The organism is Variovorax paradoxus (assembly GCF_030815975.1).
Taxonomy (GTDB): Bacteria; Pseudomonadota; Gammaproteobacteria; order Burkholderiales; family Burkholderiaceae_C; genus Variovorax; species Variovorax paradoxus_N.
The window spans coordinates 557362-612633 of the sequence record NZ_JAUSXL010000001.1 but is presented as its reverse complement, the minus strand read 5'-3'; the positions used below and the strand labels follow the sequence as shown (position 1 = coordinate 612633).

At 67.1% G+C, this 55272-nt stretch carries 53 protein-coding genes and 2 pseudogenes (2 of these 55 cut by a window edge); 33 read left to right on the top strand and 22 right to left on the bottom strand.

Annotated features, from left to right (window positions below):
• The 12 genes and pseudogenes from QFZ47_RS02945 to QFZ47_RS02890 all read left to right on the top strand — a co-directional run.
• Positions 1-1602 carry the 3' portion of an ABC transporter substrate-binding protein gene (locus tag QFZ47_RS02945; protein WP_307654201.1) on the top strand. 21 nt of this gene lie to the left of the window's left edge, so only the last 1602 of its 1623 coding nucleotides appear in the window; its start codon lies beyond the left edge, outside the window; it ends in the stop codon at positions 1600-1602.
• A 37-nt stretch (positions 1603-1639) separates the two neighbouring features.
• Positions 1640-2596, top strand: a complete 957-nt coding sequence (locus tag QFZ47_RS02940; RefSeq protein WP_307654200.1) for an ABC transporter permease — start codon at positions 1640-1642, stop codon at positions 2594-2596.
• A 10-nt stretch (positions 2597-2606) separates the two neighbouring features.
• Positions 2607-3512 (top strand): ABC transporter permease, encoded by a 906-nt coding sequence (locus QFZ47_RS02935; RefSeq protein ID WP_307654199.1) that lies wholly within the window; start codon positions 2607-2609, stop codon positions 3510-3512.
• Entirely contained in the window at positions 3512-5152 is a 1641-nt protein-coding gene (locus QFZ47_RS02930; protein ID WP_307654198.1) for an ABC transporter ATP-binding protein, read from the top strand. Before QFZ47_RS02935 ends, QFZ47_RS02930 begins: the two co-directional genes overlap by 1 nt.
• A complete protein-coding gene (locus tag QFZ47_RS02925; RefSeq protein WP_307654197.1) occupies positions 5149-6234 on the top strand; it encodes a tartrate dehydrogenase in 1086 nt (361 codons plus the stop codon). Before QFZ47_RS02930 ends, QFZ47_RS02925 begins: the two co-directional genes overlap by 4 nt.
• Before the next feature lie 139 nt (positions 6235-6373).
• Entirely contained in the window at positions 6374-7852 is a 1479-nt protein-coding gene (locus QFZ47_RS02920; RefSeq protein ID WP_307654196.1) for an NAD-dependent succinate-semialdehyde dehydrogenase, read from the top strand.
• A gap of 89 nt (positions 7853-7941) precedes the next feature.
• Positions 7942-8972, top strand: a pseudogene (locus QFZ47_RS02915) (MerR family transcriptional regulator).
• Positions 8973-9195: 223 nt separating this feature from the next.
• Complete coding sequence (gene glnH, locus QFZ47_RS02910; protein WP_307654195.1) at positions 9196-9945, top strand: glutamine ABC transporter substrate-binding protein GlnH; 750 nt, start codon at positions 9196-9198, stop codon at positions 9943-9945.
• 22 nt (positions 9946-9967) lie between these two features.
• Positions 9968-10624 (top strand): glutamine ABC transporter permease GlnP, encoded by a 657-nt coding sequence (gene glnP / locus QFZ47_RS02905; protein WP_307654194.1) that lies wholly within the window; start codon positions 9968-9970, stop codon positions 10622-10624.
• Complete coding sequence (gene glnQ, locus QFZ47_RS02900; RefSeq protein ID WP_307654193.1) at positions 10621-11349, top strand: glutamine ABC transporter ATP-binding protein GlnQ; 729 nt, start codon at positions 10621-10623, stop codon at positions 11347-11349. The genes glnP and glnQ overlap by 4 nt, the downstream gene beginning before the upstream one ends.
• Before the next feature lies 1 nt (position 11350).
• Positions 11351-12409 carry a C45 family autoproteolytic acyltransferase/hydrolase gene (locus QFZ47_RS02895; RefSeq protein WP_307654192.1) on the top strand — a complete coding sequence of 353 codons (1059 nt, stop codon included), beginning with the start codon at positions 11351-11353 and terminating at the stop codon, positions 12407-12409.
• The gene (locus tag QFZ47_RS02890; protein WP_307654191.1) at positions 12369-13340 is read left to right on the top strand and encodes a MurR/RpiR family transcriptional regulator; all 972 of its coding nucleotides are present in this window, start codon (positions 12369-12371) and stop codon (positions 13338-13340) included. Before QFZ47_RS02895 ends, QFZ47_RS02890 begins: the two co-directional genes overlap by 41 nt.
• 9 nt (positions 13341-13349) lie before the next feature.
• Here the strand turns inward: QFZ47_RS02890 and pyrF are convergent, their stop codons facing one another.
• The 4 genes from pyrF to QFZ47_RS02870 all read right to left on the bottom strand — a co-directional run bounded on the left by pyrF (position 13350) and on the right by QFZ47_RS02870 (position 17743).
• Entirely contained in the window at positions 13350-14048 is a 699-nt protein-coding gene (gene pyrF, locus QFZ47_RS02885; protein WP_307654190.1) for an orotidine-5'-phosphate decarboxylase, read from the bottom strand.
• 95 nt (positions 14049-14143) lie between these two features.
• Entirely contained in the window at positions 14144-15595 is a 1452-nt protein-coding gene (locus tag QFZ47_RS02880) for an N-acyl-D-amino-acid deacylase family protein (RefSeq protein WP_307654189.1), read from the bottom strand.
• A 23-nt stretch (positions 15596-15618) separates the two neighbouring features.
• Positions 15619-16734 (bottom strand): DSD1 family PLP-dependent enzyme, encoded by a 1116-nt coding sequence (locus QFZ47_RS02875; RefSeq protein WP_307654188.1) that lies wholly within the window; start codon positions 16732-16734, stop codon positions 15619-15621.
• 37 nt (positions 16735-16771) lie between these two features.
• Positions 16772-17743, bottom strand: a complete 972-nt coding sequence (locus QFZ47_RS02870; RefSeq protein WP_307654187.1) for a Bug family tripartite tricarboxylate transporter substrate binding protein — start codon at positions 17741-17743, stop codon at positions 16772-16774.
• A 161-nt stretch (positions 17744-17904) separates the two neighbouring features.
• Between QFZ47_RS02870 and QFZ47_RS02865 the strand changes: the two genes are divergently transcribed.
• On the top strand, positions 17905-18801 hold the full coding sequence (locus tag QFZ47_RS02865) for a LysR substrate-binding domain-containing protein (RefSeq protein ID WP_307654186.1): 897 nt from the start codon (positions 17905-17907) through the stop codon (positions 18799-18801).
• Positions 18801-19241, top strand: coding sequence for an NUDIX hydrolase (locus tag QFZ47_RS02860; RefSeq protein WP_307654185.1), 441 nt, complete (start codon positions 18801-18803; stop codon positions 19239-19241). The genes QFZ47_RS02865 and QFZ47_RS02860 overlap by 1 nt, the downstream gene beginning before the upstream one ends.
• Before the next feature lie 26 nt (positions 19242-19267).
• On the opposite strand, the gene QFZ47_RS02855 is transcribed toward QFZ47_RS02860, so the two are convergent.
• Together QFZ47_RS02855 and QFZ47_RS02850 are read right to left on the bottom strand one after the other, a co-directional pair.
• Positions 19268-19807 carry a cupin domain-containing protein gene (locus tag QFZ47_RS02855; protein ID WP_307654184.1) on the bottom strand — a complete coding sequence of 180 codons (540 nt, stop codon included), beginning with the start codon at positions 19805-19807 and terminating at the stop codon, positions 19268-19270.
• Positions 19804-20547 (bottom strand): NAD-dependent epimerase/dehydratase family protein, encoded by a 744-nt coding sequence (locus tag QFZ47_RS02850; RefSeq protein WP_307654183.1) that lies wholly within the window; start codon positions 20545-20547, stop codon positions 19804-19806. Before QFZ47_RS02850 ends, QFZ47_RS02855 begins: the two co-directional genes overlap by 4 nt.
• A gap of 87 nt (positions 20548-20634) precedes the next feature.
• Here QFZ47_RS02850 and pdxR point away from each other — a divergent pair, with 87 nt between their 5' ends.
• The gene (gene pdxR, locus QFZ47_RS02845; RefSeq protein WP_307654182.1) at positions 20635-22080 is read left to right on the top strand and encodes a MocR-like pyridoxine biosynthesis transcription factor PdxR; all 1446 of its coding nucleotides are present in this window, start codon (positions 20635-20637) and stop codon (positions 22078-22080) included.
• A gap of 52 nt (positions 22081-22132) precedes the next feature.
• Here the strand turns inward: pdxR and QFZ47_RS02840 are convergent, their stop codons facing one another.
• Together QFZ47_RS02840 and QFZ47_RS02835 are read right to left on the bottom strand one after the other, a co-directional pair.
• Entirely contained in the window at positions 22133-23275 is a 1143-nt protein-coding gene (locus tag QFZ47_RS02840; RefSeq protein WP_307654181.1) for a hypothetical protein, read from the bottom strand.
• A 51-nt stretch (positions 23276-23326) separates the two neighbouring features.
• Positions 23327-24229, bottom strand: coding sequence for a LysR substrate-binding domain-containing protein (locus QFZ47_RS02835; protein WP_307654180.1), 903 nt, complete (start codon positions 24227-24229; stop codon positions 23327-23329).
• A gap of 123 nt (positions 24230-24352) precedes the next feature.
• On the opposite strand from QFZ47_RS02835, the gene QFZ47_RS02830 reads away from it, so the two are divergent.
• The 7 genes from QFZ47_RS02830 (at position 24353) to QFZ47_RS02800 (ending at position 30948) form a co-directional block, all read left to right on the top strand.
• The gene (locus tag QFZ47_RS02830; RefSeq protein WP_307654179.1) at positions 24353-25516 is read left to right on the top strand and encodes a CaiB/BaiF CoA transferase family protein; all 1164 of its coding nucleotides are present in this window, start codon (positions 24353-24355) and stop codon (positions 25514-25516) included.
• Between the two features lie 48 nt (positions 25517-25564).
• Entirely contained in the window at positions 25565-26485 is a 921-nt protein-coding gene (locus QFZ47_RS02825; protein WP_307654178.1) for a dioxygenase family protein, read from the top strand.
• Between the two features lie 12 nt (positions 26486-26497).
• Positions 26498-27304: a citryl-CoA lyase gene (locus QFZ47_RS02820; RefSeq protein ID WP_307654177.1), complete on the top strand. Its 807-nt coding sequence runs from the start codon at positions 26498-26500 to the stop codon at positions 27302-27304.
• On the top strand, positions 27301-28269 hold the full coding sequence (locus QFZ47_RS02815; protein WP_307654176.1) for a Bug family tripartite tricarboxylate transporter substrate binding protein: 969 nt from the start codon (positions 27301-27303) through the stop codon (positions 28267-28269). Before QFZ47_RS02820 ends, QFZ47_RS02815 begins: the two co-directional genes overlap by 4 nt.
• 50 nt (positions 28270-28319) lie before the next feature.
• A complete protein-coding gene (locus tag QFZ47_RS02810) occupies positions 28320-29306 on the top strand; it encodes a Bug family tripartite tricarboxylate transporter substrate binding protein (protein WP_307654175.1) in 987 nt (328 codons plus the stop codon).
• Positions 29307-29357: 51 nt separating this feature from the next.
• Complete coding sequence (locus QFZ47_RS02805) at positions 29358-29978, top strand: aminoglycoside adenylyltransferase family protein (RefSeq protein WP_307654174.1); 621 nt, start codon at positions 29358-29360, stop codon at positions 29976-29978.
• Positions 29979-30087: 109 nt separating this feature from the next.
• Positions 30088-30948, top strand: coding sequence for an NmrA family NAD(P)-binding protein (locus tag QFZ47_RS02800; protein WP_307654173.1), 861 nt, complete (start codon positions 30088-30090; stop codon positions 30946-30948).
• 20 nt (positions 30949-30968) lie between these two features.
• Here the strand turns inward: QFZ47_RS02800 and QFZ47_RS02795 are convergent, their stop codons facing one another.
• Positions 30969-32747 (bottom strand): alkaline phosphatase D family protein, encoded by a 1779-nt coding sequence (locus tag QFZ47_RS02795; protein WP_307654172.1) that lies wholly within the window; start codon positions 32745-32747, stop codon positions 30969-30971.
• A gap of 163 nt (positions 32748-32910) precedes the next feature.
• Positions 32911-33504 carry a hypothetical protein gene (locus tag QFZ47_RS02790; RefSeq protein ID WP_307654171.1) on the bottom strand — a complete coding sequence of 198 codons (594 nt, stop codon included), beginning with the start codon at positions 33502-33504 and terminating at the stop codon, positions 32911-32913.
• 232 nt (positions 33505-33736) lie between these two features.
• Between QFZ47_RS02790 and QFZ47_RS02785 the strand changes: the two genes are divergently transcribed.
• Positions 33737-34207, top strand: a complete 471-nt coding sequence (locus QFZ47_RS02785; protein ID WP_307654170.1) for a helix-turn-helix domain-containing protein — start codon at positions 33737-33739, stop codon at positions 34205-34207.
• Positions 34119-34595 (top strand): annotated as a pseudogene (locus QFZ47_RS02780) (nucleotidyl transferase AbiEii/AbiGii toxin family protein); the annotation flags it as partial. The gene QFZ47_RS02785 and the pseudogene QFZ47_RS02780, both read left to right, overlap by 89 nt.
• Before the next feature lie 219 nt (positions 34596-34814).
• On the opposite strand, the gene QFZ47_RS02775 reads toward QFZ47_RS02780, so the two are convergent.
• From QFZ47_RS02775 to QFZ47_RS02765, 3 genes are read right to left on the bottom strand one after another with little or no spacing between them, the layout of a single operon-like run.
• Positions 34815-35636: an ABC transporter permease gene (locus QFZ47_RS02775; protein ID WP_307654169.1), complete on the bottom strand. Its 822-nt coding sequence runs from the start codon at positions 35634-35636 to the stop codon at positions 34815-34817.
• A 1-nt stretch (position 35637) separates the two neighbouring features.
• The gene (locus QFZ47_RS02770) at positions 35638-36486 is read right to left on the bottom strand and encodes an ABC transporter permease (RefSeq protein ID WP_307654168.1); all 849 of its coding nucleotides are present in this window, start codon (positions 36484-36486) and stop codon (positions 35638-35640) included.
• A 31-nt stretch (positions 36487-36517) separates the two neighbouring features.
• Complete coding sequence (locus QFZ47_RS02765) at positions 36518-37546, bottom strand: ABC transporter substrate-binding protein (protein ID WP_307654167.1); 1029 nt, start codon at positions 37544-37546, stop codon at positions 36518-36520.
• 297 nt (positions 37547-37843) lie between these two features.
• Here QFZ47_RS02765 and QFZ47_RS02760 point away from each other — a divergent pair, with 297 nt between their 5' ends.
• From QFZ47_RS02760 to argE, 4 genes are all read left to right on the top strand, one after another.
• The gene (locus QFZ47_RS02760; protein ID WP_307654166.1) at positions 37844-38257 is read left to right on the top strand and encodes a RidA family protein; all 414 of its coding nucleotides are present in this window, start codon (positions 37844-37846) and stop codon (positions 38255-38257) included.
• 5 nt (positions 38258-38262) lie between these two features.
• Entirely contained in the window at positions 38263-38934 is a 672-nt protein-coding gene (locus tag QFZ47_RS02755) for a DUF1028 domain-containing protein (protein WP_307654165.1), read from the top strand.
• A 65-nt stretch (positions 38935-38999) separates the two neighbouring features.
• Positions 39000-39959: a LysR substrate-binding domain-containing protein gene (locus QFZ47_RS02750; protein ID WP_124960798.1), complete on the top strand. Its 960-nt coding sequence runs from the start codon at positions 39000-39002 to the stop codon at positions 39957-39959.
• Between the two features lie 42 nt (positions 39960-40001).
• Positions 40002-41159, top strand: coding sequence for an acetylornithine deacetylase (argE, locus tag QFZ47_RS02745; RefSeq protein ID WP_370880558.1), 1158 nt, complete (start codon positions 40002-40004; stop codon positions 41157-41159).
• 3 nt (positions 41160-41162) lie between these two features.
• On the opposite strand, the gene QFZ47_RS02740 is transcribed toward argE, so the two are convergent.
• The gene (locus QFZ47_RS02740) at positions 41163-42305 is read right to left on the bottom strand and encodes an alpha-hydroxy acid oxidase (RefSeq protein WP_307654163.1); all 1143 of its coding nucleotides are present in this window, start codon (positions 42303-42305) and stop codon (positions 41163-41165) included.
• 6 nt (positions 42306-42311) lie between these two features.
• On the bottom strand, positions 42312-43562 hold the full coding sequence (locus tag QFZ47_RS02735) for a flavin-containing monooxygenase (protein WP_307654162.1): 1251 nt from the start codon (positions 43560-43562) through the stop codon (positions 42312-42314).
• A 266-nt stretch (positions 43563-43828) separates the two neighbouring features.
• Here QFZ47_RS02735 and QFZ47_RS02730 point away from each other — a divergent pair, with 266 nt between their 5' ends.
• From QFZ47_RS02730 to QFZ47_RS02710, 5 genes are read left to right on the top strand one after another with little or no spacing between them, the layout of a single operon-like run.
• Positions 43829-44977, top strand: coding sequence for an ABC transporter ATP-binding protein (locus QFZ47_RS02730; protein WP_307654161.1), 1149 nt, complete (start codon positions 43829-43831; stop codon positions 44975-44977).
• 51 nt (positions 44978-45028) lie between these two features.
• Positions 45029-46006 (top strand): NAD(P)H-quinone oxidoreductase, encoded by a 978-nt coding sequence (locus QFZ47_RS02725; protein ID WP_307654160.1) that lies wholly within the window; start codon positions 45029-45031, stop codon positions 46004-46006.
• Positions 46007-46008: 2 nt separating this feature from the next.
• The gene (locus QFZ47_RS02720; RefSeq protein WP_307654368.1) at positions 46009-46626 is read left to right on the top strand and encodes a glutathione S-transferase family protein; all 618 of its coding nucleotides are present in this window, start codon (positions 46009-46011) and stop codon (positions 46624-46626) included.
• A 7-nt stretch (positions 46627-46633) separates the two neighbouring features.
• Entirely contained in the window at positions 46634-47107 is a 474-nt protein-coding gene (locus QFZ47_RS02715; RefSeq protein WP_307654159.1) for a type II 3-dehydroquinate dehydratase, read from the top strand.
• A gap of 2 nt (positions 47108-47109) precedes the next feature.
• Positions 47110-48066 (top strand): 2-hydroxyacid dehydrogenase, encoded by a 957-nt coding sequence (locus QFZ47_RS02710; RefSeq protein WP_307654158.1) that lies wholly within the window; start codon positions 47110-47112, stop codon positions 48064-48066.
• Positions 48067-48146: 80 nt separating this feature from the next.
• On the opposite strand, the gene QFZ47_RS02705 is transcribed toward QFZ47_RS02710, so the two are convergent.
• The 7 genes from QFZ47_RS02705 to QFZ47_RS02675 all read right to left on the bottom strand — a co-directional run.
• Positions 48147-50015, bottom strand: coding sequence for a TRAP transporter large permease (locus tag QFZ47_RS02705; protein ID WP_307654157.1), 1869 nt, complete (start codon positions 50013-50015; stop codon positions 48147-48149).
• Positions 50012-51025: a TRAP transporter substrate-binding protein gene (locus tag QFZ47_RS02700; protein WP_307654156.1), complete on the bottom strand. Its 1014-nt coding sequence runs from the start codon at positions 51023-51025 to the stop codon at positions 50012-50014. The genes QFZ47_RS02705 and QFZ47_RS02700 overlap by 4 nt, the downstream gene beginning before the upstream one ends.
• 61 nt (positions 51026-51086) lie before the next feature.
• Positions 51087-52703 (bottom strand): acyl-CoA synthetase, encoded by a 1617-nt coding sequence (locus QFZ47_RS02695; RefSeq protein WP_307654155.1) that lies wholly within the window; start codon positions 52701-52703, stop codon positions 51087-51089.
• Positions 52700-53869 (bottom strand): acetyl-CoA acetyltransferase, encoded by a 1170-nt coding sequence (locus QFZ47_RS02690; protein WP_307654154.1) that lies wholly within the window; start codon positions 53867-53869, stop codon positions 52700-52702. Before QFZ47_RS02690 ends, QFZ47_RS02695 begins: the two co-directional genes overlap by 4 nt.
• A 17-nt stretch (positions 53870-53886) precedes the next feature.
• Complete coding sequence (locus QFZ47_RS02685) at positions 53887-54723, bottom strand: SDR family NAD(P)-dependent oxidoreductase (RefSeq protein WP_307654153.1); 837 nt, start codon at positions 54721-54723, stop codon at positions 53887-53889.
• Between the two features lie 28 nt (positions 54724-54751).
• On the bottom strand, positions 54752-55153 hold the full coding sequence (locus tag QFZ47_RS02680) for a PPC domain-containing DNA-binding protein (RefSeq protein ID WP_307654152.1): 402 nt from the start codon (positions 55151-55153) through the stop codon (positions 54752-54754).
• Positions 55146-55272 carry the final stretch of a PPC domain-containing DNA-binding protein gene (locus QFZ47_RS02675; RefSeq protein ID WP_307654151.1) on the bottom strand. Its footprint extends 425 nt past the window's final position, so 127 of the gene's 552 nt are visible here — the last part of the coding sequence; its start codon lies off the right edge, out of view; its stop codon occupies positions 55146-55148. Before QFZ47_RS02675 ends, QFZ47_RS02680 begins: the two co-directional genes overlap by 8 nt.

Below are 55272 nucleotides of genomic sequence, written 5' to 3'. Positions count from 1 at the left end.
AGGTTCGAAAACCTCGTCGGTCCCGGCGAAAGCCTTCGTGTGATGGAGTCGCTCAAGCGCGGCGCCTCGCGCCGCGACATCCTGGCAATGCTGATGGCCGGCGGCATGCAGGCCACCCTCGCCGGCAGTCTCGCGGGCATGGCCGTGTCCGCCCATGCGCAGACGCCACGGCGTGGCGGGCGCATCCGGGTGGCGGGCGCCACGGCCGCGGCCACCGACACGCTCGATCCGGCCAAGCAGTCGAACCAGACCGACTACTCGCGCTGCAACATGATCTACAACGGCCTGACCACGCTGGACGGCACGCTCACGCCGCAGCCCGCGCTGGCCGAATCGTTCACCACCAAGGACGCCAAGACCTGGGTCTTCACCTTGCGCCGCGGCGTGACCTTCCACGACGGCAAGGCCCTCTCCCCCGCCGACGTGGTGTTCTCGATCCTGCGCCACAAGGATGCGGCCACCGCCTCCAAGGCCAAGATCCTTGCCGACCAGATCGAAAGCGCCAAGGCCACCGGCCCGAACGAGGTGACCTTCGTGCTCACCTCGCCGAACGCCGACCTGCCCGTGATCCTGGGCACCTTCCACTTTCACATCGTCAAGGAAGGCACCACCGACTTCAACGCCGGCATCGGCACCGGTCCCTACAAGCTCAAGGAGTTCAAGCCCGGCGTGCGCTCGCTGATGGTACGCAACGACGCCTACTGGAAGCCCGGCAAGCCCTACCTCGACGAAATCGAATTCATCGGCATCGGCGACGAGAGCGCGCGCGTCAACGCGCTGCTGTCGGGCGGCATGGACCTGGTGGGCTCGGTCAATCCGCGCTCGGTGGAACGCGTGAAGGGCACGCCGGGCTTCGGCATCTTCGTCACCCAGTCCGGCCAGTACTCCGACCTCGTGATGCGCAAGGACGTGGGTCCCGGTGCCAACCCGGACTTCGTGCTCGGCATGAAGCACCTGTTCGACCGCGAGCAGATGAAGAAGACCATCGCGCTCGACTATGCCGCGGTGGCCAACGACCAGCCGGTCGATCCGACCAACCGCTTCTACTTCGCCGGCCTGCCGCAGCGTCCCTTCGACCTCGACAAGGCGAAGTTCCACCTGCAGAAGTCCGGCATCACGGGCAAGGTGCCGATGGTGGCTTCGCCCGCGGCGCTCTACTCGGTGGAGATGGCGCTGCTGCTGCAGCAGACGGCGCAGCGCGCGGGGCTGGAGATCGACATCAAGCGCATGCCGGCCGACGGCTACTGGTCGAACCACTGGCTCAACAGCCATGTGGGCTTTGGCAACGTGAACCCGCGCCCGAGCGCCGACGTGCTGCTGACGCAGTTCTTCCAGTCGGGTGCGGCGTGGAACGAGTCGCGCTGGAAAAGCGAGAAGTTCGACCAGCTGCTGCTGGCTTCGCGCGCCGAGACCGACCTGGCCAAGCGCAAGCAGATGTACGCCGACATGCAGACCATGATCCACCAGGAGGCCGGCATCGGCATCCCGCTGTTCCTCTCGAGCATCGACGGCCACACCTCCAAGCTCAAGGGCCTGTCGCCCATTCCGCTGGGCGGCCTCATGGGCTACAACTTCGCCGAGAACGTATGGCTGGATGCATGACGCAGCGCCCACAGCGCGTCGCCACCGGAGCATTGCGATGAACCCCGTGATCCTCAGGCTCCTCGGCCAGCGGCTGGTGCTCGCGCTGCTGTCGCTGCTGGCGGTGTCGGTGGTCGTATTCGCGATCACCTCGGTGCTGCCCGGCGATGCCGCGCAGGAGCAGCTCGGCCAGGACGCGACACCCGAAGCGGTGGCTGCGTTGCGTGTCCAGATGGGCCTGGACGTGCCGGCGCCGCTGCGCTATGCGCGCTGGCTCGGCGGGTTGCTGAAGGGCGATCTCGGCACGTCGAGCACCACGCAGATGCCGGTCGGCGAGCTCGTTGCCAGCCGCCTGCCGAATTCGCTGCTGCTCGCCGCCGTCACGGCGCTGTTCTCGGTGCCGATCGCGTTGACGCTCGGCATCGCATCGGCGGTGTGGCGCGGCTCGTGGTTCGACCGCGCGGCTTCCACCGCCGCGGTGGGCGTGGTGTCGGTGCCGGAGTTCCTGGTCGCGACGCTCGCGGTGCTGGTGTTCGCGGTGCAGCTGCGCTGGCTGCCGGCGCTGTCCTTCGTCAACGACATCGAGTCGCTAGGCCAGATGCTGCGCGCCTTCGCGATGCCGGTGCTGGTGCTGTGCTGCGTGATCGTGGCGCAGATGATGCGCATGACCCGCGCGGCGGTGATCGACCAGCTGGAGGCGCCCTACATCGAGATGGTGCGCCTCAAGGGCGCCTCGCCGATGCGCATGGTGCTGGCGCATGCGCTGCCCAATGCGGTGGGGCCGATCGCCAACGCGGTGGCGCTGAGCCTGTCGTACCTGCTGGGCGGCGTGATCATCGTCGAGACCATCTTCAACTACCCCGGCATCGCCAAGCTGATGGTCGACGGCGTGTCGCAGCGCGACATGCCGCTGGTGCAGACCTGCGCCATGATCTTCTGCTGCGCCTATCTGATCCTGGTGACGACCGCCGACGTCTGCGGCATTCTCGCCAACCCGCGGCTGCGGCACCGTTGAGGCCAACTCCATGGAAACGACCACCTCCACCCTGGCCCCGGATGCCACGGCTTCCGCCGCCGCCGCGCCGCCCGCGCGGCGAAGCAACCTGCTGCGCCGGCTCGGCGGCTTCGGACCCTCCGGCCTGCTCGGCCTCGCGGTGCTGCTGTTCTGGGTGCTCGCGGCGCTGCTCGGGCCGTGGCTGCTGTCGCACAGCATGGCAGCCGCGGGCACCTCGAACGTCTTCGCGCCGATCAGCGCGGTGCACTGGCTGGGCACCGACTACCTCGGCCGCGACATGCTGGCGCGCGTCATCGAAGGGGCGCGCTACACGGTCGGCGTCGCACTGCTGGCCACACTGCTGGCAAGCGGCACCGGCACCGTGCTGGCGCTGCTGGCTGCCGCCAGCGGCCGCTGGATCGACGCGGTGCTCAGCCGCGGGCTGGACACGCTGACCGCGATCCCGAGCAAGATGTTCGCGCTCATCATGGTGGCGGGCTTCGGCTCCTCGGTGCCGATGCTGGTGGTCATGGCGGGCATCATCTATGTGCCGGGCGCCTACCGCATCGCGCGCTCGCTGGCCGTCAACATCAACGCACTCGACTACGTGACCGTGGCGCGCACGCGCGGCGAGGGCACGCTCTACATCATGCTGCGCGAGATCCTGCCCAACATCGCGGGCCCGATGCTGGCCGACCTGGGCCTGCGCTTCGTCTATGTCGTGCTGCTGCTGGCGAGCCTGAGCTTCCTCGGCCTGGGCATCCAGCCGCCGGTGGCCGACTGGGGTTCCCTGGTGCGCGAAAACATCGGTGCGCTGGCCATGGGCGGCGCCTCGGTGATCGTGCCTGCACTCGCCATCGCGAGCCTGACCATCGCGGTCAATCTCGTCATCGACAACCTGCCCGGCCGTGCCGCGCGCGAAAGAGGAGCACGTTGATGGGCGCACCACTCACTGTCCAGGGCCTCCGCATCTGCGCGGGCAGCAGCACGCTGGTCGACAACCTGAGCTTTTCGGTGCAGCCCGGCGAAGTGCTGGCGCTGATCGGCGAGTCGGGCTCCGGCAAGACCACCACCGCGCTGGCGCTGATGGGCTATGCACGCCACGGCTGCCGCATCTCGGCGGGCCGCGTGCAGATCGGCGACACCGACGTGCTGGCGCTCGATGCGGCGCAGCAGCGCTCGCTGCGCGGCCGCACGGTCTCCTACATTGCGCAGAGCGCGGCCGCCTCCTTCAATCCCTCGCGCACGATCATGGACCAGGTGGTCGAGCCGACCGTCATCCACGGCCTGTGCAAGCGGGCCGAGGCCGAGGCCAAGGCGGTGCAGCTGTTCCGGGAACTGGCGCTGCCCGATCCCGAAACCATCGGCGCGCGCTATCCGCACCAGGTCTCCGGCGGCCAGCTGCAGCGGCTGATGGCGGCGATGGCGCTGATCGGCGACCCCGAGCTGGTGATCCTCGACGAGCCGACCACCGCGCTCGACGTGACGACGCAGATCGAGGTGCTGCGCGCCTTTCGCCGCGTGGTGCGCGAGCGCCGCGCCACCGCGGTGTACGTGAGCCACGACCTGGCCGTGGTCGCGCAGATGGCCGACCACATCCTGGTGCTGCGCAACGGCAAGATGAGCGAGCTCAACGCGACCGGCCAGATCCTCGCTGCCCCGGCCGACGACTACACGAAGTGCCTGCTGGCAGCGGCGCGGCCCGCGGTGCGCGCGTCGGGCCAGGCCTCGGGCGATTCCGCGCTGCTGCTCGACGTGCAGGAGCTTTCGTGCGGCTATGGCGCGGTGGACGCCAAGGGCCAGCCGGCCAAGATCATCCTCGAGGACATCAACCTCAAGCTCTACCGCGGGCAGGCCATTGGCGTGATCGGCGAATCGGGCTCCGGCAAGACCACGCTGGCGCGGGCCGTCGCCGGCCTGCTCAAGCCCTGCCACGGGACCGTCATGTTCGACGGGCACGCGCTCGAGCCCACGCTGCAGCAGCGCGAGCGCGAGCAGCTGCGCCGCATCCAGATCGTGTTCCAGATGGCCGACACGGCGCTGAACCCGTCGCAGACCATCTGGCGCATCCTGGCGCGGCCGCTGCAGTTCTACAAGGGCTTGCGCGGCGAACCGCTCAAGCGGCGCATCCATGAACTGCTCGACCTCGTGAAGCTGCCGCACACGGTGGCCGACCGTTTGCCGGGCGGACTTTCGGGCGGACAGAAGCAGCGCGTCAACCTGGCGCGCGCGCTGGCGGCCGAGCCCGACCTGATCCTGTGCGACGAGGTGACTTCCGCGCTCGACACCGTCGTGGCCGCGGCGGTGCTCGACCTCATGGCCGAGCTGCGGCGCGAGCTCGGCGTGTCCTACCTGTTCATCAGCCACGATCTGCACACGGTGCGCTCGGTGTGCGACGAGATCGTGGTGATGCAGCATGGCCGCAAGCTCTCGCAGGTGGCGCGCGCCGACTACGAGCGCGGGCCTCACCACCCCTACTACCAGCTGCTCGCGCGCTCGGTGCCCGAGCTGCGCCAGGGCTGGCTCGACGACATGGACCGCGCGGCAGTCACATCCACCCGGGAGGCACTCGCATGATTCCCACATTCCGCATTGCGCTGATCGCCGGCGACGGCATCGGCAAGGAAGTGATGCCCGAAGGCCTGCGCGTGGTGCAGGCCGCCGCGGAGCGCTTCGGCTTCGAGCTCGACTGCCGCACCATGGCCTGGGCCAGCTGCGACTACCACGCCGAGCACGGCCAGATGATGCCGGACGACTGGAAGGAACAGCTCCAGGGCGTCGACGCGCTGTACTTCGGCGCCGTCGGCTGGCCCGCCACCGTGCCGGACCATGTGTCGCTCTGGGGATCGCTCCTGAAGTTCCGCCGCGAGTTCGACCAGTACATCAACCTGCGCCCGGTGCGCCTGTTCGAAGGCGTGCCCTGCCCGCTGGCCGGCCGCAAGCCCGGCGACATCGACTACCTCGTGGTGCGCGAGAACACCGAAGGCGAGTACACCTCGCTCGGCGGCGTGATGTACGAGGGCACCGAGCGCGAGATCGTGATCCAGGAGTCGGTGTTCTCGCGCCACGGCACCGACCGCGTGCTGCGCTATGCCTGCGAGCTCGCCCAGTCGCGCAAGAGGAAGCACCTCACGGTGGCCACCAAGAGCAACGGCATTGCGATCAGCATGCCCTGGTGGGACGGCCGCGCCGATGCTATCGGCCGCGACTATCCCGAGGTGACGATCGACAAGCAGCACATCGACATTCTCTCGGCGCGCTTCGTGCTGCAGCCCACGCGCTTCGACGTGGTGGTGGCAAGCAACCTGTTCGGCGACATCCTCTCCGACCTGGGGCCGGCCACCACCGGCACCATCGGCCTTGCGCCTTCGGCCAACCTCAATCCCGAGCGCAGGTTTCCGTCGCTGTTCGAGCCGGTGCACGGCTCGGCCCCCGACATCTACGGCCAGAACATCGCCAACCCGATCGCCATGATCTGGTCGGGCGCGCTGATGCTGGACTTCCTCACGCAAGGCCAGGGCGCGGGCCGCGCCGCGCACGATGCGATCCTGGGCGCCATCGAGGCGGTGCTTCGCGACGGGCCGCGCACGCGCGACCTGGGCGGCACGGCCTCGACCACCGAGCTGGGCATGGCCATCGCCGAACGCGTGGCGAATTGACTCACCCCCAGGCTTCGCGCACTTCGTGTCGCTACGCCACCCCCCTCTCCGGGGGCAACACCAGCGGCCCGGCAAAGCCGGTTCCGCGGTGTTCCTGGAAGGGATCTCCTTGCCGAATTCAACGAACCCCGAATCGACCATGACACTGACCCTTGAACACCAGGACCTGCTGCCCGGCCAACAGCTCATCGGCGCCGATTGGCGCGAAGCCAGCGACGGCCGCCGCCTCGACGTGACCGACCCCGCCACCGATGGCGTCTTCTCGAGCGTGCCCGACGGCACCGCTGCCGACGCACGCGCCGCGGTCGACGCGGCGCATGCCGCCTTCCCCGCCTGGCGCGCCGTGCCGGCCAAGCAGCGCGCGCAGATCCTCAAGCGCTGGAACGACCTGATGCTCGCGCACCAGGAGGACCTGGGTCGCCTCATTTCGCGCGAACAAGGCAAGCCGCTGGCCGAAGGCCGCGGCGAAGTGGCCTATGCGGCCAGCTATGTCGAATGGTTCGGCGAAGAAGCCACGCGCGCCAATGGCGAAGTGATTCCCGCGCCGGTCACGGGTCGCCGCATGCTGGCGCTGAAGGAGCCCGTGGGCGTGGTCGCCGCGATCACCCCGTGGAACTTTCCGGCCGCGATGATCGCGCGCAAGATCGCGCCCGCGCTGGCCGCGGGCTGCACCGTGGTGTGCAAGCCGGCCGAGGACACGCCGCTGACCTCGCTCGCGCTCGTGAAGCTGGCCCAGGAAGCCGGCGTGCCGGCCGGCGTGCTCAACATCGTGACGGCCTCGCGCGAGCGCACGCCCGAGGTGGTGGACGTGTGGCTCGCCGATGCGCGCGTGCGCAAGATCAGCTTCACCGGCTCCACGCCGGTGGGCAAGCACCTGGCGCGCGCCTCGGCCGACACGCTCAAGAAGCTGTCGCTCGAGCTCGGCGGCAATGCGCCTTTCGTCGTGTTCGAAGACGCCGACGTCGATGCCGCGGTCGAAGGCCTCATGGCCGCCAAGTTCCGCAACGGCGGCCAGACCTGCGTGAGCCCGAACCGCGTGTTCGTGCAGGCCAAGGTGCACGACGCCTTCGTCGACAAGCTGGCCGCGCGGGTGGACGCGCTCAAGGTCGGCCCGGCCACCGAGCCCGATTCGCAGATCGGCCCGATGATCAACGCACGCGCGGTCGACAAGATCGAACGCCATGTGCGCGAAGCGGTGTCGAAGGGCGCGCGCATTGTGGTCGGCGGCAAGCGGCTGCGCTCCGCGCGCTGCGACGGCCCCAACTACTACGCGCCGACCGTGCTGGTGAATGCCGATTCAGGCATGGAATGCAGCTGCGAAGAGACCTTCGGGCCGGTGGTGCCGGTCACGCGCTTCGAGACCGAGGCCGAGGTGATCGCGGCCGCCAACGACACGCCCTTCGGACTTGCCGCCTACTTCTACTCGACCGACGTGCGCCGCATCTGGCGCGTGGCCGAGGCACTCGAATCGGGCATCGTCGGCATCAACGAAGGCGCGCTGGCCGCCGAAGCCGCGCCCTTCGGCGGCGTGAAGGAATCGGGCTACGGACGCGAAGGCTCGGTGCACGGGCTCGACGACTACATGCATACCAAGTACCTGTGCCAGGGCGGGCTTTGAGGCGGCGATCGCGCCTTTTCGGCGTTCCAGCTTGACCCGGCCCCAGGGGCACCCCCTAAAAGGGGAAGATCCATCGAAAGGAACATTTCATGCGATCTTCCGCCCCGTATTTGAGTCCATCCGAAGCGGCGAGACGGCTCGGCGTTTCGGCCAAGGCCTTGCGGCTCTACGAGCAGCGCGGCCTGGTTGAACCCGGCAGAACCACCGCGGGATGGCGAGCCTATGGCCCGGCGGAGATGGCCCGCGCAGGCGAGATCGTCGCGCTTCGCGCGCTCGGCTTCAGTCTTGCCCAGGTCGGGCGGGTGCTGGAGGGCAACTCCCAAGGCCTGGAGCAAGCATTGGCCGCGCACCAGACTGCGCTGGAGGCGCAGCTTCAGCAGCTTACGCACACCGTCGACAAGGTCCGCGGCTTGCGAAGCGGCGTTGCGCAGGGCCAGACACCGACCATCGGCGAACTGGCGGGCCTGCTGGCACCCGCCTGCGAAATGCGCCTTGCCTTCGACCTGCCTTGGCCCTGGGGCGGGGAGCGATTCGAGCTTCGCGACATCCGGCCGCTCAATTACATCGTCGGTCCGCTCGGCAGCGGCAAGACCCGGCTGGCGCAGCGCATTGCCGAAGCACTGCCCAACGCGGCCTGGCTGGGGCTGGACCGGCTGGCAGAGAGCGGCACCGCGGCAAGACCACGGATCGATGGCGCCTCTCTATTGAAGTCTCGGCTCGATCGCGCGCTGGCCTGGCTCGTGGAGGACGGCGCGACGCCCTCCGATGCCCTGCTTGCATTGCTGGCCGGGCTGGAAGCAGAAGGGCCGGTGCCGTGGTCGTGGACCTGATCGAGCACGGGTTGGACCAGCCCACCCAGGAGGCGCTGATCGCCCGGCTGCGCCGCCGCGGACCGCACGCGCGGCCGATCTTCATGCTCACCCGCTCCTGCGCGATCCTCGACCTGGCTGCCGTCGGTCCGGACGAGGCGATCATCCTGTGCCCCGCGAACCACAGTCCACCGACGCAGGTCGTCCCCTGTCCCGGCGCTCCAGGCTACGAGGCCGTCGCCACATGCCTGGCGTCGCCGGAAGTACGGGCGCGGACAGCAGGACTTGTCGCATGGCGGCAGGCGGCCTGAGCACGATGGACAGCGCGGTTTTCGCGCGGCGTCCGCAACTGGGCTGAACCCGCCTTCATCTTTTTTCTGCGCGGCGGTCGCGCCGAAGGCTGCCCCGGGCAAACCCGGGCTTGCGGCGAACGCCGGACATGGCACACATTATGCAAATGTATTTGCGTATTCTGCAAATACGCAAATACATTTGCACCAATTCGGTGAGTCTGTCACCTCCAGAAGGATTGTCATGAAGAAACTTGTTCTCAAGCTGCTCGCAGCCGCGACGCTCGCCACGTCGATCGCCGCCCCCGCCCTCGCGGCCGGCCCTTTGCTCGTCGCCGTCGATACAGCCTTTGTCCCCTTTGAATTCAAGGAGGGCGACAAATACGTGGGTTTCGACATCGACCTGTGGGACGCGGTTGCGAAGGAACTCAAGCTCGACTACAAGCTGCAACCGATGGACTTCAGCGGCATCCTGCCGGCACTGCAGACCCGGAATGTCGATGTCGCACTGGCGGGCATCACCATCAAGGACGAGCGCAAGAAGGTCATCGACTTCTCGGACGGCTACTACGACAGCGGCTTCATCCTCATGGTGCCCACCGCCAGCAAGATCACCGGCGTGGCGGACCTGAAGGGCAAGACCCTGGCCATCAAGACGGGCACCTCTGCCGCCGACTATGCGAAGGCCAACTTCGCCGGCACGGAGCTGCGCCAGTTCCCGAACATCGACAACGCCTACCTCGAGCTGATGACCGGCCGCGTGGAGGCCGCCATGCATGACACGCCCAATGTCCTCTACTACATCGCCACCGCAGGTGCAGGCAAGGCGAAGGCGGTCGGCCCGCAGATGATGGCGCAGCAGTACGGCATCGGCTTTCCGAAGGGCAGTCCGCTGGTGGCGCAGGTGAACGGCGCGCTGGCAAAGATCAAGGCGGATGGGCGCTACGCGGCAATCTACCGGAAGTGGTTCAAGACCGAGCCGCCGAAGTCCTGATCGAGCAGCAGCGGAGCAAATCATGGATTTCGACTGGTCAGTGATCGCGGGCGCACTGCCGGCCTTGCTGAAGGGAGCCCGGCTCACGGTGCTCATCACGGTGGCAGGACTGCTGGGCGGCACCTTGCTGGGCTTGCTGTTCGGCTTGATGCGCGCCTATGGCGGCAGATTCGTCAGCAGCATCGGCTTTGCCTACGTGGGACTGGTGCGCGGCACGCCCATCGTGGTGCAGGTCATGTTCATCTACTTCGCGCTGCCCGGGCTGCTGGGCGTGCGCGTCGACCCGATGACCGCGGCCATTGCCTCGATCATCATCAACTCCGGCGCCTACATCGCTGAGATCGTGCGCGGTGCCTTCCTTTCGGTGCCCAGGGGCCTGAGCGAAGCCGGGCTGGCGATGGGGCTGCCCCGGTGGCGCGTGCTGGCGTTCGTCGTCGGCCCGGTCGCCTTTCGGCGCATGACGCCGGCGCTGGGCAACCAGTTCATCGTGAGCCTGAAGGACACCTCGCTCTTCATCGTCATCGGCGTTGGCGAACTGACCCGCCAGGGGCAGGAGATCATGGCGGCCAATTTCCGCGCCATCGAGATCTGGAGCGCCGTCGCGGTGATCTATCTCATGCTGATCGGGGTGCTGACGCTGGGCCTGAGAACCGTCGAAAGAAGGATGCGCGTCCTGTGAACATCGTTGAATTCAAGAATGTCGAGAAGCACTTCGGTGCCAATGTGGTGCTCGACCGGGTGAACCTGCAGATCGGCCAGGGCGAGGTCGTCGTGCTGATCGGCCCCTCGGGTTCGGGCAAGTCGACGCTGCTGCGTTGCATCAACGCGCTGGAGCAGATCAACGGCGGCGACCTGCTGGTCGGCGGGCTGAGCGTGCGCGGCGGCAATGCCGTGACGCGCGAGATCCGCCAGGAGGCGGGCATGGTGTTCCAGCAGTTCAACCTGTTCCCGCAGATGACGGCACTGGAGAACGTGGCCTTCGGGCCGCGCCAGGTGCGTGGTGCCTCCAAGGCGCAGGCCCACGCCCAGGCGAAGGAACTGCTCGGCAAGGTCGGCCTGGCCGAACGCATGCACCACTACCCGAGCGAGCTTTCTGGCGGGCAGCAGCAGCGCGTGGCCATCGCCCGCGCGCTGGCCGTCAAGCCGAAGCTGATGCTTTTCGATGAACCGACCTCCGCGCTCGACCCCGAGTTGCGCCAGGAGGTCTTGCGCGTCATGCAGGCGTTGGCTGAAGAGGGCATGACGATGGTGGTCGTGACCCACGAGATGCAGTTCGCCCGCAAGGTCGGCACGCGGCTGATCTTCATGGAACACGGCCACATCACGGTCGACGGCCACCCCGCCGGACTTCTGGACAACCCACCGAACCAGCGCCTGCGCGATTTCCTGCAACACGTGGAGTGACATGCCGAGATTGATCTACCTTGAAGCCGGAGGCTCGCCCTTCGAAACCGGCCGCGCCCTGGGCCGTTTCGGCGCCGCGGCGATGCACGGCTACACGCAGCGATCCCCTGCCTGGGCCACAGTCGTGCATCACCGCGGTACGGCGATGTCCAAGGCCATGGCCGCCCAGGTACAGACAGGTTTTCCGCGCGTCTGGGACGAACTGCAGGGCCTGGCCGCCGGCCTGGAACTGCCGTTCGAAGACGTGTTCCTGTGGAACTGCCGCGGCGATCTGTGGGCCATGGCGCCCGACGGGTGCACCACCGTGCAAGAGGCCGGTACGCTGCGTCGCATCACGCACAACGAAGACGGCGATCCGGCCTTTGCCGGACATTGCGCAATTGCGGCCTGCGCGGTGGAGGGCGGCGCATCCTTCGCATCGTTCGTCTATCCCGGATCGCTGCCTGGGCACACCTTCGCGGTGACCGAAGGCGGCCTGGCCGTGACAGTCAACAACCTGCGATGCCTGGGGGTGCGCCCCGGCGTGCCGCGGATGGTGCTGGCGCGGGCACTGCTCGAGGCGGCGAACCTGGAACAGGCACTCGCGCTGCTTCGTTCAACCGAACGCGCGGGAGGCTTCCACCTCACCCTGGCGCACCGTGATGAGCCTCGACTGCTCAGCGTGGAGTTCAGCTCCGAAGCCTGCTCGGCCGTCGAGATCACGGGCCGCGCGTTGCATGCCAACCATGCGCTGCACGCGACGCTGCGCGATCTGCCGCAGATCGTCACTGGCTCGTCGCAGCACCGCCAGCATCGCGGCAACGCCCTGCTGGCGGGCGGCGATTCGAATGCAGCCGATCCCCTGCGCGTGCTTGCCGACCATGGCGATGCTGCGTTTCCGATCCTGCGCGCCGATCCGGCCGACAGCGATGGCGAGAACACGATGGCAACGGCAGACATCCGCATCGGTGCGTCGCGCATCGAATGGCAGGTGTACGAGCATCCAGCGCAGCCGCCACGATTCCATATGATCGACGGCCATGCAAGCACCGAAAAAAGCCAGCGCGCCCACTCCGCCTGACACCGGGTCCAACGCCTCGCCACCACGCACTGTCGAGGCGCTGCGCGCACTGACGGTGCGCGTGGGCCGGGGCGATGCGCTGATCTCGATGGGCGGCAAGGCGCACAGCGTGCTGGCACGCCTGGTCGAACGCCCGGAAGAGGTGGCGGTGCGCACGATCACCGAGTTGGCCGAATCGCTGGGTGTGAACGCATCGACGCTGACGCGCCTGGCGACCCGGCTCGGCTATGCGGGCTTCGTCGATTTCCAGACGGTGTTCCGCGACGGCCTGGCCTCGCATCACCGCCACTTCTACAGCGAGCAGGCCGGTCGATTGGTCGCGCATGCCTCCGAGCGCTCGCAATCGGGGCCTGGCAGCGAGCGTCCGGAAATCGCAACCATGGTGCAGATTGCCAAGGATTCGATCGCGAACATCGAGGGCTTCCTCGCGCAGCTCTCGGCCGACGAATTGAAGCAGGCAGCCCGGCTGCTTGCCACGGCGCCGCGAGTCCGCGTACACGGGCTTCGGCAATTCAGCGCGCTGGCGAGCTTCCTGAGCTACGGCCTCGCCATGGTGCGAGGCGATGTGGCACTGCTCGATCCGCACGGGCTCGGCGTTGCCGAAGGGCTGGCCCAGTTGCAGCCTGGCGACCTGGTGGTGGTGACGAGCGTCGAGCCCTACACGCGCAGCATCGCCGAGACGGCAGCGGCCGCGGCCGCCGCGGGAATGGTGGTCATCGCCATCACCGACAACCGGGCATCGCCGCTTGCGACCTTCGCGAAACATGCGTTCTTCGTGCCGCACGGCAGCGCCTTCTTCAGCAACTCGATGGGCGCCTACGTCATCTTCTGCGAGGGCCTGCTGAACCTGATCGCCACCGATCTAGGGAAGAAGGCACTGAAGGCGCTTGAACGGCGTGAACATTTCATTGCCGACCTGAAGATCGAATAGCGCTTGCTTTCACCGCGCTGCCGACAGCTCCGCGCGCAGTGCGGCAAAGGCATCTGCGGGATTCGAAGCGCGTGATATCGGACGGCCGACGACCACATGCGTCGCGCCAGCGCCGATGGCCTGCGCCGCCGTGGTGAAGCGCGCATGGTCGCCCTTCTTCGAATCACCGGCCAGCTGTATGCCGGGTGTGACGATCAGCGTGTCCGATGGGAGAGTCTCCCGGAGCATCCGCGCTTCGAGCGGCGAAGCGACGACGCCGTGGCATCCCGCGGCAACGGCAAGCCGTGCGAGGCGCAGAACCTGTTCGCGCACTGTCGAGCCCACACCCACTTCGCGCAGGTCTTCGTCGTCCATGCTGGTGATGACGGTGAGTGCGAGTACCTTCAATCGAGGAAAGTGGCGCGCGGCCTCGACCGCGGACCGAAGCACCGCCGAGCCGCCCGAGGCATGGACAGTCACCATCGAGGCGCCGATCTGCCCCACTGCGGTCACGGCCGCCGCAACCGAACTCGGAATCTCCAGCAGCTTGAGGTCCAGGAACACACGCTTGCCTCCGTCCACGAGCTCGCGCACGACCGAAGGCCCGGCTGCGGTCAGCAACTGCAAGCCGACCTTGTAGAACGTCGCTGCGGGGCCCAATTGCCGCACGAGGCCTGCTGCCGATGAAGCGGTGGCAAAGTCGAGCGACACGATGATGCGACTGTCCAAGCGGTTACCTCGTCTGCAAGGCCGGCGCTCCCTCACTGGAGACGTTGCCGAGTTGGCACAACTGCGCAGCCTATCACCTGGGGGGCACCCGGCTTTCACACCTCGCGCGCCAGCACCCGCCCCGGCCGCGCGCCCGTCGACCCGCCATTGCGCCACACGATCGCGCCGTTGACGATCACCGCCTCGATGCCACGGGCCGGCGCCATGGGTGTTTCGTAGGTGGCGGCCTCGTCCACGGTGTCCGCGTCGAACAGGGCCAGGTCGGCGTACGCGCCTTCCTTCAGCACGCCGCGGTCTTTCAGGCCGAAGTTCTTCGCCGTCAGTCCGGTCATCTTGTAGATGGCGGTTTCCAGCGGGAACAGACCGAGCAGGCGCCCGTAGTGCCCCAGCACGCGCGGAAAGCTGCCCCACAGCCGCGGATGCGGCGCCGCATCGTGCGGCAGGCCGTCGGAGCCGATCATGGTGTTGTCGAACTTCAGGATGCGCTGCACGTCGGCCTCGTCCAGCCTGAAGTAGATGCCGCCGGCCGGGCTGAGCCGGCGGATCGCTTCGTCCTGGCTGACGCCCAGCTTCTTCGCGATCGCGTCCAGGTCCTGGCCCGCATGCTCGGGCATGGGTTTCGACCAGCTCACGATCACGCGCGACGAAGTCGCGGCGCGGTCGGACGAGAGGATGGTCGAGCCGGCCGTGTAGGGGTAGCAGTCCAGGCAGATGGGCTGGGTGGCCATGTTCTTCTCGATGAAGGACAGCGCCTCTTGCGAGCGGCCATGGTTCGCCGGCCCCACCACCTTCATGTGCGAGATCACCACCTGCACGCCGACCTCTCGGCCGACGCGGAAGGTTTCCTCCAGCGAGTCGATCACCTGGTCCGCCTCGTTGCGCATGTGGGTGCAATACACGCCGTTGAATGCCTTCAGCGGGCGGCAGGTTTCGATCACTTCCTCGGTGGGCGCCGCGACCGCGGGTTCGTAATAGAGACCGGTGGAAACGCCGATGGCGCCGGCCTCGAGCGCTTCCTGCACCAGCGCGCGCATGCGGGCGATCTGTTCGTCGGTGGCCGGCAGGCCCAGATCGTCCAGCGTCGCAACGCGCAGGGTGGTGTGGCCGACGAGCAGCGCGCAATTGGTGGCCGCGGGCTTGGCGCGCAGTTCCTCGATGTACGAGGCGAAGGTGGGAAAGGAGAACCAGCCGCCTTCTTCGTCGAGCAGGTTCAATGGCGGCGTGACCGGCTGCGTGATGCCGCCCGGCATCGGAGCCAGCGAGATGCCGCAGTTGCCCGCGATCACGGTGGTGATGCCCTGGCTGACCTTGGGCGCCATGTCGGGAGCGGACAGCATGAGGCGGTCGTCATGGGTGTGCGCATCGATGAAGCCGGGCGCCGCAATGCGCCCTGCCCGGTCGATCTCCACCGCGCCGTGCGCTGCGGACAGATCGCCGATGCGGGCGATGCGGTCGCCGCGAATGCCGATGTCGCCCGTGAAGCGGGGCGCGCCGGTGCCATCGACGATGCTGGCGTTGCGGATCAGAAGGTCGAATTTTTCCTGCATCGGATACCTTGGGTAGAAAGGGGTTACAGCAGCGCGCCGCGCGCGGCGATCGGCCACAGGGCCTCCACCCGCTCGCCGCGCACGCAGACCAGGTCGTCGTAGAGGTTGACGGTCGGGTCGCAATGGCCGGGCACCAGCATCAGCGGGTCGCCCAGGGAAAGCGCGGCGGCATCGGCCGTGGCCAGCACGCCGTGCTCGTCGGAGGCTTTCAGGTAGCGCAGGTCGCTGCGCTGCCACACGGTGGGCATGCCCGAATCCACGCTGGAGGCCTTGAGGCCGGCGTCGACCACGGCGCGCTCGGGCGTGGCGCGGCTCATGACGGTGGTGCGCACGAACAGGGCATGCTCGAATGCGACGTCGTTCTCGCCGCGCTGGTTGTCGCCGTAGTCGCGGTCCATGAAGACGTAGGAGCCGGCCTGGATCTCGTTGAAGACGCCGGAGTCGCGCTCGTGCAGGAAGCTGCCGGTGCCCGCCCCCGTCACGCGCTCGACGGCGATGCCGCAGGTCTCGATGGCCGCGCGGGTCACGCGTGCGGCTTCTGCGGCACCGGCAATGGCCGCGGCGCGGTCCTGCGGTGCGCGCAGATGCTGGGCTGGCCCGTGGTAGCAGTGCAGGCCCATGAAGCGCAGCGGCGGGCTGGCCGCGACCCGCTGCGCAAGCCGCACGGCTTCTTCGCCGGGGGCCACGCCGCAGCGGTTGGCACCGACGTTGACCTCGACATAGACATCCAGCGTCACGCCCTCTGCCTGCGCCACGGCGGCCAGCGCCTGCACCTGTTGCGGGTGATCGACCAGCACGCCCATGCGCGCGCGGCGGGCCAGCGCGGCCAGGTGGCGCAGCTTGGTCTCGCCCATCACCTGGTTGGTGACCAGCACGTCGCCGACGCCGGCCGCCACGAACACCGCCGCCTCGCTGACCTTCTGGCAGCAGATGCCGACCGCTCCCAGGGCCACCTGGCGCAGCGCGATCTCCGGCGTCTTGTGGCACTTGGCATGGGCACGCAGGCACACGCCGCTGCCGCGCAGCGCCTCGGCCATGCGCGCGAGGTTGCGTTCGAATGCATCGAGGTCGAGCACGAGCGCGGGCGTATCGATGGCGTCGAGGCGGTCGCCAGGCCTTGCGGCTTTCCAGGGAGTCATGGGTCAGCGGGGTTCGTTGGAGGAATCGGTCGGGCCTTCAATCGATCTTCGCACCCGAGTCCTTGACGATCTTGGCCCACTTGACCGTTTCGCGGCGCGAGAGTGCGAGGAACTGCTCCGAGGTTCCGAAATCGGTCTCGGCACCCAGCAGCCTGAAGCGCTCGCGCAACGCCGGGTTGGCCAGCGCGGTACGGATCTCGGCATTGAGCCGCTCCACCACCTCCTTGGGCATGCGGGCCGGCCCGATGATGCCGCCCCAGGCCTCCACCTCGAAGCCCGGTACGCCGGCTTCGGCAATGGTGGGAATGTCCGGATAGGTGGGCGAGCGCTGGCGCGACGAGATGCCCAGCGCCCTCACTTTGCCCGCCTGGGCCTGCGGGCCGGACACCGGCGTGTTGACCATCATGAGTTGCACGCCGCCGCCGATCAGGTCGGTGATCGCCGCCGTCGCGGCCTTGTAGGGCACGTGCAGCATGTCGGTGCCGGTCATGGACTTGAAGAGCTCGACGCCCAGATGCGCGGTGGTGCCGTTGCCGTCGGATGCGAAGGCCAGCTTGCCCGGGTTCTTCTTAGCGTAGGCAATCAGCTCGGGCACGCTCTTCACCGGCAGGTCGTTGTTGACGATCAGCAGGTTGGACAGGCGCAGCGTGTTGGCGACCAGCGTCAGGTCTTTCTCGACGTCGTACGGCACGTTGGGCAGCAGCGACCGGTTGGTGGCCAGCGAGACGATGTTGCCGTAGGCCAGCGTGTAGCCGTCCGGCGCCGAGTGGACGAGGTCCATGGTGCCGATCGTGTAGGAGCCACCGGGCTTGTTGTCGATCACGATGGGCACGCCCATCTGTTGCGACAGCTGCGCGCCCAGTGCGCGCATCAGCGCGTCGGGCGCGCCGCCCGGGGCCGAGGGCACGATCAGGCGGATCGCCTTGTCGGGATAGGCCGCAAGGACCGGCATCGAGACCACCGCCACCGCGGCGAGGACGAGAGCACACAGCAAGGCACGTGGACGCATGGCAGAACTCCGGCAATGAAGAATCGGTGCCGCCATGATCCGTTTGCAAGCCGCCTTGGACAAGCCATGTTTTATGGGTTTAGCATGCGCTTTTCTCATGCACGCCACCGGTGCGCAGAGCCAATACCAGCGTGCGCACGCACCATACTTGTTCTTTTCTCATGAACCATCACGTCCGCGCTCCGTCGACGATGTCCCTGATGTGCCTGGAAGCCAGCGCGCGCCTGCGCTCCTTCACCGCCGCCGCGCAAGAGCTGCGCCTCACGCAGGGCGCGGTGAGCCGACAAGTCCAGACGCTGGAAGAGCGTCTTCGCGTCAAGCTCTTCACACGGCGGCGCGAGGCCCTGGCCTTGACGGACGCGGGCCGCTACTACCTGGGCGAAGTCGCGCCGCTGCTGCAGCGGCTGGAACGTGCCACGGCCAACGTCATGGCGCTCAAGGGCCGGGGAGGCGAGTTGTCGCTGTCGGTCGGTGCGTCGATCGGCAGCTACTGGCTGATTCCGCGCCTGCCTGCGTTCACGCGCGAGCATGGAGAAATCACGCTCAACCTGGGCACGCGCGTGGGGCCGGTGGATTTCAGCGCCACGCCGGTCGATGCATCGCTGGAGTTCGGCGATGGCCAGCGTCCGGGCCTGCACAGCGAGTTCGTGCTGCCGCTGATCCTCTCGCCTTACGCGGCCCCCGCATGGATCGCCGCCCACGGCGCGGCCGTCGATGCGAACACGCCGCGCTCGGCCTTGATCCACCATCAAACCCTGCCCGGCGCATGGGACGAATGGTTCGCGCGCGAGGGCATCGCGGCCGAAGCAGGACGCGAGGGGCCGCGCTACGACATCATGTCCATGGCCCTCAACGCCGCCGTTGCCGGCATGGGCGTGGCGCTGCTGCCGCCCTACATGAGCGACGACATGATGGCTTCGGGGCGCCTGCGGCGGCTGTCGCGCCGCAAATGGCGCTATGCCAAGGGCTACTACCTCGTCTACCCGGAAGAGTCCGCGCAGATGCAGTCGCTGCAGGTCTTCAGGGACTGGCTGCTGGCGCAGGCGAGCGACGTCTGATGAAAACCACTTCCTACGGCGTGCTCATCGTCAACGAGCAAGGCCAGCTTCTCATGGCGCATGCAACGGGCCAGAAGCACTGGGACATCCCCAAGGGCGGCGCAGAAGCAGGCGAGTCCGCGCGCGAGGCGGCCGTCCGTGAAGTCCGGGAAGAGACGGGCATCGAGCTGGCCCCGGATTCGATGGAGGAACTCGGGCGCATGCCTTACCGCCCAAGCAAGGACCTGCACCTGTTCCGCGTCTTCGTGCACACGCGCGACTGCGACATTGCGGCGTGCAAGTGCACGAGCTTCTTTCCTCACCATGCCTCAGGCGCGATGACGCCCGAGGTGGACCAGTTCAAGTGGGTGGACACCGCAGACGTACCGGCGCTGGCCGCAAAGTCGATGACGGCGCTGCTTCGGACGCTGTCCGGCTTTGGAACGACGAGGGACATCTGACGCCGTTTGCACCTCGATGAGCCCCCTCAATCGGCATCGGGCGGCAGCACCAGCGGGCCGCAGTTCTCGTCGGCAACGAACACCGCCACCAGTTTCGCAGGGCGCACGGGATCGGGGTTCTCCGCAAAGAGATGCAGCGTGCGCGGCGGCTCGAAGAAGGTCTCGCCGCTCTTGTAGGTGCCCACCGGTCCGCCGCCGAGCTGCGAGCGGATCGTGCCTTCGAGAATGATCGCGGTCACCGAGCCCGGATGCCGATGGGCCGGCGAATAGGCCAGCGGCGGAAAGTCGACGAGCACGGTGGTCACCGACTTGCCCGGCACGTTCGGCAATGCCTCGCACGAAAGCACCTTGACCGAGGTCGCGGGCCTCGCATCGGCGCCCGAGCCCGCGGGCGCCGGCACCGACGAGAACATCGGCCGGGCCACGCTGCTGCACACATCGGCGAACCATTGCGCCGCCTCCTGCCGGTTGCCGTGCGGCATCAGCGCCCAGCCTGCGGCCAGCACCAGGGAGAGCGCCGCGACGCCGGCGCCGAGCGGGCCGCGATGAAGCCGGGATGCCTTCACGATGCAACTCCATGCCGCAGCCGCAGCGATGCCTGCCAGCCCAGCTCGCGTTTCGCTTTCTCGCTGCTGACCTCGGGGTTGTCCTCGGCGATGTTGAAAACACCGCCGTGCGCATGCCGCAGCGCCAGCACTGCCGCCCAGGCCGCAGCTTCCACATGGACCGGACACGCGCCCCTGGGCTCGGCGGTCGACGTGCCCGGACCGTAGAACTGCCCGTAGCGCAGCACCGTGCCCGTGAGGCCTGCCGCGCCCAGCACGCTGCGCTCCAGCGCCGCCACGCCGCCCACACTGACGCCGCGCGTGCCTTCGGCCGCGAGATCGAGCGGATGTTCCTCGACATGCGGGGTCGCCCCGGGCGCATAGGCCCAGGCGATGCTCTGCGCCACCAGCCGGCGGCTGCCGGCGGCCAGCGCCGCGGCCACGAGGTTGCGCGTGCCCTCGGTGCGCACGCGTGCGTTGCGATGGGCGGCGTCGACCATCAGCTTCGGATCGAGGTCCGGCGGCAAGTCGGTGAGCTGGTGGATCACGATCGCCGGTGCAATGCGCATCAGCGCCGCGCGCAGCGCCTGCGCGTCGAACACATCGACCACGACCGGAATCGCACCGCGGGCCTCCAGCGCCTGCGCGCGCTCGGCACGCCGGGTGCCGCCGTACACGGTGTAGCCCGCGTCGACCAACAAGGGCACGAGCGCGCTACCGACGGCCCCGGTCGCACCCGCCACGAATATCGTCTCGCTCATCGCATGTCCTCTTTCTGCTGGATGTCCGAAGCTTAGGTTTTCGATGCCCTATTCCAAAGAGCCAAGATTCGTCAAAATGAATGGGCCATGATCCAAGAGAAGAAATCTTCCCAGGCCCTCCTGAAGATCGAACGCGCAACGTCCACGCCGCTGCACCGGCAGATCTACGAGCGTTTCCGCACGGCCATCGAGCAAGGTCTGCTTCGCCCGGGCGATCGCGTGGCCTCCGCACGCAGCCTGGCCAGCGAACTGGGCGTGGCGCGGGGCACCGTCGAGACGGCCTACAACCAGCTCGCGGGCGAAGGTTATTTCTCGCCACAGGGCCAGGCGGGCACGGTGGTCTCGCCCTCCCTCCCTTCACCGCGGTCGGTGCGCCGTCTGCCCCGGCAAGCCGAGGCGCGGGCTTTCGACCCGGTACTCGCCGAACCCGCGCCGCCGCCGCCCTTGCAGCTGGGCATTCCCGCACTCGATGCCTTCCCGCGCAAGCTCTGGGCGCGCCTGGTGTCGCGCCGCGCCAGGGCAACAACCGCAGCCGACATGTTCTATGGCGATCCCTCGGGCCACCTGCCGCTGCGCACGGCCATTGCCGCCTACCTGCGGGTGTCGCGTGGCGTCGCGTGCCACCCCTCGCAGGTCTTCGTGACCGGCGGCTACCGCGCATCGCTCGCGCTCATCTCGCACGCGCTGCTCGACAAGGACGACCGCGTGTGGGTGGAAGACCCCGGCTATCCGCCGACGCAGGAGGTGCTGCGCAGCGCCGGCCAGCGCACGGTGCCCGTCCCGGTGGACGAGGAAGGCCTGGTCGTTGCGCGCGGCATGCGCAAGGCAGCGAAGGCGAGGATGGCCGTCGTCACGCCTTCGCACCAGGCGCCGCTGGGTGTCTCGATGTCGCTCGCGCGTCGGCTGCAGCTGCTCGACTGGGCCTCGCAGGCGAAGGCCTGGATCGTCGAGGACGACTACGACGGCGAATACCGCTACGCCGGCCCACCGCTGCCCGCGCTCAAGAGCCTCGACCGCCACGACCGCGTGCTCTACGCCGGCAGCTTCTCGAAGGTGCTGTACCCCGGGTTGGCGCTGGGCTACGTGGTGGTGCCCGATGCACTGCGCGGCGCCTTCGGCGAGGCCGCGCGGACAGGGTCCAACGGATGTCCGCAGATCACGCAGGCGGTGGTGGCCGACTTCATTCGCGAAGGCCACTTCTCGCGCCACCTCAAGAAGATGCGGCTGCTCTATGCGCGCCGCCGCCAGATGCTCGCGGCCGCGCTGCTGAAGGCCTTCGGCAAGGATGTGCGCATCGACCTGCAGGGCGGCGGCATGCACCTGATCGCGCGCTTCGACCGTCAGCGCGAAGGCGACGAGGAGCTGGCCCGCCGAGCGCAACAAGCCGGGCTGAACTGCCAGCCGCTGTCCGCGCGGGGCACGGCGAGCTTCCGCGACGAAGGGCTGCTGATCGGCTTCACCAATGTCGGCTCCGCGCTGCATGCGCAGCAGCTTGCAGCGAAGCTGCGCATGGCCTTGGGCCGCGGGCCCTGAAGTATCCGTGCGGGGACGCAATCCACCGCGCCAGCCATCGTCGGACATCGTCTCAGCCGCGGCCCGGCCATCGTCGCTGCAGATCCATCCGCAGCCCCGCGACTGTGCCGTTCTCGACATGGAGCGCGAAGCGCATCGCCGGACCTTCGACAAGGATCTCGAGTTCCAGCTTCGCCGTCGTCCGGTCGAAGCCCATCTGCGCGCCCTGCCAGGCCGCTACGGCATCGCGAGCCGTCAGTGAAGCCATCTCGACCGTCAGGCCGCGGCCGACAAACTGGGAGCGCAGTCCTATTGCGTTGCGTCCCTCGAGGTGCACTTGCAAGCCCGGCACGGCAATGAGCCCCTCGCCAAGCTGCACCTCGCCCGAGAGCGACGTGCGCCCCAGCAGCAGGCGCGCCTGCTGCGTCAGCCCCTGGCCCGGGCCGCGGCGGCCCTGGCGCAGCATCGACTCCGCGAAGTCTCGCAGCTGCAACTTACCGCGCTCGGAAACCCAAGGGCCCAGCAGGGCCCCGCGGTGCTCGAACACCACGCCCGCGACCGGTGCGGCGGCGAACTGGTACAGGTAGCTGCGCCCGTTGGGCGCGTCGACATAAATGCCCATCCGGCTTACGCCCATGCGCGAGTCGGGGCCGACATGCTCGACGGCCGCATCATTGAAATCGATCTGGCCGTGGCGTATCGGCACCGTCACCTCGGCGTCGAACAGCAGGTGCGCGTCGGTGATCTGGCCGCGGATCGTGCCTTCGGCCTCGCCGAGGGGAGCAAGGCGCCACGCATCGGCCGCAGCCTGGCCGGCCGCCACGCCGGGCGTTGCTGCTGCTGTATCTGCGCCCTGGCTTGCCTCGCGGATCTTCTGGATCTGCGGCGGCAGCACCAACGGGCCATGCAGCTTCATTCCCGAGACCTCGGCCGCGCCCGCCTGGACCGACGCCAGGCGCGGCACGCCGGCCTCGGTGCGCAGCTGGGCCACCAGTTCATGCACGTCGATGCGGCCGATTTCGAGGACGAGCGGCCCCGACGCAAGCCGCAGCGCTGTCGCCTCGAATCGCCGGACCCGGAGTTCGACGGCGCCGTCCGGCATGGGGTGCCAGGTCACACCTTCGAGCGTGCAGCGGTTGCGCCCGGCATCGCCGGAAGCTCCGAGTTCCGATCCGAGTGCGAGTTCGAGGAGGGAAGCCGCGAGCGAGACGGTCATGGCCACTTTCTACCAGAGCGCCACGAATGCGCAGTTGTCCCCGTCAGGTCGTCAACGTACGGCACCCTGCAGGCTGCTGCGCAGCGCCAGCTTGCGCACGATGGTCGAGAACGCGCGCGTGGCCGCCGCGTCGCGCGCCACGGGCGACCACAGCATGCCGGGCGTGCGCACGGGCGTGGGGCTTTCCAGCCGGATGACCACGAGCCCCGAAAGCGGGTTCACCACGTTCGCGGCCACGATGGACGCGAGCTGCGTCTTGGCGACCAGGTCCATCATCGGCGCGAGCGTGTTGATCTCCGCCACCACGTGCGGCTGCGCGCCGCAGGAGCGAAAGCATTCGTCCAGCATCTGGCGCGTGGCAAAGCTGGCCGGCAGCAGCACCATCGGCAGGCGGTGCAGCTCCACCATGCGCACGCGCTTGCGCCGCGCGAGCGGATGTTTTTTGGCCACCACCAGCACCATCTCCTCGTTGTAGAGCGGCTCGAACTGCAGCGGCCCGGGCACGCTCGGCCGGTAGGCGATGCCCAGGTCCAGCGTGCCTTGCTGCAGGCGCGCGGCGATCTGGTCGGCCGACAGCTCCTCGACCACCACCTTCACGCGCGGGTGCCGCGCCTGGAAGCTCGCGATGCAATCAGGGATGAAGCCGAGGTTGAAGGTGTGCGTGGAGCCGACGCGCAATTCGCCGGTCACGTCGGAGCTGTCCCGGCGCAGCGCACCCAGGCCCAGGTCGATCTCGTGCAGGGCCTTGGTGCAGTAGTGCAGGAACTCGTCGCCGGCGTCGGTCAGGCTCACGCGCTTGCCGATGCGGTCGAACAGCGCAACGCCGATCTCCTCCTCGAGCTGCTTGATCTGGTGCGACAGCGTCGACTGCGTCACGTGCAGGCGCTCGGCAGCGCGCGTGAAGTTGAGCGAGCCCGACAGGGCGATGAAGTAGCGCAGGTGTCGGAGTTCCATGGCGTTCCTCGGAGCAATGATCGATGGCATCGATGCTAACGATGGAAAACAATCATTTTCCGAATTCATGGATGCAACCTAAAGTTTCTCCAGCCCCCGACAACAACGACAGGAGACCTCCCGGTGCAAAAAGTCCTCAGCGGCATCAAGGTGCTGGAACAAGGCACGTTCATCACCGGGCCGGCCGCCGGCATGTTCCTCGCGGACCTGGGCGCCGAGGTGGTCAAGATCGAGCAGCCCGGCGCGGGCGATCCGTTCCGCGCCTTCCGCGGCGGCCTCTACAGCCCGCACTTCCAGACCTACAACCGCAACAAGCGCAGCGTCACCCTCAACCCGAAGCTGCCCGAGGACGCGGCCGTGTTCGACGAGCTGGTCAAGGACGCGGACGTCTACATCCAGAATTTCCGCCCCGGTGCCGCCGAGCGGCTGGGCGCCGGCGAATCGAGGCTGCGGGCGCTCAATCCACGGCTCGTGTATTGCGCCATCAGCGGCTTCGGGCAGACCGGCCCCGCGGCCGGGCGCCCCGCCTACGACACGGTGGCGCAGGCCGCGAGCGCCTTCCTCAAGCTGCTGGTGAACCCGGCCAACCCGCGCGTGGTGGGCCCCGCGCTCGCCGACGCCATGACCGGCTTCTACGCCGCCTACGGCGTGCTCGGCGCGCTGGTCGAACGGGGCCGCACCGGCCGCGGGCGCGCGGTCGAGGTGTCGATGCTGGAAGCGATGTGCCACTTCAACCTCGACGCGTTCACGCACTTCTTTTCGGAGGGCGAGGTCATGGGTCCGTTCAGCCGTCCGAGCGTCTCGCAGTCCTATGTGCTGGAGTGCGCGGACGGCTTGTGGATCGCGCTGCACATGTCCTCGCCCGAGAAGTTCTGGCAGGGCCTGGCCAACGCCATCGAGCGCCCTCGCCTGTTCGCGGACCCGCGCTTTGCGTCACGCGAGTCGCGCATCGCGCACCAGGAAGACCTGATCGCATTGCTCGGCGACGTGTTCCGCCAGCAGGCCCGCGCGGCGTGGTGCGCCCGGCTCGAGGCCGAGGACGTGCCGCATGCGCCCATGTACGACACGCGCGAAGCCATGGAAGACCCGCAGGCGCGGCACCTGCAGCTGCAGGTGAGCGCGCCGCATCCCGAAGGCGGCGAGTGGCACACGATCCGCTCGCCGGTGAGCTTCGACGGCGAGCGCGCGCTCGAGGTGACGGCGCCGCCCATGCTCGGCGCCGACAACGCGGCCATCGTCGAGCCGATCCGCCAGCGCCTGGGGCAGCCACCCAACGCCGGGCGCTGACCCCGGCGCAGCCTTCCAAGACAAAACGAGCCAGGAGACAAGAGCACCATGACCACCCCATCGAGCGAAAGCGAGCTGACGCAGACCGTGCTGCAGAGCCTGGAGGGAACGCGCGATGCGCGCTTCCTGCAGCTCATGCAGTCGCTGATCACACACCTGCATGCCTTCATCCGCGAGGTGGACCTGAAGCCCGACGAATGGATGCAGGGCATCGAATTTTTGACGGCCACGGGCCAGACCTGCACCGACAAGCGCCAGGAGTTCATCCTGCTGTCGGACACGCTGGGCGCCTCGATGATGGTCGTGATCCTGGACCAGCTGCGCGCCGCCGCGGGCAAGCGCGGCCGGGCTGCGAACGCAGCGACCGAAGCCACCGAACTCACCGAGGCCACGCATGCCACCGTGCAGGGCCCCTTCTACTGGGAAGGCGCGCCCGATCTGCCGCTCGGCGCCGACGTGGCCCAGGGCGCCCGCGGCGAGCCGACCTTCTACAGCGGCCGCGTCACCGACACCCATGGCCAGCCGCTCGAAGGCGCGCTGCTCGACATCTGGTCGGGCGACGGCGAGGGCGTGTACGACATGCAGGTCGAGGGCGCCGCAATGCAGGCGCGCGCGCGCATCCGCACCGACCACGAAGGCCGCTACTGGTTCTGGTCAATCCGGCCGAGCTTCTACCCGATTCCGGTCGATGGCCCCGTGGGCCGCATGCTGGAGGCCATGGGCCGCCATCCGAACCGCCCCGGTCACATCCACATGATGGTCTCGGCGCCGGGCCATGTGCCCGTGACCACGCACCTGTTCGTGGCGGGCAGCCCGTACATCGAGTCCGATGCCGTGTTCGGCGTGCGGCCGCGGCTGATCGTGGACTTCGAGTCCCACCCGCCGGGCCGCGCGCCGGACGGCAGATCGCTCGAGACGCCCTACTGGTCCGCGCACTACGACTTCCGCCTCGAACCCCGCCACGCCTGAAAGACGACGCCCATGAAAATCGGAAAGTCCACCGTCCCGCGCACCGCCATCTGCACCTCGGATGAACACACCATCGTCGTGCGCGGCCAGGACCTGTGCCAGGAGCTGATCGGGCACCTGTCGTTCACCGACTATTTCTTCCTGCTTCTCACCGGGCGCCGCCCCGATGCCGCGTGCAGCGCCGTGCTCGATGCCACGCTGGTGGCGATTGCCGAGCACGGCCTCGTGCCGAGCGTGCAGGCCAGCCGCATGACCTTCGCGGCCGCGCCCGATGCGCTGCAGGGCGCGGTGGCGGCCGGCATCCTCGGCTGCGGCTCGGTCATCCTCGGCGCTTCGGAAACGGCCGGGCGCCTGTTCATGGATGTGGCGGCGCGCATGGATGCGGGCGCCACGCTGCAGCAGGCCGCCGCCGCGGCCATCACCGAACTCAAGGCCGCGCGCGCCGCGATCCCGGGCTACGGCCATCCGCTGCACAAGGAACGCGATCCGCGCGTCGACCGGCTGATCGAAGTGGCGACGCAAGCGGGCGCCGACCTGCGCTACGTGCGCATCGCCCAGGCGCTGGAAGAAGCGATCCCGGGCATCGTCGGCAAGGACCTGCGCATGAACGTCTCCGCGGCGATTCCGGCGGTGCTGCTGGGCGTGGGCTTTCCGGTGGCGTCGCTGCGGGGCGTGCCCATCCTCGCGCGCACCGCGGGGCTGATCGCGCACCTCGCGGAAGAAGCCGAGATGCCGAGCGGCTTTGCGCTGTCCCACCAGGCCACGCGCGAGCTGCAGTACAAAGGCACCGTGCCTGCGGGCTTCGGGAAGGCGCCATGAAACGCCGCGCGATCCTGGCCGCGGCGCTTGTGGCCGCAGCGATGCTTGCGCAGGGCAGCAGCGCATGGGCCCAGGCAGGCAACGCGCGCCCCCTCAAGCTGGTCGTGCCCTTCGCGGCCGGCACCACGACCGACATCGTGGGACGGGTGCTGGCCGACGCACTCGGGCGCCAGCTGTCGCAGGCGGTAATCGTCGACAACCGGCCCGGCGCGGGCGGGGCCATCGGCAGCGAGCTGGTGGCTCGCTCGGGGGCGGACGCACACACCGTTCTGCTGGGCACCGTGGGCACGCATGCCATCAACGCCTCGCTCTACAAGCGCCTGTCCTACCAGCCGCAGCGCGACTTCGTGCCCCTGGGCTTCGTCGGTGCCACGCCCACGCTGCTGGTCGTGCCCGCTGCGGCGCCGTGGAAAACGGTGGCGGACCTGCGCCAGGCCAGCGGCAAGTCGGTGAGTTTTGCCTCGGCCGGCAACGGCACCTCGGGGCATCTGGCGGGCGAGTTGCTCAACCTGCGGCTCGGCAAGGACTTCGTGCATGTGCCCTATCGCGACGGCGCCCAGGCGCTCACCGAGGTGAGGGCGGGGAACGTGCAATTCATGTTCTATCACCCGGCCGCCGTGCTGCCGCAGATCCGCGCCGGCAAGCTGCGCGCGCTGGGCGCATCGAGCGCCCGGCGAAGCATGGCCGCGCCCGATGTGCCCACGCTGGCCGAGCAGGGCATTCCGGACTTCGACCTGGTCGCGTGGTTCATGTTGTATGCGCCGGCCGACATGCCCGCCGCGCAGCGCGACCGCCTGCGCGACGCCACGCAGGCGGTGCTCGCCCAGCCCGGGGTGCGCGACAAGCTCGCGGCACAGGGCATCGAACCCATGGCGATGAACGCATCGGAAATGGCCGCCTTCGCCGCGGCGGAGATCGCGAAGTGGGGCGAGGCCGTGCGCCGCTCCGGCGCGCAGGTGGATTGAAGAAGACAGAACAACCCAAAACGGGCACCCATCAGCCCAAGGAGACAAGCATGCGTTCGACAACAACCCTCGTCAAGAAAATGCTCGGCCTGGTGCTGGGCCTCGCCGGCAGCCTGGCCACGGGCCATGCAGGTGCCCAGGCACCGGAATGGCCGAGCAAGCCGATCAGGATCGTCGTGGGGTTCGCCCCCGGCACGCCGCCCGACATCTTCGCGCGCATGTACGGCGACTATGCGAGCCGCAAGCTCGGCGTGCCCGTGCTCATCGACAACAAGCCCGGCACGGCCGGCAACCTTGCGTCGGACACCGTCGCCAAGGCGCCGGCGGACGGCTACACCTTCCTCTACAACCTGTCGACGGCGTTCACGATCAACCCGTACATCTACAGCAAGCTGCCGTTCGACCCGGAGAAGGACCTGGTCCCCGTCGCCACCACGACGCGCCAGGGCCTCGTGCTGATCGCCAACACCAAGTTCCCGGCCAAGACCCTCAAGGAGCTCGTGGCCGCGGCAAAGGAAAAGCCAGGCATCTACTCGCACGCCTCCTACGGTGCGGGAAGCCCGTCGCAGCTGATCGTCGAGTCCCTGAAGGACGAGGTGGGCATCACCATGCTGCATGTGCCTTACCGCGCCAGCCCCATCGCCGATCTCGTCGGCGGCCAGGTCGACACGCTGATGGAGCCCATCGCCACGGGCTATCCGCTGATCAGCAGCGGCCGCGTGCAGGCGCTGGCGTACTCGGGGCCCACGCGTCATCCCGCGCTGCCGGACGTGCCCACGCTCTCGGAGGTGATGCCGGGCTTCTCGATGATGTCGTGGCACGGCATCTGGGCGCCCGCGAACACGCCTGCCGCGGTGCTCAACCGGTTCAATGCGGTGTTCGTGGAAGCCAGCAAGGACCCGGACCTCGCCAAGCGCATCAAGGACCTCAACAGCGAGCCGCTGGGCGTCTCGCGCGCCGAGATGAGCGCGATGGTGCGCCGCGACGCGGAGATCTACAGCCGCGTCGTGAAGGCGCGCAACATCCGTGTGGATTGAACTGCGGCGTTCATCGCCTGCCCATTTCCACGGCCCTTAACATCGGCCGCGATGTCCGCTTCGCTTTCACTGCCCCCTGAAATCATCCCGCAGCTGTCGCAGGCGCGCGCCGTGCTCGAGCGCCACCTGGCGCTCGTGATGCTGGACGAAGTCGTGCCCTGGCGCTATCCGCCGCTGCGCGAACTGCAGTTCGGCGAATGGCTGCGCGAGGAGCTGCAGGCCGGCATCGTCGAGCCCGCCATGCCGGACCATGACCTTGCGATCCTGCTCAGCAAGCTCAGGCAGCACAGCGTCTGCGTGATGGGACCGCCCGCGGCCGAACTGTTCGACCCCGTGCCCCGCGCCGATTTCTCGCGGTCGCTGCTGGACACCGTTGCGCAGTGGAACGATGCGCCGGACTGGCAGGGCGACGAGCGCAATGTGGTGCTCGCGCTCGCGCGCATCTGGTTCAGTGCGAGCGCCGGCGAGATCGCGCCCAAGGATGCCGCCGCCGCATGGGCGCTCGAGCGTCTGCCAAGCGAGCACCGGCCCGTGCTGGCGAGCGCGCATGCGGCCTACCTGGGCCATACGCCGGACAACTTGGGCGATCGTCCTACCCAGGTCGCGGCGTTCGTGCGCTACACCAAAATGGTGATCGAGGGCGTCTGCGCAGGCCCTGCGCCCGCGCGGTGAGCCATTGCGCCGCGCCGTGGCGAAGGGTCGGTTCAAAAACCGAACGACATGCGCCGCAGTCGCGCTCCACCAGGCTTTCCTCCAGGCACAACGAACGGGAGAGACACGCATGTACGTCATCATGGGTGGCACAGGACATGTCGGCTCGGCGGTCGCGCAGGCGCTGCTCGGCCGCGGCGAACAAGTGACAATCGTCACGCGCGACGCGAACCGCGCCGGCGCGTGGCGCGCAAAAGGCGCCGCGATCGCCGAGGCAAACGTTGAAGACGTGGCGTCGCTGCGCGCGGCGTTGCAGCACGGCAGCCGCGCCTTCCTGCTCAATCCATCCGCGGACACGGCGGCGGACACCGACGCCATCGAGAGGCGCACGGTCGCCAACATCCTGTCTGCGCTGGAGGGCTCGGGGCTGCAGAAGGTCGTGGCGGAATCGACCGGCGGCGCGCAGCCCGGCGAGCGCATCGGCGATCTGAGCGTCCTGTGGGAACTCGAAGAGGGCCTGCGCCGCCAATCCATTCCGGCGGCCATCAACCGCGCGGCCTACTACATGAGCAACTGGGACGGACTGCTCGGCGCCGTGCGCAGCACGGGCAGGCTGCCCACGATGTACGACCCCGACCTCGCCATCCCCATGGCCGCGCCGCACGACCTCGGCGAGATGGCGGCCCGCAGGCTGGTGTCCTCCCTCGACGACATCGGCATCCGCTACGTGGAGGGTCCGAGGCGCTACTCCTCGGCCGACGTGGCGAAGGCGTTTTCGAAAGCACTCGGCCGGCCGGTCGAGCTCGACGTCACGCCGCGCAGCAAGTGGCAGGAGGCCTACCGCAGCCTCGGTTTTTCCGAAGCTGCGGCGGAGTCGTATGCGCGAATGACCGCGGTGAGCGTCGACGCCAGCTTCGACATGCCCGACGATGCGTTGCGGGGCTCGACCACGCTCGAGGCTTACATCCGCGGCCTGGTGGCGCACTCCTGACCGCGGAGCGCGGTGAACGCTCAGGCAGCGAGCACCTGCAGGTTGCCGACACCCGGCAGCGCGCGCAGCGTGGCGGCCAGCCTCACCGAATAGTCGCGGCTCAGCACCGTGCTGATCTCGATATAGTCGCAGCGCGCCTCGGCCGGCGTCAGCGTCAGCACCGCATAGCCGCGCTTGCTGGTCTCGGCGTAGCGCAGGTCGTCGACCATGCGCCGGAAGCCATCGGCCAGCAGGTCGTTGGCGATCAGCGGCAGCGCCCGCTCGAAGCCGGGAGAAGACACCGAGGAAGTGCCGAACTCCACGCCGAGCCGCTGCCCGGAGGCGTCGGTGAGGTTCCCGGCCCAGGCGTTGTGCGTGTCGCCGGCCAGCGAGATCAGGTTCTTGCCCTGGCTGCGCGCCATGGCAAGCACCGTGTCGCGCGCGGCCGGGTAGCCGTCCCAGGCGTCCAGGTTGTAGGGCACCTTCTGCTGGGTGACCAGGGCCCGCTGGCTGGCGCTGCGCGCGGAGTCCGGAAGCGCCAGCGCCGCCAGGTAGGCGGTCAGCGTCTCGAGGGAGAAGTCGGTCGCGATGCTCAACGGAATGAGCATGCGCATCATGAGCACCTGCTGGCCGAGCACCTGCCAGGTGCAGGGCGATGCGGCCATGCGCTCGGCGAGCCAATCCACCTGCGGCTGCCCCATCAGCTGCCGCGTGGCGGCCGAGGCCTCGCCGGCCAGGTACTGCGCCAGCGTGACCTGCTTGTCGCGGCCGATCAGCCGGGTGTCGAGCATGTGCATCGATGCCAGCGTGCCGAAGTCGAACGAACGGTAGATCCGCAGCGGGTTGGCCGGGTCGGGCAGCCGCGTCGGCAGCCACTCGTGGTAGGCCTGCACGGCCGCCGCGCGCCGTGCGGCAAAGCTGCCCTCGGTTGCTTCGTCGTGATTCTCGGCCCCGCCGGACCACGCGTCGTCCGCCACGTCGTGATCGTCCCACACCGCGATCATCGGCAGCCGCGCATGCAGGGCGCGCAGGTCGCTGTCGGTGCGGTACTGCGCATGGCGCAGGCGGTAGTCCGCGAGCGTCAGGATCTCGTGGTCGGGGTTCGACTCGCGGTCGATGGCAATGGCGAGCTGCGACGCATAGCCCACCCGGCCGTACTCGTAGATGTAGTCTCCCAGGTGCAGCACCACGTCGATGTCGGTGCGCCTGGCGATGTCGGCATAGACATTGAAGTAGCCGCTCGGGAAGTTGGAGCACGACACCACCGCCAGCCTGGCCTGCGACACGCCGCCCACGGGCAGCGTCTTGGTGCGGCCGATGGGCGAGTTCTCGTGGCCCATGGAGAAGCGATAGAAATAGGTGCTGGCCGGCTGGAGGCCCATGGCGTCCACCTTGACCGTGTAGTCGCGCTCGGGGCCGGTGCTCGCGATGCCGCGCGCGACGATGATGCCGAAGCGCTCGTCGCTGGCCACCTCCCAATCGATGTTCAGGGTACCCGGTGCGGGCGCCGTCACGCGGGTCCAGAGGATCACGCGGTCGGACAACGGATCGCCGCTCGCGATGCCGTGCTTGAACACCGAGCCCGCGCTGTCGGGCGGGCTGCCGCCGCCACCACCGATGCCGATGCCTCCTCCTCCGCCACCACCGCCACCACCACAGCCGGTCAAGCTGATGCCGCTGCCCGAGAACATCGCGAACAGCACGGCGCTGCGCAAGAGGGAGCGTCGCGTGGTGCCAGTCAGGGCTTGCGGGGGGTCGGTGTCTGCGTCGTGAATTGCATGGCTTGCCTCGTCGTTCTTCTTCTCATCGCGGGTGCGCATGGCTGTCTCCTGATCCGCCGACGGCAAGACGCACGGCACGCCTCGGTCCCCGTTCGACGTCGGCGCCATTGAATGTGAAGACCTTGGTTTTCAACGTAGGCTGCCGCCGATGCGCGCGTCAGCCGGGAGCGCGCGGCGTGCCGCTCGCGCAAGCACCGGACCATCAGCCCAAGGTATCGAAGAATCGAAAGATCCACGACAGCTGGTAGACCAGCGTGGCCGCCACGAAGACGGTGTGAAAGCGCTGGCTGGTACTCTTGGCTGCCACCATGCACAGCGTCACAAGCACGGGCGTGCGGATCAGGTACTCCAGCGCAAAGCGGGCGAAGTGCGCCTCTCCCTTGATCAGCGTGTCGACCACGTCGAGCAGATAGGTCGCGGCCAGCAAGCCGAAGAACCAGGCGCGGCGGGCATAGAAATAGTCTTCATAGCTCGCGTAATCGCGCATGCTGTCCGGAAAGAGCAGCGCGCACAGCAGGAACAGCACGATCGCGTAGCTGACGATGAAGGCATAGGTGCCGAAGGTCCAGCTCTCGATCTGGTAGAGGCCGAACTCCCACCACCAGAAATGCACCAGCGCCAGCAGCACCGAAGCCACCCAGGCAAGGTGCACCGCATAGAGCCGGTACTGCGCCGGGTGCTGCACGATGCGCGCCACGCCCGACAAAAGCCGCGTCACGCCAAGGCCGATCACCATGCCCATGACGATGCGGATGTGCGGAAAGATGTCGTGGGCGGAGATGGCTTGTTGCTGCATTCAAGGCTTCATGGTGTCGCGACCTCGGTGGCCGCGGGCATGCGCGGTACTGCGGTGCTGGCGGTGCGGTGCTGGCGGGCGACCATCGAGACGCTACAACACGTGAGGCGACGTGCGGCGGAAGGCCCTGTTTCCGATCGGGAATTTGTCGAATGCGGCAGGCATTCTTTCCTTGCTTGATGTCTCTCATTCTGGACAAATCTCCTGATTTTGTCTAATATGAGATACACATATGCCTTCTGCAGCCCCACTTCTCGTCCCCGCGGCCGATCGCCGCCTCACTGCATTCGGCCGGCGTATCCATGCTCGCCGCAAGGCCCTGAAGGTCAGCGCCACCACGGCGGCGGAAGCGGCAGGCGTGTCCCGCATGACACTGCACCGCATCGAACGCGGCGAGCCCTCGGTCACGATGGGTGCGTACATGAATGCCCTCGCGGCGCTGGGCCTGGATGTCGACGTGGTCCCGTCAACGCAATTCGCCCCCCCGGCGCCGGTTTCGGGCGGCGTGCGAATCGCCGACTACGCCCAACTGCGCCGGCTCGCCTGGCAGCTGGCACCGAGCACCGAACTCACGCCCGAAGAGGCATGGGCCACGTACGAACGCAATTGGCGCCATGTCGCCGCATCCGCGCTCGATGCGCGAGAGCGGCACCTGCTTGACGAACTGGCACGCACATTGGGCAGGAAGCCGCTGCATGTTTGAACGCCCGCACCACCGACGGGTCGCCGAGGCACTTGCAATGCTCGACGCCGAACTGCTCGCCGAGAACCACTGCCTGTTCGGCGGCGGCACGGCCATCGCGCTTCGCTATGGCGAGTACCGCGAGTCGGTGGACATCGACTTCCTCGTTTCCGATATCGATGGCTACCGGCAGCTGCGCCAGCTGCTAACCGGCGACCAAGGCCTGAACGCGCTCGCCCGCAAGGGCGCGAAGATCCAGCAGACCGGCGAACTTCGCGCCGATCAATATGGCATCCGATCGACGGTGCGTGTGGGCGACGTCGATATCAAGTTCGAGATCGTGCTCGAAGCACGCATCGGACTCGATGGGCCGGGCGAGCAAGACCGCATCGGCGACATCGCGACGCTCACCGTGCTGGACATGGCCGCAAGCAAGCTGCTCGCGAACTCGGATCGCTGGGCCGACGACAGCGTCTTCCAGGCGCCAGGGGCAAAGCCGCCAACTCCTCATAGCGGGTCCCGCCCCGTCAAAGAAACCCAATGGACAGCCAAGGAATCGCAGCCACCGCAATCGTCCCCACCAGCAGCGCACCATGTCCCGGGCGTGTCCCGCGCCCTCAGCGCTACGCTAATGGTTGTCCTCGATATTGAGGACTTTCCCCAAGCCCAGAAAATAGTTGGCAAACGCAAGCAGTGCCGCCGTCACCGCAATGTAGACAGCGGAGAGCGCCGCCAGGGTCGGGTCGGCAAACTCCCGAACATAGTTGTACATGGCCACCGGCAGCGTCTGCGTGTCCTGTGTCGTCACGAAAAGCGATGCAGTGAATTCGCTGAATGACATGATGGCAGCGAACAGCCATCCACCGAAGAGCCCCGGAGCCAAAAGAGGAACCGTGATGGTGAAAAGCACCTTCACCGGCGGCGCGCCCAGACTGCCCGCCGCCTGCTCGAGCCGTTCGTCCAGGTTCTCCATGGAAACATAGACGCTCCTGAGCACGAAGGGCAGCACCAGCATGACGTGGCACAGGATGACGATGCCGTATCCACGTTGCACCGAGGTCTGCGACACCAGAATGAGCAGGCCCAGCCCCAACGTGAAATGCGGCACCACCAGCGGCGAATGCAGGATCGCGAGAAGGAGCTGCTTGCCCCGGAACTCCAACCGCTTCACGGCGATGGATAGACACGTCCCGATCACCAAAGCAAGGAAAGAGGACCATCCGGTGACGACCATGCTTGAGCGAAATCCTTCCTGGAAATCCGGATAGCTGAACACCCGCGCAAACCACTTGAGTGAATACGATTCAGGCGGAAAAGCAAGGATCGCTTTTTCGTTGAATGCGGCGATCGTCACCACCACCACCGGCAACAATACGAATGCAAGCAGGATGGCGATCAGCAGCGGCCCGGCAACACGCAGCGGCAGAGGCAGGGAACTTCGGATTTTCATTTCAGTGTCCTCCAGCGGCCTTCAGGCGCTTCGTCAAGAGTCCCAAGGCAAAGAGCGCCGCGGTCGTCATCAGCAGCCCCATCACGCTCAGGCTGGCTGCCAGCGGAAAATTCATGGAGGAAAAGCCGAGTTGGTAGACCAGGGTCGACACCGTGGGCACGCGGCCTCCGCCAATCATCTGGGGCGTCGCAAAGGCACTGAAGGTCCAGGCAAAGGCGGTCGTGATGCTGGCCAGAATGCCCGGCATCGAAAGAGGCAGCGTGACCGTGACGAAAGTCTTGACGGGGCCCGCGCCCAGGCTTTGCGCGGCCTTTTCATAGTCGCGGTTGATGTGCGAGATCGCCGTGGCGAGCATCAGGACCACCACGGGAATCGTCACGTGCACCAGCGCGACGAGCACGCCCAAGTGGGTGAACATGAGTTCGAATGGCCATTCGATCAAGCCGAGCTTTCGCAAGGTGCCGTTGATGAAGCCGTTGCTGCCCAGCACGGCGATCCACGAGTAGGTCCGGACGATTTCACCCAGGAATAGCGGCGTGATCGAAACGATCAGGATGAAGGATTTGAGAGCCCGGTTCTTCACGCGAACCAGGGCGTAGGCCAGGGGATAGGCGGCGACAAGCGAGAACACCGTCGTCTCCACACTCAGCAACAAGGTATTGGCAAACGCATCGAGATAGATCGACTTACCCATGCCGGAGAAATTGGCGAAGGTCAGCCCGCCGACATCCAGTGAGCCGGGAACAAACGCCCGAAAGCTGAACTGGAACACCGCGGCCAGTGAGACGGCGATGCCCATCGCAACAATGACGGCTGGAGATACCAGCCAGGCCCGTAGATCGGAGCGCATTCCTGAACCTTGTTCCAGAGACCCAACGGGGTCAGTTCATGATGTTCTCGGTGAACCACTTGCGCCACTCGGCAGTCTTCTCGGCGCGCAGCTTGTTGTCGATGACGATGGTCTGGGTGTCCCACTGTGCCTTGGTGGTGAATACGCCCGGCAGCTTGGCGTCTTCGGCCGAAACCGTTGCGTTGTCGACGACCGGGCTGGCTTTCTTCGAAGCCACGATCCTTGACTGCACTTCGGGCGACAGCGCGATGTTCAGGAACTTGTGGGCCAGGTCGGCCTTGGTGCTTCCCTTCATGATGGCCATGGTGTCAACGCCGAGCACCGCACCTTCCTTGGGCATGACCACCTTGATCGGCACGCCCTGGCTGGCCATGTGGTACGCGTTCATCGAAAGAATGACTTCCACGGGCGTTTCCCCGGTGGCGATCAATTGCTGCGCATTGGCATCGTTGGTATAGAACGCCTTGAAGTTGGGCTTGAGCGCCTTGAGTTTGTCCTGGCCTTTTTCCCAGGACCTGGCATCTCCGCCCGACAGCATGGCGGCAACCGCAATCAAGTGGCTGGGGTCGAAGTCAGGGGCGCTGATCTTGCCTTTCAGGGCCGGATTCCACAGGTCATTCCAGCTTTCGAATTTGACGCTGGGCGGCAGCAGGTCGGCGCGATAGCCGATGGAATACACATAGGCCCAGCTGCCGATGTGGTACGGGCTGATCCTGGCGCGGTCGACCAGGCGGCTGGCGTTCGGGATCTTGCTGTTGTCGAGCTGCTCGAACAGGTCGCTGTTCACGTAGAGCCAGCCGACATGCGAGGTCGTGAACGTGATGTCGCTTTCGGGCTTGGAGGCGAGCTTGGCCTTGTTCAGGCGGTCGATGGTGCCGCCGGTCACGTACTTCACCGGCACGCCGGTCTGCTTCGTGAACTCCTTGCCGATGTTCTCGTCGATGAGGTCGCGGAAGCTGCCACCCCACGTGCTCACCACCAGGGCGTTGTCCTGCGAGTAGGCCGATGTGGCGGCCAGCGTGGCGGAAAGCACGCACAGTGTCAGAAGCTTGCGAATCATTGAAAACCCTCAGATCGAAAAGTTGAACGTTGGTCGGAGCTGGCAATCCGTCGGCGAGTTGCCTGAAGATGCAAGCGTTGCGCCAGCACCATGTCCACTCACCTCAGCGACCGGATGATGTGGAACTCGCGACCTGCGGCCAAGTCGCCTTTTACTTAGAGGTGCCTCAATTTTCCTGATGGGCGCGGGTCCGCGGGCAAAGCTCGGAAATTCCTAAACGGTCGCCCGGAAAATACAAATGGCACCGATGTCCGGCGCCGATGACCATTGCCGTTCCCGTCATCAGCCCTCAGCAACATGAAACACACCCGCATCCGGCCTTTCAATACCAAGGTCACGTACCCGGAACAGAAGCTCGACAACGACCTTTGCCAGGCCGTTGTCGCTCGAGGCAGCACCGTTTTCCTGCGCGGGCAGATCGGACAGGACCTTGAAACGTCCAAGAGCGTCTGTATCGGGGATGTCAGCGGTCAAGCAGAGCAGGCCATGGCGAACATAGCGATGCTGCTCAAGGAGGCCGGCGGCGAACTCCAGGACATCTGCAAGATCACGATCTACATCATCGATCCACGTTACCGCGAGGCCGTCTATCTCGTCGTGGGCCGCTGGCTGAAAGGGGTTTTCCCTGTATCGACAGGCATCGTGGTGTCTGCCCTGGCCCGTCCGGAATGGCTGGTGGAAATTGATGCCACGGCCATGATTCCCGACTGAGCCCCATGACGTTCTCCATCATCGCGCGCTGCCCCGCCACCGGGCAGTTCGGTGCCGCCGTTGCCTCGTCCTCCCCCGCAGTCGCCGCGCGTTGCATCCGCGGCCGCACGCACGTGGGCGCCGCCGCCAGCCAGAACATCACCGATCCGGACCTGGGCCCGCTCGCCCTGGACCTGCTCGCCAGCGGACTGACACCGGCGCAAGCGGTGGCCGAGTTGCAAAAGCGTCCCTTCATCGACTACCGCCAGGTGATGGCTATCGATGCGTCGAACCCGCCGGTGGTTTTCACCGGGGCCAAGGCGCTCGGCACCCTGGCCAGCGTGGTCGGCACGCATGCTGCCTGCGCCGGCAACATGCTGCTCACATGCGAGGTGCCCCAGGCGATGCTCTCGGCATTCGAGGGCGCCGAAGGCCCGCTGGCCGAACGCCTGATGCAGGCCATGCTCGCCGGCCAGGCGGCCGGTGGCGAGGAAGGCCCCGTGCATTCGGCCGGCCTGCTGGTCTACGGGGAGCAAAACTGGCCGATCGTGGATCTGCGGCTGGACTGGGTGGAGCTCGACCCGGTGCAGGCCCTCTACGCCACCTGGAAGGTGTACGAACCGCAGCTGCAGGCCTACATCACTCGGGCGCTCGACCCGCGCGCAGCCCCCAGCTTCGGGGTGCCTGGAAACCTCTGAAGGGCCGCCGGTACACTGGACTGTCAACGTCCCGCGCCGCTCCCCAGCCTCTTCTCTACCTCGACATGCTCAACCGCGTTTCCTTGCGCCAGATGGAGTACTTTGTCGCCACCGCGACGCACGGCAGCATCGCCGCTGCGTCGGCGCAGATCCATATCTCCTCGCCTTCGATCTCCGCGGCCATTGCGCATCTCGAGTCCGAACTCAACGTGCAGTTGTTCGTCCGCCATCCTTCCAAGGGACTGGGACTGACCGCCATCGGCACCCTGGTGCTGCGGCAGTGCGAAGACGTGCTCGACCAGTCCTCCCGCCTGTATGAGATCGCCTCGGATTCGAGCGATGTCATGCAAGGCGTTTTGCGGGTGGGCAGCTTCCAGTCGCTCACCGCCATGATTGCACCCGAGGTCATCTTCGGATTTTCTCGAGCGTTCGAGACGGTGGAAGTGGAGATGGTCGAAGGCGACCAGGTGGTCTTGATGAACAAGATCCGTGCGCTCGAGATCGATCTGGCGATCACCTACGACCTGCACCTGGGCGACGACATCGAGTTCGAAACCCTGGCGACGCTGCCGCCTTATGTGCTGGTGAGCGAACTGCATCCGTTGGCGCAGGAGAAGGCCGTCACGTTCGAGGAGCTGGCGGCCCAGCCCTACGTGCTGCTCGACCTGCCGATGAGCCGGGAGTATTTCACCTCGCTTTTCGCCAAGGCCGGCGTCACGCCGAACATCGTGGCGCGCTCGCGGTCCGAGGAAGTGGTGCGCTCCATGGTGGCCAACGGCATCGGGTATGCGCTGTTCAACGTGCGGCCCAAATCGAACCAGGCGCTCGACGGCAAACGCATGGTGCGTGTGCGCCTGGCCGGCACCAATCGCCCGATGCAGCTTGGCCTGGCCACGTACAAGCCGATGAAGCAGTCGCGGCTGACCCGTGTCTTCATGGAGCGCTGCCGCGCCTACATCTCCGACCAGTACATCCCCGGCATGAGCGCGGCGAGATTCTTCGACCCCCACATCGCAGCGCCCTGAAGCGCCCAACGCATCGCCATGGATCAAGAAAGTGCCGCAAGCATGTCCAGCATCTCGCTGCTGGAAACCCTGATTGCCTTCCCCTCGGTTTCCCTGAAACCGAATGTCGGGCTCATCCACAAGGTGCAAGAGATCCTGGCGAAAGCCGGCATCGAATCGACCCTTGCACCGGACCCACAGGACGCCACCAGGACCAACCTGTTCGCCACGGTGGGTCCGCAAGGCGTTCCGGGTGTCCTGCTCTCCGGACACACCGACGTGGTGCCCGTGGACGGTCAGCCCTGGACTTCGCCGCCCTTCGAGGCCACGCACAAGGATGGCCGCATCTACGGACGCGGCTCGGCCGACATGAAGGGCTTCGTCGCCTGCGCCGTCATCGCCATGGTGGCTGCGGCCCGCAGACCGCTGAGGCGACCTCTGCAACTGGCCCTGTCCTTCGACGAGGAGATCGGCTGCGTCGGCGTGCGTCACCTGCTGCGCCGGCTCGAGAACGACCTTCCCGCGCCCTACCTTTGCATCGTCGGCGAGCCCACCTTGATGCGTATCGGCACGGGTCACAAGGGCAAGTCCGCCTATCGGGCAGTCTGCTGTGGCCAGGCCGGCCATTCTGGCTTGGCGCCCAGATTCATCAACGCCGTCCACATGGCGAGCGACCTGGTCGCGTCGGTGCGCGAGGTACAGCGTGAACTGTCGGAGACCGGCCCTCGCGAGGAGGGCTACGGCGTGCCCTACTCCACGGTCCATGTCGGCGTGATCCACGGCGGACGGGCCCTGAACATCGTGCCCAGCGAATGCGAGGTCAGCTTTGAGATTCGCCATGTCTCGCAAGACCAGCCGGAGGAGATCCTGGCCCGCGTGCTGCAGCGCCTGGTCGACCGCGTGGCGGCCGATGCGGTGCATCCCGAGGCCTCCTTGCCGGACATCCAGCTGACCAACAGCTATCCCAGCCTGAGCACGCCCGAGGATTCGCCGGCCGTCGGCTTGCTCGGTTCCTTGCTGCCCCCCGGCACCCGCTGCACCAAGGTCGATTTCGGATCCGAGGGCGGCTTGTTCAAGCAGAGCTGGCGCGAAACCCCGGTGCTGATCTGCGGTCCCGGCAGCATCGAGGTGGCGCACAAGGCCGATGAATACGTGGAACTGTCGCAGATCGAAGCCTGCGACCGGATGATGGCCGCCCTCGTCGACTTCCTCTGCCAGTAGGCCTCAGCGCATGCGCAGGATTTCGCGGTCGACGCCGCGGACATCCGTCTTGCCGCAGAAGGCCATGGAGAGGTCGAGTTCGTTCTGAATGAGGTGCAAGGCCGTGGCAACGCCTTTCTCTCCCAGGGCGCCCAGGCCGTACATCATGGCGCGGCCGATGTAGGTGCCGCGCGCGCCGAGTGCGATCGCCTTCAGCACATCCTGCCCTGAGCGGATGCCGCCATCCATGTGCACCTCCACCTGTTGTCCGACGGCCTCCACGATGCGTGGCAGGGTGGAGATCGACGACGAGGCGCCATCGAGCTGCCGCCCGCCGTGGTTGGACACCACGATGGCATCGGCCCCGCTTTCCACCGCCAGCCGCGCGTCCTCGGGATCCTGGATGCCCTTGACGATCAGCTTGCCGTTCCAGCGCTTCTTGATCCATTCGATGTCTTGCCACGACAGGCGTGGATCGAACTGTTCCCGGGTCCACTCCACCAGCGAGCCGATGTTGTCCACGCCCTTCGCGTGCCCGACGATGTTGCCGAAACGGCGATGCCGGGTGCCCAGCATGTTCAAGCACCAGCGCGGCTTGCTCGCCAGGTTCACGAGGTTGCGCAGGGTCGGCCGAGGGGGAGTGGACAGCCCGTTCTTCTTGTCCTTGTGCCGCTGTCCGAATACCTGCAGGTCCATGGTGACCACGAGCGCGGAACAGTTGGCATTCCGGGCCCTCTCGATCAGGGCTTCCACGAACGTCCGGTCGCGCAGCACATAGAGCTGGAACCAGAACGGATGGCGGCCGGTCGCTTCGGCCACCGCCTCGATCGGGCAGATGCTCATGGTCGACAAAGTGAACGGTATGCCGAACTTCTGCGCCGCGCGCGCCGCCAGGATCTCGCCATCGGCATGCTGCATGCCGGCGAGACCCGTGGGCGCGATCGCCACCGGCATGCTGACCGCCTGGCCGACCATGGTGCTGGCGGTGCTGCGCTCGGTGATGTCCACCGCCACGCGCTGGCGAAACTCGATCTTGCCGAAGTCCTCTTCGTTGGCACGGTAGGTGTATTCGGTCCACGAGCCGCCATCCACGTAGTCGTAGAACATCCGGGGCACGCGTTTCTTCGCCAGGCGGCGCAGGTCTTCGATGCAGGTGATCTCGGCCATGCAGGCTCAGGTCTTGCCGTACGACATGTACGCGTCCTGGACCGCGATATGGTCGGCGATGTATTTCGCGTCGTGCCACACGCCGTAGATGAAGGACGAAGCGCGGTTGACCAGGTTCGGCAGTCCCAGGAAGTAGATGCCGCTCTCGGCGGAAATGCCCCGCTTGTGAAACGGCGCGCCCTTTTCATCGAAGGCATTGACCTTCAGCCAGCTGTAGTCGAAGGTGAATCCGGTGGCCCAGAGAATCGTCGTGATGCCGGCCTTGGCGAGATCCAGGCTCATGATCGGCTCCTTGAGGCAGTCCGGGTCCGGCAGCAGTTCCCAGGCTTCGGGCTCCGGCGCAAAGGGCAAGCCGTTCTGCTCAATGTAGGCATCCGCTTCGCGCAGCACGTCGAAGTACGCCTGGTCGCCTTCCGCAACATTCCTGGCCAGGCCTTCTTCGAACTCGATGACACCGTCCTTGTAGGTCTTGGTCAGGCCGACCAGCGTCACGCCCATGTGCGCAAGGCGACGGAAATCGACCGTCTTGCCCCCCTCGTAGCCACTGACGGCGAACGCGACGTGCTGCTTCTTGGGCTTGATCTTGACCTCGTCCCACAGGCCCAGGGCACCCAGCCACCAGCAGTAGTCGCGGCCGCGGTAGGAACGCGGCGGGCGGTAGTGCTCTCCCACCGAGAGATAGACCGTCTTGCCCGCCTTGCGCAACTCCTCGGCGATCTGCGAGCCGGAGGCACCCGCCCCCACGACCAGCACGGCGCCTTCCCGCAACTGACCCGGGTTCTTGTACACCGAGGAATGCAGCTGCTGGATGCTGTCGGTTTCGGGAACGATCTTCGGATAGGCCGGAATCTGGAAGGGACCGGTGGCCGCAACGACGTTGGTCGCTTCGATGACCCCCTCGGAGGTCGTGACCTTGAAGCCCGGGCGACCCACGTTGCGCTCCACCTGCTTGACGTCGACACCGGTGCGTACGGGCGCCTTCAGCATGGCGGCGTAGTCCTCGAAATACTGCGCCATGCGCTCTTTCGGTGGAAATGCCTCCGGCGAAACTCCTTCGAACTTCAACCCTGGAAAACGGTCATGCCAGGCGGGGCCATTTGCGACCAGGGAATCCCAACGCTCCGAGCGCCAACGTTCCGCGATCCGCTTGCGCTCCAGCACCACATGCGGCACACCCACGAGCGAAAGATGCTCGCTCATGGCGATGCCGGCCTGACCCGCGCCGACCACCAAGGTATTGATTTTTTCCACTGACATTTGTGTTTCCTAAAGAAGATCGCCACTGATGCAGGTCGCCAGGCAAGCCTGGAGACACCAGCCATCGATGCAGGCGAGTCTGAAGAAGCACACCGCATTTGAAAATCACGTTTTTCGGATTCAGGGCTTAGGAAAAAGCAAAGCGCTGCCCGCAAGGCCCTCGCTGGGACCTGTGCCCCGCGGCCATCGAGACCTTTCGTTTTTCCGAGGGGCCGCATCAAATTTGGCAAAGGACCGGACACGGACCCTTGGCTTATCGTTCGAGCATGAAAGTAGTCCACTCCGACCCTGCAGCGCAGCCCAGCCTTTCGCATCCGCAGGCCGACACAGCCGTCAGCCTGGAAGGCGTGGTCAAGAAGTACCACGACCAGACCGTGCTGCACGAGGTCTCGCTGAAGATCAAGCGTGGCGAATTCCTTACCCTGCTGGGTCCGTCGGGCTGCGGCAAGACGACGCTGCTCAACCTGATCGCGGGCTTTGCCGAGGCCGACAGCGGCGAGATCTTCATCGAGGGGCAGCCGGTGACCAGCGATCCGCCGCACAAGCGGCAGATCGGCATCGTCTTTCAGAACTACGCGCTCTTTCCGCACATGACCGTGGAGCGCAACATCGGCTATGGCCTGCGGATGCGGGGCGTACCCAAGGACGAGGTGGCCCAGCGCGTCAAGGAAGCGATGGCCATGGTCAAGCTCACCGGTCTGGGGCACCGCAAGCCGCGCGAACTCTCCGGTGGCCAGCAGCAGCGTGTGGCGCTGGCGCGCGCACTGATCATCCAGCCCAAGGTGCTGCTGCTCGACGAGCCCTTCTCTGCCCTGGACAAGAGCTTGCGCGGCTCGATGCAGGTCGAGATTCGCGAGATCCAGCGCCGCCTGGGCCTGACGACGGTCTTCGTCACCCACGATCAGGGCGAGGCGCTGGCGATGTCGGACCGCATCGCCGTGATGTCGGCCGGCGTCATCCGCCAGATCGCATCGCCGGCCGACCTGTACCGCAGTCCGCAGGATCCGTTCGTGGCGTCCTTTCTTGGCGACGTGAACATCCTGCCGGCCCACTACCACGGCAAGACCGCCCACGAGATCCAGCTGCGCCTGGGCTCCGGCTATCTCAGCCTTCCGCAGGCCCGACTGGTCGATGCATCGCACGAAGGCGAAAGGCTGGACGTCTACGTCCGGCCGGAACACATCCTGCTGGAGAACCTGCATGCCGGTTCGGTCCTGAGCGGCACCGTAATCCACCATGTCTTCCAGGGTGACCACATCAACACCTACGTGGATGTGGATGTTCCGAGGACGGCCCGGCAGGTGGTCACGGTGCGCAGTGCAGGCCTGGGCGCCATGCAGCATTGGCCCGTCGGCTCGGTCGTCGGACTGGCGCTTCTCGATGAGGGCATCAGCGTCTTCAGCTCCCGAAAGTAACAGCCCCCGGCAAACCCCATGACCGACATCAGAACCTCCCTTCCAAGTTCAATGCAAGCCATCGTCGCCCGGGAGCCCGGCGATGCCAGCGTGCTGGTGCTGGCCGAGCGCCCCATGCCCGTCCCCGGCGCCGGCGAAGTCCTGCTGCGCGTGCTGGCCGCCGGCATCAACCGGCCCGATGTCATGCAGCGCCAGGGCATCGCCAAGCCCGCGCCCGGCATCACCGATATCCTCGGACTGGAGGTGTGTGGCGAGGTGGTCGCCTGCGGCCCGGGTGCCGACAGCGCGCTGGTGGGCCAGCGGCTCATGAGCCTGGTGCCCGGTGGAGGCTATGCGCCGTGGTGCACGGCGTCGGTCGATCATTCCTTCGTCGTGCCGGCCCCTCTGTCCGACATCGAGGCCGCGGCCTTGCCCGAAGGACTCTTCACCGTCTGGCACAACCTGTTCGAACTCGGGCGTCTGGCGATGGGCGAGACGGTGCTCATCCACGGCGCCGCGGGCGGCATCGGCACCCTGGCGATCCAGATGGCCCATGTGGCCGGCTGCACGGTCATCGTGACCGACAGCGATGAAGCCCGGTTTCCCGAACTGAAGGCCCTCGGCGCCGATCTGGCGATCTGCTGGCCCACCACCGACTTCACCCAGGCCTGCCTGGACTACACCGCGGGGCGTGGAGTGGACGTGGTGCTCGACATCGTCGGCGGCGACTATGTGCGCCGCAATCTTCAAGCCATGGCTTTCGGCGGACGGCATGTCAGCCTGTCTTTCATGCAGGGCTCGGCGGTCAGCATCGAACTGCTGACACTGATGCAGCGCCAGCTGAGCCTGCACTCCTCCACCATGCGTCCGCAAAGCCACGCCGAAAAGGCCCGCATGGCCAAGCGCCTGGCCCACCACGTCATGCCGCTGCTGAGAAGCCGGTGGATCGCGCCGCGCATCCACGCCACTTTTCCGGTCGGCGAGGCCGCGGCATCGCATGCCATGCTGGAAAGCGGCAAGGTGTTCGGCAAGCTGGTGCTGGTGCCCTGATGATGAAACTCCTCTTTGCTCCGACCTCGCCCTTCGTGCGAAAGGTCATGGTGTGTGCGCATCTGACCGGACAGGCCGAGAAAATCCAACTCCTGGACAGCGCCGCTCATCCGGTTCGACGCGACCCGCGCATCGCGGCTCACAACCCGCTCGCCAAGGTGCCGACCCTGATCCTGCAAGACGGTCAGGTCCTCTACGACAGCCGCGTGATCTGCGAGTACCTGGCCAGCCAAGCGGACGCAGGGACGATATTTCCCGCGTCCGGCGCCGATCGATGGACGGCGCTCAGCCGCCAGGCGCTGGGCGATGGCCTGCTCGACGCCGCGCTGCTGGCGCGCTACGAGCTGACGGCGCGTCCCCCCGAATTCCAGTGGCCCACCTGGCGCGAGGCCCTGTTGACCAAAGTCACGGCCTGCCTCGCCTCGATCGAAACCATTGCATCCGAGCTGGCCCACGACAAGCCCACCATCGGCGAGATCACCGTCGGCTGCGCATTGGGGTATCTGGACTTCCGATTTCCCGAGCTGAACTGGCGCGCGAAATGCGGCATCGCCGCCCGTTGGAACGAAGCTTTCCAGCGCCTGCCCGCCATGCAGGCCACCCAACCCTACGAAGCTTGAGAAAACGATGACCGAAACCTCGAATCCTCCCATCTCCGTCTGGTTCCTGAACGGCCCCAACGCCAACCTCTACGGCCTGGATTCCACCAAGAACTACGGCACGGACAGTTTCCCCGTCCTGCAGTCGCGCTGCGAGCAAAAGGCCGCCTCGCTGGAGGTCCGCCTGCGCTTTCTGCAGTCGAACCATGAAGGACAGCTGATCGACTGGATCCAGGAAGCCCGCGGCGTCGCGGACGGCATCGTCATCAATGCGGCCGGTTTGACCTACACGTCCATCCCCATCCTGGATGCCCTGCTGTCTTTTCCCGGGAAGATCATCGAAGCCCACATGAGCAATATCTGGAAGCGCGAGCCCTTCCGCCATCACTCCTACATATCCAAGGTGGCGGATGGTGTCATTGCCGGACTTGGCGGAGACGGCTATGAACTCGCCATCGAGGCCGTCGCGCGCCTGGTGCGAAAGAACAAACAGGTTTCTTGAAGATGACGTTTCCTGAAGCAGCGGCTGTCGGCACCCTGGCCTTCTATAGCGACTTCGACGATTTCCAGACCTGGAAGAAGGCGCTTCAGACCCAGCTTCCGGCACTCCAGGTGATTCACGCAAGCCAGACCGAGCGGCCGGAAGAGATCGACTACGCCATGGTCTGGAAACCCCCGCAGGGCATTTTCGAACGCATGACGAACCTGCGGCTGATCATCAACCTGGGCGCCGGAGTCGACTCGCTGGTGGGACGCGACGACCTCCCAGGGAACGTTCCCATCACCCGGATTACCGATCCGCAGATGTCGCGAATGATGGCCGGGTATGTCCTGTTCGCGGTGCTCCGGCACGCCCGAGATATTCCGGTCTTCGAGCAGGCCCAGCGCTCAGGCCGGTGGGCCTATCGCCACCCGCGTTCGCCGGAGGAAATAACCGTCGCGGTGCTGGGACTGGGGCATTTGGGAGCCAAGGCAGCGCATGAAATTCAGCGCCAGGGGTTCAGAACACTGGGCTGGTCGCGCAGCCTTGCGCAGATCGATGGCGTGGAGTGTTCGGCCGGCATGGAGACGCTCGATTCCGTGATTGGCCAAGCGGACATCGTCGTCCTGATGCTGCCGCTCACGCCGCAGACAAGGCATCTCTTCGATCGCGCCCGCCTCGAAAAATTACGGCCCGGCGCTGCATTCGTCAACGTCGCCAGGGGCACCCTGGTGGATCAGGCCGCGTTGACGGAACTCCTCCAGAGTGGCCACATCGGCGCGGCAACGCTGGATGTCTTCGAGCACGAACCCCTGCCGACCGGAGATGCGCTGTGGAGCATGCCCAACGTGCTCATCACCCCGCACCTCGCATCAGTGGCCATCCCGTCATCCTCGGCCAAGCAGATCGCGGCCAACATCCTCCGCGTCTCAGCCGGCGACCTGCCCGACAACATCGTCGAGCCATCCCGCGGATATTGACGAGGCTGGCAACCACGCAGCAGCGGAATCCGAGGACTCTTTCATCCTCGGGGCCTGAAGCCCTCGAAACGCTGGCCCCCTCAAAGAAACCCAATGGACAGCCAAGGAATCGCCGCCACCGCAATCGTCCCCACCAGCAGCGCCACCATGTAGCCCGCAATCGGCCGGATGCCCGCGTCGGGATGCACGCGTCCGATCGCGCAGGCCGCGTAGTAGCCCACGCCCAGCGGCGGCGCGAACAGGCCGAGGCCCATCGACAGCACCACCACCATCGCGTAGTGCACCTCGTGGATGCCCAGCTGCCGCGCGATGGGAAACAGGAGCGGGCCGAACAGCACGATGGCCGGAATGCCCTCGAGCACGCTGCCCAGCACCACGAAGATCACCAGCGATACCGCCAGGAACATCGGCGCGCCGCTGGGCAGGCCGGTCATCGCTTCGGCCAGCAGGCGCGAGAAGCCCGATTGCGTGAGGCCCCAGGCCATGGCCGTCGCGGTGCCGATGATCAGCAGGATGGCGCCCGAGAGCGATGCCGTCGCGACGAGCATCGGCCCCAGCCGCTTCCAGTCGAACTGCCGGTACACGACGAGCCCCGCGACCACGGCATACACGATGCCGATGGTCGAGACCTCGGTCGCGGTGGCCACGCCCTCGACCACCGCCGCGCGAATCACGAACGGCAAGGCCAGCGCCGGCAGCGCCACCACGGCGAGCCGGCCGACCTCGCGCCACGGCGCGCGCACGACCTGGCCCAGGTCCTCGCCGCGGCAGCGAAAGTACACGACCACGCACAGCATCAGCCCCAGCACCACGGCCGGCAGCAGGCCGCCCGTGAACAAGGCGGCGATCGACACGCCCGTGACCGAACCGATGGTGATCAGCACCAGGCTGGGCGGCACCGTCTCGGTCTGGGCACCGGTCGCGGCCAGCAGCGCGACAAGCTCGCCTTCGCTCGCGCCGCGCTGCTTCATCTCGGGAAAAAGCGCCGGCGCCACCGCCGCCATGTCGGCCGCCTTGGAGCCCGAGATGCCCGACACGAGATACATCGCCCCCACCAGCACGTACGACAGCCCGCCCTTCACATGCCCCAGAAGGCCCGCGAGGAATGCGACCATGGCCTTGGCCATGCCGGTCATCTCGATCAGCAGCCCGAGGAACACGAACAGCGGCACCGCCAGCAGGATCAGGTGCGACATGCCCTCGTCCATGCGGCCCACGATCACGGGCAGCGCCGTGTCGGTGGCCAGCGCCAGATAGCCGAAGGTGCCGAGACCGAACGAAAAGGCAATGGGAATGCCCGCGAGCACGCCCGCCAGCACCACGCCGACGAAGAACACCAGCAGGTTCAGCCGCCCGAGGTCCTGGAACACCGAGCGGCCCAGCGTGAACGCCACGATCAGCACGGCCACGATCGCCACCGCCTTGGCCGTGATCCGCCACTCCACGTCGCGCAGCAGCCTGAGCACCGCGAACAGCCCCATCAGCCCGATGCCCACCGGCAGCGCCGCGGCCCGCCATGCATTCGAGATGTTCAGCGCGGGCGTGGTGATGAAGCGCTCTTCCGATGCGTACTCCCACGCCGGCCACGCCACCATCGCCAGGAACGCGAGCGCCGCGCACAGCGCCAGGGCTTCGAACAGCGGGCGCCGCGACGGCGGCTGCATCGAGACCAGCGCGGTCATGCGCATGTGCTCGCCGCGCCGCAGCGCGACCACCGCGCCCAGCATCGCGAGCCAGATGAACAGGATCGATGCCAGCTCGTCGGACCAGACCAGCGGGCTGTGGAACACGAAGCGTGCCAGCACGCCCGCGAGCAGCACGGCCACGTCGGCCAGCACCAGGCCGCCGGCCGCGATGTCGACCAGCGTCCCGAGCCGGCGCTCGATGGCGGACAGCCGGGGCGCGTCCACGCGCGCGCCGGCCGCCAGGCCGAGGGCCGGCCCGCTCATGCAAGCTTGCCCGCGCTGCGCTCGAGCAGCGCCCAGGCCTCGTCGCCGTACTTGGCCTTCCACTCGCCGTAGAAGCCGGCCTTGCGCAGCTGGTCGCGGAAGGCGGCGGAATCCGGCTGGTTGAAGGCCATGCCCTTGGCGGCCAGTTCCTTCTGCAGCCCGGCGTTGAGTTCGGCCACGTCGGCGCGCTCCTTCATGCCGGCCGCATTGATGTGCTTCGCCACCACGGTGCGCAGCTCGGCGGGCAGCTTGTCCCAGGCGCGGCGGTTGGCCAGGAACCAGAAGCCGTCCCACATGTGGTTGCTCAGCGAGCAGAACTTCTGCACCTCGTAGAGCTTGGCCGTCGCGATGATGGCCAGCGGGTTCTCCTGCCCGTCGACGATCTTGGTCTGCAGCGCCGAATACACCTCGGCAAAGTTGATGGACGTGGGCGCGGCCTCGAGCGCCTTGAACATCGAGGTCCACAGCGGCGACACCGGCACGCGGATCTTGAAGCCCTTCATGTCCTGCGGCCCGGCAATGGCCCGGCTCGACGACGTGATCTGCCGGAAGCCGTTGTCCCAGATCTTCTCCATCGGCACGATGTTGGCCTTGGCGATCTGCTGGCGGATATGAGCACCCAGCTCGCCGTCCATGGCCTTCCACACGCTCGCGTAGTCGTTGAAGGCAAAGCCCACGCCGCTGATCGATGCGGACGGCACGAGCGTGGACAAGATCAGCCCCGACAGCGTGAAGAACTCGACGCCGCCCGAGCGCAGCTGGCTCAGCATGTCGGTGTCGGAGCCCAGCTGGTTGCTCGGGAAGATCTGGATGTCGACGCGGCCGCCGGTCTCGGCGCGGATGGCGTCGGCCATCTCCTTGGCGCGGATGTTCAGCGGATGCGTGACCGGCAGGTTGTTCGCGTACTTGTAGTTGAACTCGGCCTTCTGCGCGAAGGCCCGGTGCATGGGCACGGCGAGGCTGGCGGCGAGTGCCGTCGATCGAAGCACGGTGCGGCGGGTGATGCTCATGGTTTGTCTCCTTGTCCTTTTGTATGAATGGATCTGGTCGTCCGGGTCAGCGTCGATGTGATCAGATGGTGGCGATCTCCTTCACCTCGCCGCGTTCGACGAGCCGCTTGCGGATGTCGGCCTTGGCGACCTTTCCGTAGCCGGACTTCGGCAGCGCATCCCAGAAGAAGATGTGCCGCGGCCAGCGGTACTTCGCGCAGCGGCCGTCCAGGTGCTGCAGCAGCTGCTCGGCCGTGAGGCCGGGCTGCGAAGACACGATCACCGCCACGCCCACCTCGCCCCACTTCTCGTCCGCGATGCCGAGCACCGCCACTTCGCGCACGGCCGGATGCATCAGCAGAATTTCCTCCACCTCGCGCGGGTACACGTTGGAGCCGCCCGAGATGTACATGTCGGATTCGCGGCCGGTGATATAGAGCAGCCCGCGCGCGTCCATGCGGCCGAGGTCGCCGGTGTGGAACCAGCCGCCCTGCAGCGCCTTCTGCGTGGCCTCGGGGTTGTTGAAATAGCCCGCGAACACGGCCGGCCCGCGGCAGCAGATCTCGCCCACGGTGCTCGCGGGCACCGGCTGCATCCGCGCGTCGAGGATGGCCACTTCCATGCCGGTGCGGGCCCGGCCGCAGCAGCCGATGTGGGCGTCCGGATCGTCGTCGTCGGCCGCATGCATGGCCGGCGGCAGCACCGTGATGCAGCCCGTGACCTCGCCCAGCCCGAAGTACTGCACCAGCACCTTGCCCAACTTCTGCAGCGCGCGCTTCTGGTCCGCGCGGTACATCGGTGCGCCCGCATAGACCACGTAGCGCAGCGAACCGTGGTCGAACCGGTCGACGGCCGGGTCTTCCACCAGCATCTTGACGATGGTCGGCACGGTGAAGACGTTGGTCACGCGGTGCCGCTCCACCAGCGCCCAGAAGGTGGCCGGCTCCAGCCTGTCGGAGGCGAGCAGCACCGTCGCCGCGCCGCGGGCCACGTTGAGCAGCGCATGGATGCCCGCACCATGCGACAGCGGCGCGACGGCGATCGAGCAGTCGTGCTCGGTGGTGCCCGGGATCAGGTCGGCCAGGTGGCTGGTCACGACGAAGGCCATCTGCCCGTGCGTGAGCACGGCGGCCTTCGGGCGGCCCGTGGTGCCCGAGGTGTAGAAGTACCACAGCGGCTGGTCGGCATCGACCTGCGCCATCGCCGCGGGCGCATCGGCGTTGGCCGCGAGCAGCGGCTCGTAGCCGTGTTCACCGGCGCGCGGAAGGCCGATCGTGATGACCGAGCGCAGATGCGAAGACGCGGCCTTCACCGCCTCCACATGCTCGGCAAAACAGTCCTCGGCCAGCATCACGCTCGCCTCGCTCGCGCTGCCCAGGTAGGCGACCTCGGGCGGCGTGAGCCGGAAGTTGACCGGCACCCACACGGCACCCAGGCGGAAGGCGGCCCAGCAGCTCTCGAACAGCGCCGGGTTGTTGCGCGACATCACGAGCAGCTTGTCGCCCGGCCGCATGCCGAGCGATCGCAGCGCCTGCACCAGCGCATCGACGCGGGCGTCGATCTTGCGCCAGGTCCACTGCCGCTCGCCCTGGATCAGCCCCGGCCGGTCCGGAAACAGCGCGGCCGTCTGCGACAGCAGGGCGGACAGGTTCATCGCCCGCGCTTGGCTCACGGGTGCACCGCTTGGCGCTGCACTCATGCGGCCTCCAGCACGCTCAGGTAGTTGGCAACGGCCGCACCGCCCATGTTGAAGACCGCGCCCGGCTTGCCCGAGCCGACCTGCATGTCGCCCGCGAGGCCGGCCAGCTGCATCGCAGCCATCACATGCTGCGACACACCCGTGGCGCCGATCGGATGACCGCGCGACTTCAGCCCGCCTGACGGGTTGACGGGCAGCCGACCGTCCTTGCGGCTCACGCCATCGAGGATCACGCGCGCGCCCTGCCCGTGCGGCGCCAGGCCCATGGCTTCGTACTCGAGCAGCTCCGCAATGGTGAAGCAGTCGTGCGTCTCGACGAAGCCCAGATCATGAAGCGACAGCCCCGCCGCGGCCAGCCCCCGCTGCCACGCGAGCGCCGCGCCCTCGAAGCGGGTCGGATCGCGGCGCGACAGCGGCAGGTAGTCGTTGACCTGCGTGCGCGAGCGCCAGCGCACCGCCGGCACCGTCGCCGACGCGATCGGCCCGGCCGAGATGACCAGCGCCGCCGCGCCGTCGGACACCAGCGAGCAGTCGGAGCGCTTGAGCGGACCCGCGACAAACGGGTTCTTCTCCGACGGCTGGCGGCAGAAGCCGAAACCCAGGTCGCGCCGCATGTGCGCAAAGGGGTTGTGCACGCCGTTCGCGTGGTTCTTGGCCGAGATGGCGGCCAGCGCATCGCTCTGGTCGCCGAAGCGCTCGAAGTACTCGCCCGCGATCTGGCCGAACACACCGGCAAAGCCCGCCGGGGTGGCGCCCTCTTCCTTGACATAGGAGCAGCGCAGCAGCGTCTCGGCGATGCGCGGGCCGGGCACGGCATTCATGATCTCGAAGCCGACCACCAGCGCATGCCGCACCCGCCCACACTGCACCGCATCGAGTGCGGCCCAGATCGCGGCCGAGCCGGTGGCGCATGCGTTTTCCATGCGCACTGCGGGAACGTGGCGCAGCTCGGGCAGCGCCAGGCCCACCAGCGATGCGCTGAAGTCCTGCGGCAGGAAGCCGCTGTTGAAGTGGCCGACGAAGATGCCGTCGATGTCGGCCGCGGCGAGCCCCGCGGTTCGCAGCGCGGGCTCGACCGCGGACCGGATGAGTGCTTCGCTGTCCACGGCATCGAGCTTGCCGAAAGGCGTGTGTCCCCAGCCGATGATGCAGGCGTTGGTGGTCATTGGGCGGTCCTTTCTTGTCAGGCGTGGTCGGCGGCAGGCACGTGCAGGCCCCGGCGCAGGGTCGGCAGGCCGACGCCGGCGGCATCGAAGCCGCCATCGACAGCCAGCACCTGGCCGTTGATGAAGCTCGCGTCGTCGCTGCACAGGAAGCCCACGGCGTTGGCCATTTCTTCCGGCGTGCCGTAGCGGCCGAGCGGAATGGTGTCGTAGTAGTCGGAGCGGATCGCCACGCTGTGCACGAGCTTGGCCATCTCGGTTTCCACCGGCCCCGGCGCGATCACGTTCACGCGCACGCCGGCGTTGCCCAGCTCCACCGCATGCTGCTTGGTCAGGTGGATGAGCGCTGCCTTGCTGGTGCCGTAGGCGACCCGCAGCGTGCTGGCGCGCAGCCCGGAGATGGAGGCGATGTTCACCACCGCGCCGCTCCCGCGCGCGACCATCAGCACGCCGAAGGCCTGCGTGCACAGGAACGCGCCGTCCAGGTTGGTGCCGAGCACGGTGCGCCACTCCTCGAAGGAGGTCTGCAGCACCGGCTTGAACACCGCCACGCCGGCGTTGTTGACCAGCGCGTCGACACGGCCGAAGCGCTCGACCACGGCCTTGGCGGCGCTGTCGACCTGCGACGGCTTCGACACATCGCAGTGCAGGCCCAGCACCTTCGCAGGCTGCGCGAGCTCGGCCACTGCCTGGTCGAGCGTGGCGCCGTCGATGTCGAGCAGCGCGACGCTGTAGCCGTGCGCCAGGAACCAGCGGCCGATGGCCAGGCCGATGCCGCGCGCGCCTCCGGTGACGACGGCGACGCGGGATGAAGAAGATGAAGAAGATGAAGAAGATGAAGTGGAGAGATCGGTCATTGATTGGAATTTCTGCAGTGGAAAAAAATCAGTTGTTGCCGGGCGATGGCAGCCACTCCTCGAGCGTGACTTCGAAGGTGACGCAGACGGCATTGGCCCCCGCCACGAACGGGCCGCCGTACAGGTGGCCCTGCGTGTCCGCCACCACGCCGGTGAGCGCGGCGCGCAGCGAGCCGTCGGGCTGCGAGCGCACCTCGCCGGCCAGGCTCACGATCTCGGCCGCCGGCCCGCGGATCACCTGGCAGGAACCGTCGGCGCGCTCGAGGCAGGCATCGACAAGACTGCCGAGCGCGCCGCGCACGAAGGCATTTCCGAAGCCTTCCGCGAGGCAGAGCTTCTCGATGCTGGAGACGAGGTCTTCGTTGGGCGCGATGCGCGCATAGGCCACGCGGCCCATGCGCCCGCTTTCAATCATGCGCATCTCAGCCATGGATGCGCCTGGCCTGGGGCCGCATCAGCGGCATGCGGGTTTCATCGTCGTAGACCACGCGCAGATCGAAGCTGTCGAGTGCGGTGACCACCGCGGTGACGCTGCGGCGTCCGACCACC

What these genes read in the sequence shown, in the direction of transcription:
- QFZ47_RS02795 (WP_307654172.1), bottom strand. Translation starts at nt 32,747, where the DNA reads ATGCGCACCCGCGATGAGAAGAAGAACGACGAGGCAAGCCATGCAATT.
- QFZ47_RS02895 (WP_307654192.1), top strand. Translation starts at nt 11,351, where the DNA reads ATGCCGAGATTGATCTACCTTGAAGCCGGAGGCTCGCCCTTCGAAACC.
- QFZ47_RS02785 (WP_307654170.1), top strand. Translation starts at nt 33,737, where the DNA reads ATGCCTTCTGCAGCCCCACTTCTCGTCCCCGCGGCCGATCGCCGCCTC.
- glnP (WP_307654194.1), top strand. Translation starts at nt 9,968, where the DNA reads ATGGATTTCGACTGGTCAGTGATCGCGGGCGCACTGCCGGCCTTGCTG.
- QFZ47_RS02865 (WP_307654186.1), top strand. Translation starts at nt 17,905, where the DNA reads ATGAACCATCACGTCCGCGCTCCGTCGACGATGTCCCTGATGTGCCTG.
- QFZ47_RS02810 (WP_307654175.1), top strand. Translation starts at nt 28,320, where the DNA reads ATGCGTTCGACAACAACCCTCGTCAAGAAAATGCTCGGCCTGGTGCTG.
- QFZ47_RS02880 (WP_307654189.1), bottom strand. Translation starts at nt 15,595, where the DNA reads ATGCAGGAAAAATTCGACCTTCTGATCCGCAACGCCAGCATCGTCGAT.
- QFZ47_RS02835 (WP_307654180.1), bottom strand. Translation starts at nt 24,229, where the DNA reads ATGGAACTCCGACACCTGCGCTACTTCATCGCCCTGTCGGGCTCGCTC.
- QFZ47_RS02935 (WP_307654199.1), top strand. Translation starts at nt 2,607, where the DNA reads ATGGAAACGACCACCTCCACCCTGGCCCCGGATGCCACGGCTTCCGCC.
- QFZ47_RS02690 (WP_307654154.1), bottom strand. Translation starts at nt 53,869, where the DNA reads ATGACCACCAACGCCTGCATCATCGGCTGGGGACACACGCCTTTCGGC.
- QFZ47_RS02820 (WP_307654177.1), top strand. Translation starts at nt 26,498, where the DNA reads ATGAAAATCGGAAAGTCCACCGTCCCGCGCACCGCCATCTGCACCTCG.
- QFZ47_RS02875 (WP_307654188.1), bottom strand. Translation starts at nt 16,734, where the DNA reads ATGACTCCCTGGAAAGCCGCAAGGCCTGGCGACCGCCTCGACGCCATC.
- QFZ47_RS02775 (WP_307654169.1), bottom strand. Translation starts at nt 35,636, where the DNA reads ATGAAAATCCGAAGTTCCCTGCCTCTGCCGCTGCGTGTTGCCGGGCCG.
- QFZ47_RS02685 (WP_307654153.1), bottom strand. Translation starts at nt 54,723, where the DNA reads ATGACCGATCTCTCCACTTCATCTTCTTCATCTTCTTCATCTTCTTCA.
- QFZ47_RS02860 (WP_307654185.1), top strand. Translation starts at nt 18,801, where the DNA reads ATGAAAACCACTTCCTACGGCGTGCTCATCGTCAACGAGCAAGGCCAG.
- QFZ47_RS02825 (WP_307654178.1), top strand. Translation starts at nt 25,565, where the DNA reads ATGACCACCCCATCGAGCGAAAGCGAGCTGACGCAGACCGTGCTGCAG.
- QFZ47_RS02725 (WP_307654160.1), top strand. Translation starts at nt 45,029, where the DNA reads ATGCAAGCCATCGTCGCCCGGGAGCCCGGCGATGCCAGCGTGCTGGTG.
- QFZ47_RS02760 (WP_307654166.1), top strand. Translation starts at nt 37,844, where the DNA reads ATGAAACACACCCGCATCCGGCCTTTCAATACCAAGGTCACGTACCCG.
- argE (WP_370880558.1), top strand. Translation starts at nt 40,002, where the DNA reads ATGTCCAGCATCTCGCTGCTGGAAACCCTGATTGCCTTCCCCTCGGTT.
- QFZ47_RS02940 (WP_307654200.1), top strand. Translation starts at nt 1,640, where the DNA reads ATGAACCCCGTGATCCTCAGGCTCCTCGGCCAGCGGCTGGTGCTCGCG.
- QFZ47_RS02765 (WP_307654167.1), bottom strand. Translation starts at nt 37,546, where the DNA reads ATGATTCGCAAGCTTCTGACACTGTGCGTGCTTTCCGCCACGCTGGCC.
- QFZ47_RS02720 (WP_307654368.1), top strand. Translation starts at nt 46,009, where the DNA reads ATGAAACTCCTCTTTGCTCCGACCTCGCCCTTCGTGCGAAAGGTCATG.
- QFZ47_RS02700 (WP_307654156.1), bottom strand. Translation starts at nt 51,025, where the DNA reads ATGAGCATCACCCGCCGCACCGTGCTTCGATCGACGGCACTCGCCGCC.
- QFZ47_RS02870 (WP_307654187.1), bottom strand. Translation starts at nt 17,743, where the DNA reads ATGCGTCCACGTGCCTTGCTGTGTGCTCTCGTCCTCGCCGCGGTGGCG.
- QFZ47_RS02705 (WP_307654157.1), bottom strand. Translation starts at nt 50,015, where the DNA reads ATGAGCGGGCCGGCCCTCGGCCTGGCGGCCGGCGCGCGCGTGGACGCG.
- QFZ47_RS02695 (WP_307654155.1), bottom strand. Translation starts at nt 52,703, where the DNA reads ATGAGTGCAGCGCCAAGCGGTGCACCCGTGAGCCAAGCGCGGGCGATG.
- QFZ47_RS02715 (WP_307654159.1), top strand. Translation starts at nt 46,634, where the DNA reads ATGACCGAAACCTCGAATCCTCCCATCTCCGTCTGGTTCCTGAACGGC.
- QFZ47_RS02800 (WP_307654173.1), top strand. Translation starts at nt 30,088, where the DNA reads ATGTACGTCATCATGGGTGGCACAGGACATGTCGGCTCGGCGGTCGCG.
- QFZ47_RS02925 (WP_307654197.1), top strand. Translation starts at nt 5,149, where the DNA reads ATGATTCCCACATTCCGCATTGCGCTGATCGCCGGCGACGGCATCGGC.
- QFZ47_RS02755 (WP_307654165.1), top strand. Translation starts at nt 38,263, where the DNA reads ATGACGTTCTCCATCATCGCGCGCTGCCCCGCCACCGGGCAGTTCGGT.
- QFZ47_RS02710 (WP_307654158.1), top strand. Translation starts at nt 47,110, where the DNA reads ATGACGTTTCCTGAAGCAGCGGCTGTCGGCACCCTGGCCTTCTATAGC.
- QFZ47_RS02790 (WP_307654171.1), bottom strand. Translation starts at nt 33,504, where the DNA reads ATGCAGCAACAAGCCATCTCCGCCCACGACATCTTTCCGCACATCCGC.
- pdxR (WP_307654182.1), top strand. Translation starts at nt 20,635, where the DNA reads ATGATCCAAGAGAAGAAATCTTCCCAGGCCCTCCTGAAGATCGAACGC.
- QFZ47_RS02770 (WP_307654168.1), bottom strand. Translation starts at nt 36,486, where the DNA reads ATGCGCTCCGATCTACGGGCCTGGCTGGTATCTCCAGCCGTCATTGTT.
- QFZ47_RS02890 (WP_307654191.1), top strand. Translation starts at nt 12,369, where the DNA reads ATGCAAGCACCGAAAAAAGCCAGCGCGCCCACTCCGCCTGACACCGGG.
- QFZ47_RS02730 (WP_307654161.1), top strand. Translation starts at nt 43,829, where the DNA reads ATGAAAGTAGTCCACTCCGACCCTGCAGCGCAGCCCAGCCTTTCGCAT.
- glnH (WP_307654195.1), top strand. Translation starts at nt 9,196, where the DNA reads ATGAAGAAACTTGTTCTCAAGCTGCTCGCAGCCGCGACGCTCGCCACG.
- QFZ47_RS02930 (WP_307654198.1), top strand. Translation starts at nt 3,512, where the DNA reads ATGGGCGCACCACTCACTGTCCAGGGCCTCCGCATCTGCGCGGGCAGC.
- QFZ47_RS02740 (WP_307654163.1), bottom strand. Translation starts at nt 42,305, where the DNA reads ATGGCCGAGATCACCTGCATCGAAGACCTGCGCCGCCTGGCGAAGAAA.
- QFZ47_RS02750 (WP_124960798.1), top strand. Translation starts at nt 39,000, where the DNA reads ATGCTCAACCGCGTTTCCTTGCGCCAGATGGAGTACTTTGTCGCCACC.
- QFZ47_RS02850 (WP_307654183.1), bottom strand. Translation starts at nt 20,547, where the DNA reads ATGAGCGAGACGATATTCGTGGCGGGTGCGACCGGGGCCGTCGGTAGC.
- QFZ47_RS02735 (WP_307654162.1), bottom strand. Translation starts at nt 43,562, where the DNA reads ATGTCAGTGGAAAAAATCAATACCTTGGTGGTCGGCGCGGGTCAGGCC.
- QFZ47_RS02815 (WP_307654176.1), top strand. Translation starts at nt 27,301, where the DNA reads ATGAAACGCCGCGCGATCCTGGCCGCGGCGCTTGTGGCCGCAGCGATG.
- QFZ47_RS02920 (WP_307654196.1), top strand. Translation starts at nt 6,374, where the DNA reads ATGACACTGACCCTTGAACACCAGGACCTGCTGCCCGGCCAACAGCTC.
- QFZ47_RS02805 (WP_307654174.1), top strand. Translation starts at nt 29,358, where the DNA reads ATGTCCGCTTCGCTTTCACTGCCCCCTGAAATCATCCCGCAGCTGTCG.
- QFZ47_RS02840 (WP_307654181.1), bottom strand. Translation starts at nt 23,275, where the DNA reads ATGACCGTCTCGCTCGCGGCTTCCCTCCTCGAACTCGCACTCGGATCG.
- QFZ47_RS02680 (WP_307654152.1), bottom strand. Translation starts at nt 55,153, where the DNA reads ATGGCTGAGATGCGCATGATTGAAAGCGGGCGCATGGGCCGCGTGGCC.